Annotated in this window: 50 protein-coding genes and 3 pseudogenes (1 of these 53 only partly in view); 30 read left to right on the forward strand and 23 right to left on the reverse strand. The window is 61.0% G+C overall.

All coding sequences use genetic code 11. From position 1 onward, the window contains the following. Window positions 1-1786: the 5' portion of an ABC transporter ATP-binding protein gene (locus RGR602_RS13195; RefSeq protein WP_039845486.1), read on the reverse strand. The gene continues 71 nt to the left of window position 1, outside the view; only the first 1786 of its 1857 coding nucleotides appear in the window; the start codon lies at window positions 1784-1786; the stop codon falls past the left edge of the window. Between the two features lie 382 nt (window positions 1787-2168). Here RGR602_RS13195 and RGR602_RS13200 point away from each other — a divergent pair, with 382 nt between their 5' ends. Next, a complete protein-coding gene (locus RGR602_RS13200; protein ID WP_039846853.1) occupies window positions 2169-2630 on the forward strand; it encodes a tRNA (cytidine(34)-2'-O)-methyltransferase in 462 nt (153 codons plus the stop codon). A 202-nt stretch (window positions 2631-2832) separates the two neighbouring features. After that, window positions 2833-4479, forward strand: coding sequence for a Na/Pi cotransporter family protein (locus tag RGR602_RS13205; RefSeq protein ID WP_039845487.1), 1647 nt, complete (start codon window positions 2833-2835; stop codon window positions 4477-4479). Window positions 4480-4482: 3 nt separating this feature from the next. Here RGR602_RS13205 and RGR602_RS13210 read toward each other — a convergent pair whose 3' ends face one another. After that, window positions 4483-4743 carry a hypothetical protein gene (locus RGR602_RS13210; RefSeq protein ID WP_039845488.1) on the reverse strand — a complete coding sequence of 87 codons (261 nt, stop codon included), beginning with the start codon at window positions 4741-4743 and terminating at the stop codon, window positions 4483-4485. Between the two features lie 179 nt (window positions 4744-4922). Here RGR602_RS13210 and hemF point away from each other — a divergent pair, with 179 nt between their 5' ends. From hemF to RGR602_RS13225, 3 genes are all read left to right on the forward strand, one after another. Continuing rightward, window positions 4923-5837, forward strand: a complete 915-nt coding sequence (gene hemF, locus RGR602_RS13215; protein WP_039845489.1) for an oxygen-dependent coproporphyrinogen oxidase — start codon at window positions 4923-4925, stop codon at window positions 5835-5837. A 116-nt stretch (window positions 5838-5953) separates the two neighbouring features. Further along, the gene (locus RGR602_RS13220; RefSeq protein ID WP_039845490.1) at window positions 5954-6235 is read left to right on the forward strand and encodes a hypothetical protein; all 282 of its coding nucleotides are present in this window, start codon (window positions 5954-5956) and stop codon (window positions 6233-6235) included. A gap of 124 nt (window positions 6236-6359) precedes the next feature. Further along, the gene (locus RGR602_RS13225) at window positions 6360-6545 is read left to right on the forward strand and encodes a DUF1059 domain-containing protein (protein WP_039845491.1); all 186 of its coding nucleotides are present in this window, start codon (window positions 6360-6362) and stop codon (window positions 6543-6545) included. Here RGR602_RS13225 and RGR602_RS13230 read toward each other — a convergent pair whose 3' ends face one another. Genes RGR602_RS13230 through RGR602_RS13240 form a run of 3 tightly spaced genes read right to left on the reverse strand, consistent with a single transcriptional unit; the run spans window position 6546 to window position 9066 of the window. Beyond that, entirely contained in the window at window positions 6546-7799 is a 1254-nt protein-coding gene (locus RGR602_RS13230) for a CCA tRNA nucleotidyltransferase (RefSeq protein ID WP_039845492.1), read from the reverse strand. It abuts the gene before it with no gap. Then, entirely contained in the window at window positions 7796-8446 is a 651-nt protein-coding gene (locus RGR602_RS13235) for a CoA pyrophosphatase (protein ID WP_039845493.1), read from the reverse strand. Before RGR602_RS13235 ends, RGR602_RS13230 begins: the two co-directional genes overlap by 4 nt. Continuing rightward, entirely contained in the window at window positions 8443-9066 is a 624-nt protein-coding gene (locus tag RGR602_RS13240; RefSeq protein WP_039845494.1) for a DUF1285 domain-containing protein, read from the reverse strand. The genes RGR602_RS13235 and RGR602_RS13240 overlap by 4 nt, the downstream gene beginning before the upstream one ends. Window positions 9067-9224: 158 nt before the next feature. Between RGR602_RS13240 and RGR602_RS13245 the strand changes: the two genes are divergently transcribed. The 4 genes from RGR602_RS13245 to RGR602_RS13260 are packed head-to-tail and all read left to right on the forward strand — an operon-like array spanning window position 9225 to window position 16050. Beyond that, window positions 9225-10235 (forward strand): AAA family ATPase, encoded by a 1011-nt coding sequence (locus RGR602_RS13245; protein ID WP_022714193.1) that lies wholly within the window; start codon window positions 9225-9227, stop codon window positions 10233-10235. 13 nt (window positions 10236-10248) lie between these two features. After that, entirely contained in the window at window positions 10249-11169 is a 921-nt protein-coding gene (locus tag RGR602_RS13250; RefSeq protein ID WP_039846854.1) for a DUF58 domain-containing protein, read from the forward strand. After that, window positions 11166-13979: a DUF4159 domain-containing protein gene (locus RGR602_RS13255; RefSeq protein ID WP_039845495.1), complete on the forward strand. Its 2814-nt coding sequence runs from the start codon at window positions 11166-11168 to the stop codon at window positions 13977-13979. The genes RGR602_RS13250 and RGR602_RS13255 overlap by 4 nt, the downstream gene beginning before the upstream one ends. 1 nt (window position 13980) lies before the next feature. Further along, complete coding sequence (locus RGR602_RS13260) at window positions 13981-16050, forward strand: membrane protein (RefSeq protein ID WP_039845496.1); 2070 nt, start codon at window positions 13981-13983, stop codon at window positions 16048-16050. Window positions 16051-16096: 46 nt separating this feature from the next. On the opposite strand, the pseudogene RGR602_RS35610 reads toward RGR602_RS13260, so the two are convergent. After that, window positions 16097-16436, reverse strand: a pseudogene (locus RGR602_RS35610) (MFS transporter); the annotation flags it as partial. A gap of 71 nt (window positions 16437-16507) precedes the next feature. Further along, window positions 16508-17008, reverse strand: a complete 501-nt coding sequence (locus RGR602_RS13265) for a GNAT family N-acetyltransferase (protein WP_039845497.1) — start codon at window positions 17006-17008, stop codon at window positions 16508-16510. A 277-nt stretch (window positions 17009-17285) separates the two neighbouring features. Between RGR602_RS13265 and RGR602_RS13270 the strand changes: the two genes are divergently transcribed. Then, the gene (locus RGR602_RS13270) at window positions 17286-18275 is read left to right on the forward strand and encodes a glutathione S-transferase family protein (RefSeq protein ID WP_039845498.1); all 990 of its coding nucleotides are present in this window, start codon (window positions 17286-17288) and stop codon (window positions 18273-18275) included. A gap of 3 nt (window positions 18276-18278) precedes the next feature. Here the strand turns inward: RGR602_RS13270 and RGR602_RS13275 are convergent, their stop codons facing one another. Next, window positions 18279-18758 (reverse strand): NUDIX domain-containing protein, encoded by a 480-nt coding sequence (locus RGR602_RS13275; protein WP_039845499.1) that lies wholly within the window; start codon window positions 18756-18758, stop codon window positions 18279-18281. Between the two features lie 71 nt (window positions 18759-18829). Here RGR602_RS13275 and RGR602_RS13280 point away from each other — a divergent pair, with 71 nt between their 5' ends. The 4 genes from RGR602_RS13280 to RGR602_RS13295 all read left to right on the forward strand — a co-directional run bounded on the left by RGR602_RS13280 (window position 18830) and on the right by RGR602_RS13295 (window position 21966). Then, entirely contained in the window at window positions 18830-19738 is a 909-nt protein-coding gene (locus tag RGR602_RS13280; protein WP_039845500.1) for a metallophosphoesterase family protein, read from the forward strand. A gap of 145 nt (window positions 19739-19883) precedes the next feature. After that, on the forward strand, window positions 19884-20444 hold the full coding sequence (locus tag RGR602_RS13285) for a hypothetical protein (protein WP_039845501.1): 561 nt from the start codon (window positions 19884-19886) through the stop codon (window positions 20442-20444). 169 nt (window positions 20445-20613) lie between these two features. Further along, entirely contained in the window at window positions 20614-21117 is a 504-nt protein-coding gene (locus RGR602_RS13290) for an RNA polymerase sigma factor (protein ID WP_039845502.1), read from the forward strand. 3 nt (window positions 21118-21120) lie between these two features. Continuing rightward, window positions 21121-21966, forward strand: coding sequence for an anti-sigma factor family protein (locus RGR602_RS13295; RefSeq protein WP_039845503.1), 846 nt, complete (start codon window positions 21121-21123; stop codon window positions 21964-21966). 3 nt (window positions 21967-21969) lie between these two features. On the opposite strand, the pseudogene RGR602_RS13300 reads toward RGR602_RS13295, so the two are convergent. Further along, a pseudogene (locus tag RGR602_RS13300) lies at window positions 21970-22931 on the reverse strand (quinone oxidoreductase family protein). Between RGR602_RS13300 and RGR602_RS13305 the strand changes: the two are divergent. Further along, window positions 22930-23416 (forward strand): annotated as a pseudogene (locus RGR602_RS13305) (winged helix-turn-helix transcriptional regulator). The pseudogenes RGR602_RS13300 and RGR602_RS13305 sit on opposite strands and share 2 nt — an antisense overlap. Before the next feature lie 43 nt (window positions 23417-23459). Here RGR602_RS13305 and leuA read toward each other — a convergent pair. From leuA to RGR602_RS13320, 4 genes are all read right to left on the reverse strand, one after another. Continuing rightward, window positions 23460-25175: a 2-isopropylmalate synthase gene (gene leuA / locus RGR602_RS13310; protein WP_039845505.1), complete on the reverse strand. Its 1716-nt coding sequence runs from the start codon at window positions 25173-25175 to the stop codon at window positions 23460-23462. A 155-nt stretch (window positions 25176-25330) separates the two neighbouring features. Then, complete coding sequence (locus tag RGR602_RS39195) at window positions 25331-25456, reverse strand: hypothetical protein (RefSeq protein WP_267285061.1); 126 nt, start codon at window positions 25454-25456, stop codon at window positions 25331-25333. A gap of 44 nt (window positions 25457-25500) precedes the next feature. Further along, the gene (locus tag RGR602_RS13315; RefSeq protein WP_039845506.1) at window positions 25501-26685 is read right to left on the reverse strand and encodes a benzoate/H(+) symporter BenE family transporter; all 1185 of its coding nucleotides are present in this window, start codon (window positions 26683-26685) and stop codon (window positions 25501-25503) included. Window positions 26686-26936: 251 nt separating this feature from the next. Then, on the reverse strand, window positions 26937-27524 hold the full coding sequence (locus tag RGR602_RS13320; RefSeq protein WP_039845507.1) for an ATP-dependent Clp protease proteolytic subunit: 588 nt from the start codon (window positions 27522-27524) through the stop codon (window positions 26937-26939). A gap of 162 nt (window positions 27525-27686) precedes the next feature. Here RGR602_RS13320 and RGR602_RS13325 point away from each other — a divergent pair, with 162 nt between their 5' ends. Together RGR602_RS13325 and RGR602_RS13330 are read left to right on the forward strand one after the other, a co-directional pair. Beyond that, window positions 27687-28427, forward strand: coding sequence for a hypothetical protein (locus tag RGR602_RS13325; protein WP_039846855.1), 741 nt, complete (start codon window positions 27687-27689; stop codon window positions 28425-28427). 85 nt (window positions 28428-28512) lie between these two features. Continuing rightward, the gene (locus RGR602_RS13330; RefSeq protein WP_039845508.1) at window positions 28513-29277 is read left to right on the forward strand and encodes a DUF2076 domain-containing protein; all 765 of its coding nucleotides are present in this window, start codon (window positions 28513-28515) and stop codon (window positions 29275-29277) included. A gap of 15 nt (window positions 29278-29292) precedes the next feature. Here RGR602_RS13330 and queF read toward each other — a convergent pair whose 3' ends face one another. Continuing rightward, a complete protein-coding gene (queF, locus tag RGR602_RS13335; protein WP_039845509.1) occupies window positions 29293-29757 on the reverse strand; it encodes a preQ(1) synthase in 465 nt (154 codons plus the stop codon). Continuing rightward, window positions 29757-30671, reverse strand: a complete 915-nt coding sequence (gene emfA, locus RGR602_RS13340; RefSeq protein WP_039846856.1) for a CDF family cation efflux transporter EmfA — start codon at window positions 30669-30671, stop codon at window positions 29757-29759. The genes queF and emfA overlap by 1 nt, the downstream gene beginning before the upstream one ends. Window positions 30672-30885: 214 nt before the next feature. Between emfA and RGR602_RS13345 the strand changes: the two genes are divergently transcribed. Both RGR602_RS13345 and RGR602_RS13350 read left to right on the forward strand, forming a co-directional pair. Beyond that, complete coding sequence (locus RGR602_RS13345) at window positions 30886-31374, forward strand: MarR family winged helix-turn-helix transcriptional regulator (protein ID WP_039845510.1); 489 nt, start codon at window positions 30886-30888, stop codon at window positions 31372-31374. Next, on the forward strand, window positions 31371-32051 hold the full coding sequence (locus RGR602_RS13350) for a GNAT family N-acetyltransferase (protein WP_039845511.1): 681 nt from the start codon (window positions 31371-31373) through the stop codon (window positions 32049-32051). The genes RGR602_RS13345 and RGR602_RS13350 overlap by 4 nt, the downstream gene beginning before the upstream one ends. A 43-nt stretch (window positions 32052-32094) precedes the next feature. Here the strand turns inward: RGR602_RS13350 and RGR602_RS13355 are convergent, their stop codons facing one another. Together RGR602_RS13355 and RGR602_RS13360 are read right to left on the reverse strand one after the other, a co-directional pair. Next, window positions 32095-34284: an anthranilate synthase gene (locus RGR602_RS13355; RefSeq protein WP_039845512.1), complete on the reverse strand. Its 2190-nt coding sequence runs from the start codon at window positions 34282-34284 to the stop codon at window positions 32095-32097. Window positions 34285-34545: 261 nt separating this feature from the next. Beyond that, window positions 34546-36681 (reverse strand): TonB-dependent receptor domain-containing protein, encoded by a 2136-nt coding sequence (locus tag RGR602_RS13360; RefSeq protein WP_039845513.1) that lies wholly within the window; start codon window positions 36679-36681, stop codon window positions 34546-34548. 279 nt (window positions 36682-36960) lie between these two features. Between RGR602_RS13360 and RGR602_RS13365 the strand changes: the two genes are divergently transcribed. Beyond that, window positions 36961-37824, forward strand: a complete 864-nt coding sequence (locus RGR602_RS13365) for an extensin-like domain-containing protein (RefSeq protein ID WP_039845514.1) — start codon at window positions 36961-36963, stop codon at window positions 37822-37824. Window positions 37825-37878: 54 nt separating this feature from the next. Here the strand turns inward: RGR602_RS13365 and RGR602_RS13370 are convergent, their stop codons facing one another. Continuing rightward, window positions 37879-38067 (reverse strand): hypothetical protein, encoded by a 189-nt coding sequence (locus tag RGR602_RS13370; RefSeq protein ID WP_223843940.1) that lies wholly within the window; start codon window positions 38065-38067, stop codon window positions 37879-37881. A gap of 65 nt (window positions 38068-38132) precedes the next feature. Further along, window positions 38133-39809 (reverse strand): formate--tetrahydrofolate ligase, encoded by a 1677-nt coding sequence (locus RGR602_RS13375; RefSeq protein ID WP_039845516.1) that lies wholly within the window; start codon window positions 39807-39809, stop codon window positions 38133-38135. Window positions 39810-40281: 472 nt separating this feature from the next. Between RGR602_RS13375 and RGR602_RS13380 the strand changes: the two genes are divergently transcribed. Next, window positions 40282-41007, forward strand: coding sequence for a helix-turn-helix transcriptional regulator (locus RGR602_RS13380; RefSeq protein WP_039846857.1), 726 nt, complete (start codon window positions 40282-40284; stop codon window positions 41005-41007). 480 nt (window positions 41008-41487) lie between these two features. Here the strand turns inward: RGR602_RS13380 and RGR602_RS13385 are convergent, their stop codons facing one another. From RGR602_RS13385 to RGR602_RS13395, 3 genes are all read right to left on the reverse strand, one after another. Next, window positions 41488-42615 carry a DUF2333 family protein gene (locus tag RGR602_RS13385; RefSeq protein ID WP_039845517.1) on the reverse strand — a complete coding sequence of 376 codons (1128 nt, stop codon included), beginning with the start codon at window positions 42613-42615 and terminating at the stop codon, window positions 41488-41490. Window positions 42616-42756: 141 nt separating this feature from the next. After that, window positions 42757-43827, reverse strand: coding sequence for a hypothetical protein (locus RGR602_RS13390; RefSeq protein ID WP_039845518.1), 1071 nt, complete (start codon window positions 43825-43827; stop codon window positions 42757-42759). Window positions 43828-43879: 52 nt separating this feature from the next. Next, complete coding sequence (locus RGR602_RS13395) at window positions 43880-44482, reverse strand: thymidine kinase (RefSeq protein WP_039846858.1); 603 nt, start codon at window positions 44480-44482, stop codon at window positions 43880-43882. Between the two features lie 235 nt (window positions 44483-44717). On the opposite strand from RGR602_RS13395, the gene RGR602_RS13400 reads away from it, so the two are divergent. From RGR602_RS13400 to ade, 9 genes are all read left to right on the forward strand, one after another. Continuing rightward, window positions 44718-45671 (forward strand): choline ABC transporter substrate-binding protein, encoded by a 954-nt coding sequence (locus RGR602_RS13400; RefSeq protein ID WP_039845519.1) that lies wholly within the window; start codon window positions 44718-44720, stop codon window positions 45669-45671. A gap of 78 nt (window positions 45672-45749) precedes the next feature. Next, window positions 45750-46595, forward strand: a complete 846-nt coding sequence (gene choW, locus RGR602_RS13405) for a choline ABC transporter permease subunit (RefSeq protein ID WP_022714157.1) — start codon at window positions 45750-45752, stop codon at window positions 46593-46595. Beyond that, a complete protein-coding gene (choV, locus tag RGR602_RS13410) occupies window positions 46592-47641 on the forward strand; it encodes a choline ABC transporter ATP-binding protein (protein ID WP_039845520.1) in 1050 nt (349 codons plus the stop codon). Before choW ends, choV begins: the two co-directional genes overlap by 4 nt. A 32-nt stretch (window positions 47642-47673) precedes the next feature. Next, entirely contained in the window at window positions 47674-48429 is a 756-nt protein-coding gene (locus tag RGR602_RS13415) for a HugZ family pyridoxamine 5'-phosphate oxidase (protein WP_039846859.1), read from the forward strand. A gap of 106 nt (window positions 48430-48535) precedes the next feature. Beyond that, complete coding sequence (locus RGR602_RS13420) at window positions 48536-48853, forward strand: ArsR/SmtB family transcription factor (protein ID WP_039845521.1); 318 nt, start codon at window positions 48536-48538, stop codon at window positions 48851-48853. A gap of 285 nt (window positions 48854-49138) precedes the next feature. Then, window positions 49139-50464 (forward strand): aspartate aminotransferase family protein, encoded by a 1326-nt coding sequence (locus tag RGR602_RS13425; protein ID WP_039845522.1) that lies wholly within the window; start codon window positions 49139-49141, stop codon window positions 50462-50464. 109 nt (window positions 50465-50573) lie between these two features. After that, on the forward strand, window positions 50574-51632 hold the full coding sequence (locus RGR602_RS13430; protein ID WP_039845523.1) for an alpha/beta hydrolase family protein: 1059 nt from the start codon (window positions 50574-50576) through the stop codon (window positions 51630-51632). A 268-nt stretch (window positions 51633-51900) separates the two neighbouring features. Next, a complete protein-coding gene (locus RGR602_RS13435) occupies window positions 51901-53007 on the forward strand; it encodes a branched-chain amino acid ABC transporter substrate-binding protein (RefSeq protein ID WP_039845524.1) in 1107 nt (368 codons plus the stop codon). A gap of 120 nt (window positions 53008-53127) precedes the next feature. Further along, a complete protein-coding gene (gene ade, locus RGR602_RS13440; protein WP_039846860.1) occupies window positions 53128-54825 on the forward strand; it encodes an adenine deaminase in 1698 nt (565 codons plus the stop codon). A 45-nt stretch (window positions 54826-54870) separates the two neighbouring features. Here the strand turns inward: ade and bglA are convergent, their stop codons facing one another. After that, window positions 54871-56508 carry a beta-galactosidase BglA gene (gene bglA / locus RGR602_RS13445; protein WP_039845525.1) on the reverse strand — a complete coding sequence of 546 codons (1638 nt, stop codon included), beginning with the start codon at window positions 56506-56508 and terminating at the stop codon, window positions 54871-54873. Window positions 56509-56697 lie beyond the last annotated feature (189 nt).

Below are 56697 nucleotides of genomic sequence, written 5' to 3' on the forward strand. Positions count from 1 at the left end.
CGGCATATATGCCGCCCTGACTGACGAGATCGACGTGCGAGCCGGCCTCGATGATCCGGCCCTTGTCGAGCACGATCAGGCGGTCCATCTCCGTCAGCGTCGACAGGCGATGGGCGATCGCGATCACCGTCTTGCCTTCCATCAGCGCGAAAAGGTTCTCCTGGATCGCCGCTTCCACTTCGGAATCGAGCGCCGAGGTCGCCTCGTCGAGCACCAGGATCGGCGCGTCCTTCAAGAACACCCGGGCGATCGCAACGCGCTGGCGCTGGCCACCGGACAGCTTCACGCCGCGCTCGCCGACCTGCGCGTCAAGCCCCTTGCGGCCCTGCATATCGACAAGCCCTTCGATGAACTCCCAGGCATTTGCCCGCTTCGCCGCCTCGATCACATCCGCGTCCGTCGCATCCGGACGGCCGTAGGCGATATTGTCGCGGATCGAGCGGTGCAGCAGCGACGTATCCTGCGTCACCACGCCGATCAGCGAGCGGAGGCTTTCCTGCGACACCAGCGAGATATCCTGGCCGTCGATGGTGATGCGGCCGGCTTCCAAATCGTAGAAGCGCAGCAGCAGGTTCATCAGAGTCGTCTTACCAGCGCCGGAGCGGCCGACAAGGCCAACCTTCTCACCCGCCTTGATATCGAGCGATAGGTTGTCGATGACGCCCTTGCCCTTGCCGTAGTGGAAGCGGATGCGTTCGTAATGGATCGCACCCCTCTTCGCCTGCATCGGGGGTGCATCGGGCTTGTCGGTGATGTCGTGGTTTTTCGTCATCATCTCCATGCCGTCATAGACCGTGCCGATGTTTTCAAAGAGCGCCGATACCTCCCACATGATCCATTGCGACATGCCGTTGACGCGCATCGCAAGGCCGATTGCAATGGCGATCGCGCCGACCGAAATCTGGCCATTCAGCCAGAACCAGATCGACAGGCCGGAGATGACGAAGAGCGCCACGCAGTTGTTGATATAGACGCACACGTGGAACAGCGTGACGCGACGCATCTGCTGGTGCACCGTCTGCAGGAACTCGTCCATTCCGGCCTTGGCATAGCCTTCCTCCCTGCCCGCATGCGAGAAGAGCTTGACGGTCGCAATGTTCGTGTAGCTGTCGACCACCCGGCCCGTCATCATAGAGCGCGCATCCGCCTGCTGCGCCGCGATCCTGCGCAGCCGGGGCACGAAATACGACACGATGCTGACATAGATGGCCAGCCAGACCAGGATTGGCACCATCAGCCGCCAGTCCGCCGCTGCGATCACGATAATCATCGTCAGAAAGTACGTGACGACATAGACGAAGACGTCGAGGATCTTCATCGTTGTTTCACGAACGGCAAGCGAGGTCTGCATCACCTTGGTCGCAACGCGTCCGGCAAATTCGTTGGCGAAGAAGGTCATGCTGTGGCGCAGCAGGAAGCGGTGCATCTGCCAGCGCGCGATCATCGGGTAATTGCCGAGCAGGACCTGATGCATGATAAGTGAATCGAGCCCAGCCGCCAGCGGCAGGCCGACGAGGATCAAAGCCGCCATCCAGGCAAGCTTGTGCCATTCATTCTGCAGGAACGTCGCCTTGTCGGCATTCGTCAGCCAATCGACGATATCGCCGAGGAACTGGAAGAGTGCCACTTCGCCGATCGCAATCAGCGCCGTCAGCACGGCCATGGCTGCAAGCCAGGGCGCCGCAGGCTTCGTATAGTGCCAGCAGAAGGCAAAAAGACCCTTCGGGGGAACGACCGGCTCCTCACTCGGAAAGGGGTTCAGTCGCTGTTCGAACCAGCTAAACATGAAAAGTGCTCCGGAACTTCACCGTTCCACCTCCCGGCCTGCGCAAAATGCACTAAGGCGCATATGGGAACCGGACGTTCGAGGGGCGAGGCCACGACAGCCGCGCAATGGATCAAAAAAGGGGAATTTTAGAAAGCTTGCGCTCAGGAGCGCGATATCGCCACGCTTGGTATCGCGGCTGGAAGGCGCGTAAGCATCAGAATATTCATGTCGGCCCTCCCTAGCTGGCGATTGAAGATGTGCACCAATAACGCGAAAATTGCGAAATTTCCAGTCCAAAATCGGAAAAAATTGAACAATTCAGGGGCAAAAGGCGCCTTGTTGCGCCGAAATCACAGTTGAAATAGGTCTCTTTGCCTCAAGCAGCAAGATGGAATTTCGCATGACCGATCTCAGACTGGCGCTCTATCAGCCCGACATCCCCGGCAATACCGGCACGATCCTGCGTCTTGCCGCCTGCCTCGGAGTGGCCGTAGACATCATCGAGCCCGCCGGCTTCGACATTTCCGACCGCAACCTGAAACGCGCCGGCATGGACTATATCGCAGCCGTTGCGCTTACCCGTCATGTCAGTTGGGATCGCTTCGAGCAATGGCGGGCTCCAACGGGCCGCCGCATCGTGCTCGCCTCCACCAAGGCATCGGTCCGCTACACGGACTTCGCATTCCGGCCGGACGACATTTTGCTGTTTGGCCGCGAAAGCGCAGGCGTTCCGGATCATGTTCATGAAAAGGCCGCCGGGCGTATCCTGATCCCGATGGTCCAGGGGCAGCGCTCGATCAATGTCGCGGTCTCCGCCGCGATGATCGCCGGAGAGGCCATGCGACAGACTGTCTGGCGTTGATTTCGCTTCTGAGAGACTTCGCGAAGCCTCGCCATGATATGTCGTAAACGGCGTTGTGATATCCAGGAACAGGCGTATTATGATTAGCCGGACAATCAAAAAGTGAGAACCAGGCCGCGATTTCAAAGAGATGGCAATGCGCTGAGACACAGATTGCACGGCATTGCGCCGGCCGTGAACGAGAAGAAAAGACCAGCAGAGAATGGAATCCACGATCGTCATGATAAACCTGTTCGGCGCGGTAGCCCTGCTGCTGTTCGGCCTCGCGCAGGTGAAGGACGGTGTGTCTCGGGCCTTCGGAGCGCGGCTGCGCACAGGTCTTGCGACGGGTACGCGTGGCGGCTTGCGCTCCTTCGTTTCAGGCTTCGTCGCAACGCTGGCATTGCAAAGCTCCACGGCAACGGCGCTGATGGTCGCCTCCTTCGTTGAGCGCGAACTGGTGAAGCCACGCATGGCGCAGATCGTCCTGCTCGGTGCCAATGTCGGCACGGCCGTCACAGCCTGGATCGTTGCGACCGGTATCGAATGGTTGTCGCCGCTCGTCATCCTAGTGGGCATCATCCTTTATCGCAGCGGCTCGACCGCACGCCAAGGTGGTGGCATCGCACTGATCGGCATCGGCCTGATGCTCTTGTCTCTGCATCTCTTGAGCGGCGCGACAGAGCCTATGCGCCAGTCGCCCGCGCTTGCCGCCTTTATCGGCCTGCTCGACAACGCCTGGCCGGTGGCGCTTGTGTTCTCCGCCGGCATTGCCTTCGTCTCCTCGTCGAGCCTTGCCGCCGTTGTCCTGATCCTTTCCCTGGCATCGACCGGTATTCTCTCGGCGGGATTGGTGATCGTTCTCGTTTTGGGTGCCAATCTCGGCGGCGCAATTCCGCCGGTCGTCGCTTCGCTTGGCGGACCGGCCTCGGCAAAGCGCGTTACGCTTGGCAACCTGATCGTGCGGGCCGCCGGATGTGCGATCGCACTCCCGCTTGCCGGCTACGGCGCCGAGCTTCTGGAAATGCTGCGGCTCGATCCCGCCAAGCTTCCGGTCGATGCGCATCTCGGCTTCAACCTGATCCTCGCCGCTGTCGCCTGGCCGTTCTCGCGCCTGTTGTCGCAGTTGATGCTGCGTCTCGTTCCAGAGGAAGCACAAACCGACAATGCGCCGAAATATCTTGACCAGCAGGAACTGTCGACGCCCGTCGTGGCGCTTGCAAGCGCCACTCGCGAAGTCCTCGGCGTCGGCGACCTCATAGAGCGCATGCTGATCCGAGCCTCCGACGCCTTCGAGCAGGACGACCTGACGAAGCTCAAGGAAATTCCCACGCTCGAAAAGCGGGTCGATAGCCTGCAGCAGGAAGTGAAGGTCTATCTTTCCAAGCTCGGCCGCGAGGGCCTGAGTGAAGAGAACGGCCGCCACTCGATCATCATCATCGACTACGCGATCAACCTCGAGCATATCGGCGATATCATCGAAAAGGGCCTGCTGCCACAGATCAGCAAAAAGGTTTCGCTCGGCCTGCGGTTTTCCGACGACGGTTACCAGGAGCTCAAGAAGCTCTTCCATTTGACGATCGACAACCTGCGGATCGCGCAAACGATCTTCGTGACACGCGACTTCAATCTCGCCAAACAGATGATGGAAGTGAAGGTCGAAGTCCGCAGGATGGAGAAGCAATCCGCCGAACGCCACCTTGAACGCCTGCGCGAGGGCTACGCCGACAGCCTGCAGACGAGTTCACTGCATCTCGACATGCTGCGCGATCTAAAACGCATCAACGCCCATATCGTCTCGGTCGCGCATCCGATCCTCGACGAGAGCGGATTGCTCATCGAGAGCCGCCTGCGCACGCCTGCGCAATGACGGTCAGTCGGCGGAAGGCAGCCGGCGCATGGTGAATTCGATCTGGTCGTTATCGAGCTGCCGCCAGCTTTCCACTTCGGTCCAATAGGCCGCCTTCGGGTATTCGGCAAACCATTCGCGCGCCTTTGCCCGCGCGTCAAGCAGGCCAAGCCGATAGGTCTGGCGCACGAAGTGATCACCCTTGCGGGCATTGCCTTCCGCCCGATGCCGTTCGATCCTGCGCTTCAAGCCGTCAAACGACGGAGGTCCCGGGATTTTAGTCATGAAACCTACCTCTTAGCGGGAAAGGTAGTATTGAAAATATCAATTTGCGAGTCGAATCTTTGCTGCCTCGACTGCGGCTTTCCGCCGGCTGGCAAGGCACCGAGGCACCTGATACCACGAAACCGTAATCAGCGATGATCGAGTCGCTTGTGACGCAATAACGACTGCTGGGGATAATGATGGAACGACCAGACCTGCCGATCGGCCTGCCGGACGATATCGAAGAAAAGAAGGTCGCCGCGCGCACTTGGTTCGAAGGGTTGCGCGATACGATCTGCGCCGCCTTCGAGGCCTTGGAAGACGAGCTGACCGGCACTCTTTCGGACCAGGAGCCCGGCCGTTTCGTCGGCAAGGAGTGGTCGCGTGAAAATGGCGCCGGCGGCGGGGGCCGGATGTCGATGATGCACGGCCGCGTTTTCGAAAAGGTCGGCGTGCATACCTCCACGGTGTATGGGGAATTCGCGCCCGATCTGCGCGCCCAGATGCCGGGTGCCAGCGAAGACCCCCGGTTCTGGGCCTCAGGTATTTCGCTGATCGCCCATCCGGTGAACCCCAATGTCCCCACAGTGCATATGAACACCCGCATGGTCGTCACCTCCAGCCGCTGGTTCGGGGGCGGTGCGGACCTGACGCCGGTGCTCGACCGGCGCCGCACGCAGGAAGACGACGATAGTCGCCTCTTCCACAAGGCTATGGAAATTGCCTGCCGCAGCCATTCGCCCGTCGCCGACTACGGCGCTTACAAGAAATGGTGCGACGAATACTTTTTCCTGAAGCACCGCAACGAGCCGCGCGGCATCGGCGGCATCTTTTATGACTGGCTGCATTCGAGCGAGGAAGCCGGCGGCTGGGATGCCGACTTCGCTTTCACCCGCGATGTCGGCCGGGCCTTCGCCATGGTTTATCCGAAAATCGTCCGCTCCAATTTCAACAAGGAATGGACCGAAGCCGACCGTGACGAACAATTGATCAGGCGCGGGCGCTACGTCGAGTTCAATTTGCTCTACGATCGCGGTACAATCTTCGGGTTGAAGACGGGAGGCAATATAGAGTCGATCCTCTCGTCGATGCCGCCGGTCGTCCGGTGGCCATGACCGTACGCAAGCGTACGGGTAAAAATACATTACATGGCCTTTAAGAAGCGTGAGCATGCGCTAAACTAACGTGCTAAACTGAGCTTGTGTTGCGTAACAATCGGAGGAGGATTGTCATGATGATACAGAGCGGTTCGCCGCCGTCTGGGGATGTTCGGGAGGCATCCCGCGCAATCGAGACCCCGGATTTCCTGAACCGCATTGCCGAAGAAATGCGAGCCACGAGCGGCTCGGACCTGCCCCTTTCCTGCTTCATCGAACAGGTGAGGTTGCAGCTTGCTGCCGGAAAATCGCTCGAAGAACTGCGCGGACAGGCAAAAGAAGGCGCAAATTCGAATGCGCCGTACCAGTCGTCCGACTGCTTCCGCGCCTGGGCGATGCCGGAATATCGCATGTGATTTGCCGGCCGATGTCATCATCGGCCGGAACCTTCTCTCCGTTTCGCACATTGAAGTTTCGCACATCTTGGAGAACCGCGTGTCAGCGCGATCATCCTGTCATGTTCCGACAAAGGAGTAGACAATGCGACTTTACGAATGCGGTACGCTCGTTCCGGGCTGCACCTGGCACACACGCGCCGATGAGGACGCCGAAGTCGTCCGCCGCGCGGTCGAGCACATGAAGTCCGCCCACGGTGAAACGACCATTCGCGAAAACATGATCGACAACATCAAGGCCCGCATCCGCGACGAAGCGACAGCGGCCTGATCACTTCGAAAGTTCATTCAGCCGGGCGAGCAGCATCGCCCGGTCGGCGGCAAAATTCTCGTCGATCCATTGGTTTTCGAGTTTCGCAAGCGTCTCGCCGACACGCGGGCCTGCGGGAATTCCGGTGGAAACGACATCGCTGCCGCCGATTGGAAATTGCGGTCTCTTCCACGTCAGGGCCCGATCCAACAGCTTGCCGAGCCTGGCCGACCGGCTCATTTCCTTCATGTCGCCTTCCGCCTTGCCGCGAGCAACGGCGAGCGCGAGCTTCAGGCGCGTGACGATACCGTCCACACGATTGCGGTAGAGCAGCCGGTCGAAGGCCGCGGCAGACATTTCGTCATCGACGGGGGGCGCCGCCGCCCAGGCCCTGAAATAGGCCGCTTCGGCATTCGAAAATCTCAGGCGGACCGCCATCTTCTCCAGCCGTTCGGCATCGGGCGGAACGATCGAAGCGAGCCGAAGAAGCGGATCGGACTTCCAGCCGAGCGCCTTTTCGGTAGCGACCAGTGCCGGGATGGCGTCGATGCCCCATTTCTCCGTCTCCGGCAGGACTTCGCTGAGCACCGAAACCTGCCGCATCCAGAGCAGCGCCCGGCCCGGATCGTCGGCAGCAAGCAGCTTGCGAAGTTCGGACCAAATCCTTTCGGACGAAAGTGTAGTGAGCTTCGACCGCGCCGCCGAACAGGCCCGCAGTCCGTCTGCATCGGGCCGGCCGGAGCCGTAGTGAGCAAAAAAGCGGAAGAACCGCAGGATGCGCAGGTAGTCCTCGGCAATCCGTGTCGCCGCATCCCCAATGAAACGGATGTTGCGCTTTTCAATATCGGCAAGTCCGCCGACGAGATCGACCACCTCACCCTTGGAAGTCATGTAAAGGGCATTGATCGTCAGGTCGCGCCGTTCCGCATCCGCCTGCCAGTCGGTGCTGAAGGCGATCCTGGCGCGGCGCCCGTCAGTCTCGACGTCGGTGCGCAGCGTCGTCACTTCGAACGGCTTTCCTTCGATCACCAGCGTCACGGTGCCATGCTCGATGCCGGTGGGGATCGCCTTGCTGCCGGATGCCTTCGCCCGTTCCGTCACGGCGTCCGGCGTCAGCGTCGTCGCGATGTCGATATCGCTTACTGGAAGCCCCATCAGGCTGTTGCGCACGGCGCCGCCCACGACGCGCCCCTCCCCGCCGTCTGCGTTCAGGAGCGCGAAGACGCGCTGAAGGCGGGGGTCCTTGAACCATGCTTCATCAGCAAGGCTGGTCATGCGTAAAGCCTCTCGTAAAGGGTGCGCACGATACCCGCCGTGATGCCCCAGATCATCCAGCTTTCATAGGGCATGCGGTAAAAATGCCGGTCGATACCCTCGACCAAGCGCCTGTCGCGGGTGTGGTTTTGCGGGTTCATCAGGAAAGAAAGCGGCACCTCGAAGACGTCGTCGACTTCCCGCGGATTGGGCTTCAGCTCGAACCCCGGCTGGACGACGCCAAGCACCGGCGTGATGCGGAAGCCGGTCGCGGCGAGATAGTGCGGCAGGCGTCCGACCGTCTCTACAAAGGAGCCGGCAATGCCGATCTCTTCCTGTGTCTCGCGGATCGCCGCCATCTCCGGAGAAATGTCCGTAGCATCGACCGCACCGCCAGGAAAGGATATCTGGCCGGAATGCTTGCGCAGGTTTGCCGTGCGCTTGGTGAAGATGACCCGCGCCTCGTCGCCGTCGTCGACCACCGGCACCAGCACAGCGGCGTCGCGTAGGCGAAAGCCCTCGACCATCGCGACGATATCCGGATTGAGGATGTGGTCACCGTGATCCCGCCAGGAATGATCGACCGGCCCGCCGTTTTGATTGAGCGCCCGGCGGCGGAATTCGGCCGCGGAATAGAGTGGGTAGGCTTGGGTCGGGGCATTGCTCATCGGGACAGCATATCCAGTTCATCGGCGGCCATGACAGGGAAAACGCAGCCGGCCGAGCGGACGCAGAACATTTCCCTGCCCTCGATATCCGCAATCTCGCCGAGATCGGCCAGTTCATACATCACGGCCCGCGATACCAGAGCCTCGAGACGTCCGCGCACATGCAGATAGGGTTTCAACTCGCTGTTTTCTCCATGAATCACGAAGCGCAGCGGATACTCCTTGCCGGCCTCGACGACATCGCCGGTATTGGTGCGGAATGTCAGCACCTGCTGACCATTGCGGTCCGTCACGCTCATCTCGACGGCGACGAACGGAGCGTCAGCGACCCTGATCCCGATCTTTTCCACAGGGGTGACGAGATAGGTCTTTCCGTCCTCGTCCTTGCGCAGGACGGTGGAAAACAGGCGAACCAGGGGCGCACGGCCGATCGGCGTTCCCAAGTAGAACCATGTGCCGTCGGCGCGGATTTCCATGTCGATATCGCCGCAGAAGGGCGGATTCCATTTTTCGACCGGCGGAAGTCCGCGCGTCTTGTCGCCGGTTTCGCCTGCAGCGCGCGAAATCAGCGCGGCAAGCCCTGCGGCATCTTCACTCGCCCTGATCTCTTGCGCTGCCATTCTTCTGTCCCGGTTTGCTCTTAACGATAGAATAGTCACGAGATAGTCATTTGGAACGAACTTGTCAGCCCGCAACATATCCATAACTCTATAGGGTACGAGCCAGAGGCGTAAGTCCGCCGATTCGCGACGAATGATTCAGCCGTTGGAGATACTTGATGGGTATGATGAAGACCGAAGATAGCCTCGGGGAGAAGGAAATCATCGCTGCCGCAGAAAAGGCGCTCGCCGATATCGCACTTGTGCGCGAAGAAGTCTCGAAGGTGATCTTTGGCCAGGAAAGCGTCGTCGAAAACACCCTGCTCGCTGTTCTTTCAGGCGGCCATGCACTTCTGGTCGGCGTGCCCGGCCTTGCAAAGACCAAGCTGGTGACCACGCTCGGCGAAGTGCTCGGCCTCGGCGCGAACCGCATCCAGTTCACGCCGGACCTGATGCCGTCGGACATCCTCGGTTCCGAAGTGATGGACCAGGACGAGAACGGGCGCCGCTCCTTCCGCTTCGTCAAGGGCCCGGTGTTCGCCCAACTGCTGATGGCGGATGAGATCAACCGCGCCTCACCGCGCACGCAGTCGGCGCTGCTGCAATCGATGCAGGAATATCACGTCACGATCGCCGGCCAGCGCTACGACCTGCCGACGCCGTTCCACGTTCTCGCCACCCAGAACCCGCTGGAGCAGGAAGGCACCTACCCGCTGCCGGAAGCTCAGCTCGACCGCTTCCTGCTGCAGGTGGACGTGCACTATCCCGAGCTTGCCGCCGAACGCCAGATCCTGCTCGAAACGACCGGCATCAGCGAAACGAAGCCGCAAGCCGTCCTCGATGCCGGGCGGCTGATGGAAATCCAGAAGCTCATCCGTCAGATGCCGGTGAGCGACAAGGTCGTCGATGCGATCCTCGATCTTGTCCGCTCCGCCCGCCCCGGCCAGGGCAACGCTGCGACCGACAAGAATGTGGCCTGGGGCCCGGGTCCGCGCGCCGGCCAGGCGATGATGCTCTGCGCCCGCGCCCGTGCGCTCTATGAAGGCCGTCTGGCGCCGTCGCTCGACGATATCCATGCACTTGCCGAACCCGTTCTCGAACACCGCATGGCGCTTACCTTCGCTGCACGTGCCGAGGGCATGTCGGTCCGCGATGTCATCGCCGGCCTCGTCAAGCAAGCCAAAGGATAAGGAAGCCGGACGCGTGGCATCTATCGGACAGATCGTCAATCCGACCCCTGGCAGCGATGCCCTCGCCCGCGCAAGACAGCGGGCCTCTCTGGTGCCGGACTGCCTGGTCGAAGCAAAGCGCATCGCCAATACCGTGATTGCCGGCTGGCATGGCCGCCGCAAGCGCGGTATCGGCGAAAATTTCTGGCAGTTCCGCCCCTATACCGAGGGGGAAAGCCTATCGCGCATCGACTGGCGTCGCTCCGCCCGCGACGACCATACCTATGTTCGCGAGCGCGAATGGGAAGCCGCCCACACCATCTGGCTGTGGGCCGACATGTCGCCCTCGATGATGTACAAGTCGACCTTCGGCAGTGTCTCGAAGGAAAGCCGCGCGCTCGTCATCATGCTGGCGCTCGCTGAAATCCTTGCGCGCTCCGGCGAACGCATTGGTTGTCCGGGCGTCATGGAACCGGTCGCCGCCCGCAATGCCGCCGAGCGGCTTGCAACCGCGCTCATGCATGCGCCGCTACCGGGCGGGCTGCCGGACGTCGCCATGATCCGCGGCTGGAGCGATCTCGTGCTCATCGGCGATTTCCTGGACGATGCGCCGGCGATCATGGCCCGCCTCACACCGCTTGCCCGTCGCGGCCTTCGCGGCCACGTGGTCGAAATCGCCGATCCCGCCGAAGAGCTTTTCCCCTATACCGGCCGTACTGAATTCACCGATCCGGAAACCGGCTCGAAACTCGTGTCCGGCCGCGCGGAAAACATCCGCGAAGCCTATAGCAGCGCCTATCTGGCCCGCCGCGACGATCTCGGCCAATCGCTTCGACATCTCGGCTGGACGTTCGTCACCCATCGCACCGATCACCTGGCATCCGAAGCACTGGTTGCGGTGCATATGTATCTGTCCGGGATGCCGGCCAAGGCGACACATGGGGGGCTGTTATGAGCGCCCTTCCCTTTGCTTTCGCCTATCCTGCAATCCTCGGCGCGCTTGTCGCCCTGCCGGTCATCTGGTGGCTGCTGCGGCTTACGCCGCCGCGCCCGAAATCCGAAGTCTTCCCGCCGCTGAAGATACTGGCCGCCGTACTGAAGCGCGAGGAAACGCCCGCTCAAAGCCCCTGGTGGCTGACGCTGCTTCGAATGCTGCTCGCCGCTGCCGTGATCCTTGCGATCGCCGATCCGGTTTTCAATCCGCGCACCAATTCCCTCGCCGCAGGCGGTCCGCTCGTTCTTTTCGTCGACAATGGCTGGGCAACGGCGCCGGATTGGCAACGGCGCGTGCAAACCGCCGAAGCGCTGATCGACGACGCCGAATCCGCCGGCGCCCCCGTCGCGGTCGCCTTTACCGCCGATCCCACCAACAATGCTGTGCCGGGCACCACAACGGCGGCCCGCGACATGCTGCGCGCTGCAGAACCGCAGCCGCTCGTTCCGGATCGCGAACGCGCCTTCGAGGCATTGCGCGCCGCCCTCAACGGCACGAAACCAGGGACGCTCGCCTTCCTTTCCGACGGCGCTGCCGCCAAGGAAAACGATGCGACCATCCGCCAGCTCGCCGATCTGAAGCCTGCCGAGCTCCGTCTCATCGAAGGCGATACCGCACGGACGATCGCGATCAGCGGTGCCACGAACGCCGCCGACGCCATGAGCGTGACCGCGACTCGCCTGGACAGCGCGGGCGCCGCCTCGCTGCCGCTGACGGCGCAGGATGCGCAGGGCCGTGCGATTGCCGCAGGCACGGTTGATTTCCAGCCCGGGCAGTCGGTCGCCTCCGGCTCGATCCCCGCCCCCTTCGAGATGCGCAACGATTTCGCCCGCGTCAGCATCGACAATCTCGCAACGGCAGGTTCGGTCCATCTGCTCGACGATGGCTTCAAGCGCCGCCGCGTGGTGCTGCTTTCCGGCGAAGCGGGCGATGAATTCCAGCCGCTGCTATCGCCTCTCTATTACATCCAGCGCGCATTGCAGCCTTATGCCGATCTGATCCAGCCGAACACGCCGGATCTCGCTGCCTCCATCCCCGATCTGCTGTCGCAGAATCCATCCGTTATCATCATGGCCGATATCGGCCGGCTGCCGCAGGAAACCTATGAGCCGATGCAGCGCTGGATCGCCAATGGCGGCACGCTGATCCGCTTCGCCGGACCGCGCCTTGCCGCCGCTCCCGCAGACGATCCGCTGGTGCCGGTGACGTTGCGCCAGGGCGAGCGTGCGCTTGGCGGCGCGCTCTCCTGGGCCGAGCCGCAGCCGCTGGCAGATTTTCCGAACTTCGGTCCTTTCGCCGGCATGGCCAAGCCGACTGACGTGACCGTCAAGCGCCAGGTTCTGGCCGAGCCGACGCCCGATCTTGCCGAGCGCACCTGGGCAAGCCTTGCCGACGGCACGCCGCTGGTAACGACCAAGCCGATCAATGCGGGCCGTATCGTGCTTTTCCATGTCAGTGCCGAGGCAACGTGGTCCAACCTGCCGATCTCCGGCAATTTCGTCGAGATGCTGCGTCGCATCGTTCAGCTCTCCCGCTCCGGCGGCGTCACCTCTGAAGCGGGTGCTGCAACGACCGCTGAAGCCCTGCCGCCCTTCCGCCTGCTGACGGCGAAGGGCGTGCTCACGACGGAGACCGGCACGGCGCGGCCGTTGATCCCGAACGCAAAGACCGAGCCCGTTTCCAATTTCGACAATCCCCCTGGACTCTATGGTTCGGAAGACGGCTTTACCGCATTGAATGTATTGCCGAATAACGCCGAGCTGAGGCCGCTCGACACAGCCGGCATCAATGTCTTGCGCGAGGGCCTGATCGGCGGTGAAACCTGGTCCGCCAAGCCCGCTCTCTTCCTCATCGCCTTCCTGCTGCTCCTGGCAGACAGCCTCGTCGTCATGTTCATGGGCGGCGCTTTCTCCCGGCTGCGTTCTGCAACCCGGCCCGCGGCGATCATCGCAGTCGCCGTCAGCACGACCTTCTTCCTGCAACCCTCGCAATTGCGCGCCGACGATTCCAAGCCCGGCGACGACCAGATTTTCCAGCGATTGGACAATACCCACCTCGCCTATGTCGTCACCGGCGAGCAGGATGTCGACAATATTTCCGAGCACGGCCTTGAAGGCCTGACCGAGTTCCTGACCTTCCGCACGACACTGGAGCCTGCGCCGCCCGTCGGCCTTGATCTCACGAAGGACGAGCTGTCCTTCTATCCTATCATTTACTGGCCGGTTTCTGCCTCCGCGCCGATGCCCTCGACGGCTGCGATCAACCGCGTCGACGCCTATATGCGCGCCGGCGGCACCGTGCTTTTCGACACGCGCGACCAGTTCTCCTCCCTGGATAACAATGGAGGTGCCACGAGTGCCAACGGCGAGCGCCTGCAGCAGATCCTCGCCAATCTCGACATCCCCCCGCTGGAGCCGGTTCCTTCGGACCACGTTCTGACGAAGTCCTTCTACCTGCTCTCCAGCTTCCCGGGCCGCTATTCCGGAAGCCCGCTCTGGATCGAGTCGAGGCAGGACAACCGGGCCTCGGACACCAAATCGACGGCCTCGGCCGACGGTGTTTCGCCGATCCTGATCACCGGCAACGATTTAGCCGGGGCCTGGGCGGTCGATCAGAACGGCGCACCGATGCTGCCGACCGTTCCGCCGGATGAGATGCAGCGCGAATACTCCTATCGCGCCGGCGTCAACATCATGATGTATATGCTGACGGGCAACTACAAGACCGATCAGGTCCACATCCCCGCGCTCCTCGAACGGCTGGGGCAATGACATGACGGTTGATTTTTCGCCCTTTATTCCCTGGCCGGTTCTGGCAGCGCTCGCGGCCGTCGTCGCGGTTGTCGCGATCTTCGCCATCTGGCGCGGCATCCGCGGCGCCTGGATCCGCACGCTGGCCGCCCTCGCATTGCTGGCAGCGCTCGCAAATCCCCTACTCATGCAGGAAGATCGCGAGCAGCTTTCGACGGTGGTTCCCGTCATCGTCGATCGGAGCCAGAGCCAGCAGACGCCGGAACGTATCAAGATGACCGACGAGGCGCTGGCGCAGTTGAAGGATCGCCTCTCTCGTTTCCCGAATATTGAACCGCGCTATGTCGATGCGACCGAGCCGGAAAATTCCGATACGCCGTCCACACGTCTCTTTTCTGCGCTTTCGGCCGCCGTTGCCGACGTACCTCCAGCGCGCGTCGGCGGCGCGATCATGCTGACGGATGGCGAAGTGCATGATGCGCCGGGCATCAACCAGGCGCTCGGCTTTGACGCACCGGTCCACGGCCTGATCACCGGCAAGGCCAACGAATTTGACCGCCGCGTCGAGGTGATCAAGGCGCCGCGCTTCGGCATCGTCAATGAAGAGCAGCAACTGGTCCTGCGCGTCTTCGACGACGGCCCGAGCCCGGGCAGCACCGCCGATGTCACCGTGAAGCTGAACGGCGACGTGATCGCCGCGCTCCAGGCGACACCGGGGCAGGATACGCCGTTTTCCTTTAAGGTTCCGCGCGGCGGCAGCAACGTGCTGGAATTCTCTGTGGCCGGACTGCCTGGCGAAGTGACGGAGGCAAACAACCGCGCCGTTCATGTCATCGATGGCATTCGTGAAAACCTGCGCGTGCTTTTGGTCTCCGGCGAGCCGCATGCCGGCGAGCGCGCCTGGCGCAATCTCCTGAAATCCGACGCCTCGGTCGATCTCGTCCATTTCACCATTCTGCGCCCCCCTGAAAAGCAGGACGGCACGCCGATCAACGAGCTTTCGCTGATCGCCTTCCCGACACGCGAGCTGTTCGTCGACAAGATCAAAGACTTCGACCTGATCATCTTCGACCGCTACCAGCACCGCGGCGTGCTGCCGATCCTCTACTATGACTACATTGCACAATATGTCGAAAACGGCGGTGCGCTGCTGATTGCCGCAGGTCCCGAGCATGCCGGCCAGGATTCGATCGCACTGACGCCGCTTTCGGCCGTTCTCCCTGCCGAGCCGACCGGCCAGATGATCGACAAGGCATTCTATCCCCGCCTTTCCGAGGAGGGCCGCAAGCACCCCGTCACCCGCGGCCTCGACGGCTCCGCTGACGAGCCGCCGCATTGGGGCCGCTGGTTCCGCAGCGTCGATGTCGCGTCTCCGCATGGCCAGACGGTCATGGTTGGCGCAGACAATCATCCGCTGCTGCTTTTGAACCGTGCCGGCCAGGGACGCGTCGCCATGCTGCTCTCCGACCAGGGCTGGCTCTGGGCCCGCGGCTTCGAGGGCGGCGGCCCGCACGTCTCGCTCTACCGCCGCATCGCCCATTGGCTGATGAAGGAACCGGCGCTGGAGGAGGAAGCGCTGACGGCGCGCGCCTCCGGTCGCACGCTGGAGGTAACCCGCCAGACGATCGGCGACAATCCGGGCAATGCCACAGTCCGATATCCATCAGGCAAGACGGAAAATCTGCCGCTGAACCAGTCTGAACCCGGTCTCTTCAAGGCAGAGAAGAAGATGGACGAGATCGGCCTCTTCGAAATCCGCAACGGCGACCTGACGACGCTCGTTCATGTCGGCGCCGTCGATGCGCCCGAATTCAAGGCGATGATTTCGACGACGGATGTGCTGAAGCCGATTTCCGGCAAGACACGCGGCCTTGTCACCCGCGTTTCAGATACCAACGGAGCGATCGAAGTTCCGCCGATCCTGCCGGTTCGCGGCCAGGTTCGCGTCGCCGACAATGACCGCATGCAGATCAAGTTGACGAACGAGAGCGTGCTGAAGGGGATCAATACCCTGCCGCTCTTTGCCGGTTTTGCCGGCGTCGGCGCGCTGCTGCTCGCCTTCGGCGCCATGTGGTGGCGTGAAGGTCGATGAGTCCCGCTTAGGCGAGTGAGACTTGCCGCGTTTCTGCATCGATCGCAAGCGGTGATTCCGGCACGAAGAAGCGAAGCCCGATGCCGAAGATGGCGGGCAGCGCCGTCACGGCAAAGATGTAGCGCCACGCGTCGGCAACGTCGGCGAGCGCCTGCCACCCTGTCGGCGAGCCGGCTGACGACGGCGCCGATCAGCATGCCGAGGACGAAAAGCGTTCCGGTCTGCAGTGCCTGCGGCACCGTCAGCTGGAATGTGGCGGCGATCGAAGCGGCCGTGAACCCGACGGCTAGCACCTGCATGGCGTCGGCCGCCCAGACGAGCCCGAAAAATGCCATCAGCCGCCGCTGAAATGCGCCCGTCCCAGCGCGATCCGAACTTCCGCTCATGCCGCCCTCCACCAAGCTGCCGAAACCTCGAGCAAAGTGAGGTCAGGGAAACCAGCGGTAGGACATATGAACTATGCACGCCAGCCGATGATACCCTTAAGACGCTGATGCGCATCTTCGGCAATCGGAACGACCAGAACGCGGGCGGGATCGACTGGCCCTGGAAAGGCGAGCGCGTTGTAGGCGACCTTCTCGAAGCCGAGCGGGCAATAATACGGCGGATCGCCGACAAGGATGACAGCCTCGGAGCCCTTGCGCCTTGCCGCCTCCACCGCGATCCGCACGAGTTCGCGGCCGATGCCCATATTCTTGTGCGATGGCCGGACGGCGAGTGGTCCGAGCAGGTGCCCTTTAACATCGCCCGCCATGACCGGGGTCATCCTGACCGAGGCGATCGTTTCGCCATCATCGGTACAGATGAAGGAGAGCGACGGATCGTGCGCCCCCTGCTCGCGGATGCGCGCAGCCGCACGCGCGTGCCGGCCAGGGCCGAAAGCTTCTTCGTTGATGTGTTCGATAGCCGCGTCGTGAGACGCATCCTCGGTGAGGTAGACCAGATCGTGCTTTTGCATGATGAGACAGAAACCGGATAGACGGAATTGATGATTTTCGAGCACGCGCTTAGGCGTTCGGAAGCATCAGCGTCGTCGCAGATTTCTGGATGCGTAAAACAAATCGGGTTCCCGAGAAAATGTGAAAAGGCCGATAGCAGGAAAAATTTGCCTCGTCCAACGCAAAGTGACGCGACCGAAAAAACATTTGTGACGCACTGTTCAGTCTTCGCACCCCTGCAAAGATCGGCCGCGTGCAATATGTTTCCACCAACGGCGAATTTGAAGGAAGCGCACAATGGGCATGCTGGTTGACGGCGTCTGGCAGAACGTCGGGTACGATACGAAGGAAACGAAGGGCCACTTCAAGCGCGCGGCCTCTCAGTTCCGCAACTGGATCACGGCCAATGGGGAGGCAGGACCGACGGGCAGCGGCGGCTTCAAGGCCGAGGCTGGCCGCTATCATCTCTATGTCTCGCTCGCCTGCCCCTGGGCGCACCGCACGCTCATTTTCCGCAAACTGAAGAAGCTTGATGACATCGTCTCCGTGTCCGTCGTCGATCCGCTGATGGCCGAGAACGGCTGGGAATTCAAAGTCGGCGACGGCGCGACCGGCGATCACCTTTACGGTGCAAGGACCCTCTTCGAGATCTACGTGAAGGCCGATCCGCACTATTCCGGCCGCGTCACCGTTCCCGTGCTCTGGGACAAGAAGACCGGTACGATCGTCAATAATGAATCGGCCGAGATCATCCGCATGTTCAACAGCGCCTTCGACGGCCTGACCGATTCGAACACCGATTTCTATCCCGACGCTCTGCGCGCCGACATCGATGCGCTGAATGCGATCGTCTACGACACCGTCAACAACGGCGTCTACAAGGCAGGCTTTGCAACGACGCAGGAAGCCTACGAAGAAAATGTTGTGAAGATTTTCGAAACGCTGGACATGCTGGACGAGCGTCTCGGCAAAAGCCGCTATCTCTTCGGCGATCGGCTGACGGAAGCCGACTGGCGGCTGTTCACGACGCTGGCGCGCTTCGATGCAGTCTATGTCGGCCACTTCAAGTGCAACATCCGTCGCATCGAAGACTACAAGAACCTCTCGGGCTACCTGCGCGATCTTTACCAGACGCCGGGCGTCAAGGAGACGGTGAACCTGCGCCACATCAAGGAGCACTATTACCGCAGCCACAGGACGATCAATCCGACGGGCGTGATCCCGGTCGGCCCGGCTCTCGATCTCGACCGCCTGCACGGCCGCGCCAAGCTTGCCGCTGCCGCGTGAATCCTACCAGAAGTGAGCGGCGGGCTCTTCGCCGCTCAACTCCCTCAGCCTGCGCCTCGTCGCTTCAGTCGTGCCGTCCGGCAGACCGTCGAGCGCGAAGAAGCCGCATTCGACAATTTCGCGATCCGGCTTGCGCGGCGCTGTCTGCTCGACCTCGGCGCGGTAGAAGACCACATGATCGCGCCGGCTCGCCGATGCGTTGAAATAGACATGGAAGAGCTGCGGCCTGCCGATGATCCTGAGGTTGCCCTCCTCGCGCAGTTCCTTGATCAGCGCTTCCTCAGCTGTCTCGTTGCGCTCCAGCCCCCCGCCAGGCATATGCCAGCCGGGAATGTAGCTGTGGCGGACCAGAAAAATCCGCCCGGACGAATCGAAACAGGCCGCCCGCACGCCCATCGTCATGCCGCGCGCGAGAGCGAAATAGCCATGCACGATCCGCATCAGCAGCTTGGATTGCCAGGGCCTGATTTCCTTGGTCGTCATCGGTCTGTTTTCACTATTTCGTTCAATCGGACGTGTTTGATTTGTAAATATCCTGGTCTATGTGTCGTAGCATGTTCAAGCTCGCGCATATCTCGGATATCCACCTCGGCCCACTTCCCAATCTTTCATTCCGCGAGCTTTTCTCGAAGCGCATTACCGGCTTTGTGAACTGGCACCGCCACAGGCGCAAGCATCTTTTCGGCGGCACGCTGGATCTGCTCCTGGAGGATATCCGTGCGCGCCAGGCCGACCACCTGGCCGTGACCGGCGACTTGGTGAATCTCGCAAGCGGCATTGAGATCCGCTCCGCCGCCGCCTGGCTTCGCGCGCTCGGCGAACCGGCGGAAACCTCCGTGGTTCCCGGCAATCACGACGCGTATGTGCCCGGCGCCTACGAGAAATCCATGCGCGCCTGGTATGACTATGTGCGCGGCGACCTCGCTCCAGCCGAATGGGAGGAAGACAAGCACATCTTTCCCTATCTCCGCGTCCGCGGCAAAGTCGCGCTCGTCGGCTGCTCGACGGCCGTCGCCACGCCACCATTTGCCGCCAGCGGCTTCTTCAGCCAGCGGCAGGCCCGCGAGACCGTCAACATGCTCCGCGCGGCCGGTGAAGCCGGCCTCTTTCGCGTCGTCATGATCCACCACCCGCCGATCCGCGGCGCGACTGCTTTCTACAAGCGCATGATCGGCATCCGCCGCTTTGCCGCCGTCGTCTCGACCGGCGGCGCAGAACTGGTGCTCCACGGCCATACGCATCTCAATACGCTCCACTGGCTGCGCGGCCAGACTGGTCCCGTGCCTGTGGTCGGCATTGCTTCCGCCTCGCAGGGACCAGGTGGCTTGAAGCCCCGTGCGGCCTATAATCTCTTCAGCATCGACGGTTCGCCCGGCGCCTGGGAACTGAGGGGCGAACGCTTCAGCTTGAACGACATGGGCGATGGCGTTTCGTCGGAAAGTGTCGACATTTTCAAGCTTTAGGCGGACAAGCGGAATCTTTTTCGCGGCTTTTTGAATCAATTTCTGAAGCCGCTGCGATTTTCCCCCAGGTAATGCTTAAGCCCTTGGTATTTCCAAATCCCACTGTACAATCCGGCCGCAATCGCAGCCGATCAGGGAACAAGCCATGCGCGCCGCAGCAAACCGCATCTGCCGTCTCACCCTCGCCTTCGGCCTTGCAGCCGGACTGTCGGCACCGGCCTTCGCCGTCGGTGACGAAAGCGACGAGACGAGCCCGCCTCCGAAGACCGAAACCACGACCAAATGCGCCGACGGCAAGGTGTGGGACAAGAAGAGGAAGGAATGCGTCGCGCCGAAGAAGAGCAGCTTTAATGACGACGACCTCTACGAGGCAGCGCGCGAATTCGCCTATGCCGGCCAATATGAAAATGCCATCACCGTCTTGAACCTCGCCAGGAACAAGAACGATCCGCGCATCCTGAACTATCTCGGCTATGCAAACCGCAAGGCGGGCCGGATGGAACTTGGAATGTCCTATTACCGCAAGGCGCTGCAAGCCGACGAGAATTATATCCTCGCACGATCATACATGGGCCAGGCCCTGGCCGAAGAAGGTGACATCCAGGGTGCCCGCGTCCAGCTCGTCGAAATTCGCGACCGCGGCGGCGAAAACACCTGGGCTTATCGTGCGCTATTGCAGAGCCTGAACGGCTACCGGACGTATTGAAACGGGGGCGCGCTCCGGCGACCAAGAGAGAAACCTTTGGGAATTCTTCGACCGCGCCGTCTTCTTCTTGCGCGGCAGTGCAAAATTGTTCCATAAAGATCACTTCCACGATATAAAAAGCTTGGCCCACATCGGGTGCTTCGCCCGAACCCATTCATGAAATGAGACTATGCGTCAGCCTGTAACGACCATCGATATCCGACGCGACCTGGTGGGCCTGCTCCCGCGGCTGCGGCGCTTCGCGATGACGCTTGGCGATGCGGCTGCTGCCGACGATCTGGTTCAGGCGGTCTGTCAGCGTGCGGTGGCGAAGAGCCAGCAGTGGAGCGGCGAGGGCCGGCTCGAAAGCTGGATTTACACACTCGCCCGCCAACAGTGGAGCGACGATGGCCGCAGACGCAAGGCGCGACCGGCTTCCAAGAGCAACGTCACGGATATCCGCGACGCGGCGCGCGACCGCGCAGCCGTCGCCGATACCGATGCCATACACCGCATGCTCGCCGAAATGCCTGAAGGCATTTCGAGCGTCTTCCTGCTTGTCGCTGTCGAAGGACATACCTATCAGCAGACCGCCGACATCATGGGCATATCGGCCGGCAGCGTGCCCACGCAGCTTGCCGCGGCGCGGCTGCACTTCGCAAGCCTCGCCGACGATCATCCTCACAGGTACTGAACTTTGCCCGACTTCAAAAAATTATCGCTTGACGCCCAGCTGACCGCCCTTCTAGACGGCGAAACGACGCCGGAACAGAAGCATGAGCTAGAGCAGCGCCTCGCCACCGACGAAGGTGCGCGCCGGCTTTACGACAAGCTGCGTCACGGCGCCGATTTCGGCCGCCGCCGTCTGGACGATATTCTTAAAGAGCCGGTTCCGCTGGCACTCGTGCGCTCGATCAAGAGCGTCCAGCCGCCCAAGGCGCCGATCGCGCCGCGAACCACCCGCCCGTCGATGAAGCTCGCGCCTAGCGGCACGCAGGCGCTGGCCGCAGCGATCATCCTTTTTATCGTCGGCTGCGGCATCGGCTATCTCGCCGGCACGAGCCCTGGCTCTCCCACGGGCAATGGCACGACACAGATCGTGGACGACAATGCCAGCAGCAAGAACTGGCTGAACGACATCACAGCCTACCAGCGCCTGATGATCCGCCAGCCGCGGCATATCGTCGAGGTGCCCTCTACCCAGGCCGAGGAGATTTCCAACTGGCTGACGTCCACGGTCGGAGTCGCCTTTCGCGTGCCTGATTTGTCTACAGACGGCTGGGCCTTTCAGGGCGCCCGCGTGCTTCTTGGCGACGGAAAGCCGGTCGGCCAGCTGGTCTATACAAGCACGGACGGCGATCTCATCTCCATCTGCTTCCGCAAGGATGCCCAGCCAATCGAATCCGAGGATTTCAAGGAAACGATCCGGGACGAAATCGGCCTGATCACCTGGCACAATGCCGGCACCTCCTACGTTCTGGCCGGACCTTCCGCCGAAGCCTCGCTCAGCCAGATCGCCATGGAAGTCGCAACCGCGATCTGAGCCTTACGGGACCAGCACGACCTTGCCGCTGACGCCCCGGCTTTCGATGGCGCGATGCGCATCGGCGGCCCTGTCCAGCGGAAAACTCGCGCCCTTTGCGACGATCAGCGCGCCGGAGACGGCAAGTGAAAACAGCGCGGAGAGATCGTCCGCCAGCGTTGCAGATAACAGAGGCAGCAGCGCAAATCCCTTGAGCGTCTGGTTCTTCTCGAACAGGGAATTCAGGTCGGCAACCTCAAGCCGAAAGCGGCCCAGTGCAGCAAAGACAAGCTCTCCGCCCGGCGCAAGTGCTGCAAGGGAGGCACGTGTCACCTCGCCACCGATCGTATCGTAGATCAGATCGACGGGCGCCATTTTACAAAGGGTCTCCTGCCAGCCCTCGGCTGTATAGTCGATCGCCGCGTCCGCGCCCAGCCTGCGGGAGAGCGACCTCTTCTTCTCGCTGCTTGCCGTCGCGATGACCGATCCTGCGCCCTCACGCTTCGCCAATTGCACCAGCAGCGAGCCAACGCCCCCGGCCCCCGCGTGGACAAGAACGGTTTTGTCCCGTGGCAGCGCCTGACGCACCATATGCAGCGCCGTCAGCCCCTGCACCATCAGCGCAACCGCCGTCTCGAAGGACAACGCGTCGGGGATCGAGATCACTGACGCACCCGGCACGGCGACGTACTCCGCATAACCTTCACCCCGCCCGAGCGCGAAAAGCGGAACGGCAACGCGCGCACCGATGACAGCGGAATCAACTCCCTCGCCTATCGCCTCGACAACACCCGCGACTTCAACACCCGGGATGATGGGCAATTCCGGCGTCACCGCATACCGGTTGGCGCGCATCAGCACTTCGAAGAAGTTGACGCCTGCAGTACGGACGCGAACGAGCACCTCCCCTTCGCGCGGCACCGCGGCACCTCGACGACCTTGAGAACCTCGGGGGGACCGAAATGGTCGAAGCGGACGGCTTTCATGGCAGACCTCACGTTTGAATGGCGTGGGCAGCGCTTTATCAGTAAACTCGGCGACCAGAATAGACACTCTTTCGTGCCATACCCACCAGGAAGTGACCATGGCTGAACCCATCAAGAGACTGCCCAAACTGCCCGTCGAACGCGCGCCAAAGGTGATCGCCGGGCGCTGGAAACCGGTTATCCTCTACTACGTTTTCTGCGGCTCGAAGCGTCTTTCGGAGCTGAAACGCATGATGCCGGAGATCACGCAGAAGGTGCTGATCCAGCAGCTACGCGAAATGGAGGAACATGGTCTGGTAAGCCGCGAGGTGTTTGCCGAAGTTCCCGCGCGCGTCGAATATACCGCGACGGAGCTCGGGCTTGGCCTTGAACCGGTGCTGCTGGCGCTCTGCCAATGGGGCCAGCGCCACGCCGAGGCGCAGAATGAAACCGCCGACATTGCCGACTGCATCGTCCGCCCGCGCAAGCCATCTTTCGCCGCCTGAGGGGCAAAACGCGCAGCCGGCGGCGCCCGCTGCGCAATCTCGATCAGTTCTTCCCGGCTCTCACATCCAGCACGCGGTTGGCCGCCGATACGATCGCTTCGAGCGAGGCGCCGACGATATTGGTGCTGATGCCGGCACCAAAGAGCTTGCCGCCGGGATAGGCGGTCTCGACGTAGGAGATGGCCGCCGCATTCGAGCCGTGCTGCAGGGAGTGCTCGGAGTAGTCTTCGACCGACATCTCGATGCCGAGATAGTGCGAGAGCGCGTTGATGAAGCCGTCGATGGGGCCGTTGCCGCGGCCCTCGATACGCTTCGTCTCGCCATTGTCGATAATCTCAGCGGCGACGACACGCACGCCCTTGCGCTCTGGATCGGCGAAAGTGTGATGATCGACGAACTTGATGCGGCCCTCGGGCTGCGTCACGTAGCGCTCGATGAAGCGGTCGTAGATGCGGCGCGACGGCAGTTCCTTGCCTTCTTCGTCGGTGATGCGCTGGATGTCCTCGCGGAACTCGACCTGGAGATTGCGTGGCAAATTGAGCCCGTAGTCCTGCTGCAGGATATAGGCGATGCCGCCCTTGCCGGACTGCGAGTTGATGCGGATGATCGCTTCGTAGGAGCGGCCGACATCCTGCGGGTCGATCGGCAGATAGGGCACTTCCCACACCGGATGGTTAGCGACCTTGATCGCCTTCATACCCTTGTTGATCGCATCCTGATGCGAGCCGGAAAAGGCCGTGTAGACCAGTTCGCCGACATAAGGGTGGCGCTCGCCGATGGTCATCTGGTTCGAATATTCGAAGACGCTCTTGATGCGCTCGATATCGGAGCAGTCGATTTCCGGATCGACGCCCTGCGTGAACATGTTGAGCGCCATCGTCACCACATCGACATTGCCCGTGCGCTCGCCGTTGCCGAAGAGCGTGCCCTCAACACGGTCGGCGCCTGCCAGCAGACCGAGCTCGGCTGCCGCAATACCGGTGCCGCGGTCGTTATGCGGATGCAGCGAGACGATCAGGTTCTCGCGATTGTCGAGATTGCGGCACATCCATTCGATCTGGTCGGCATAGACGTTCGGCGTCGCCATCTCGACGGTGGACGGCAGGTTGATGATCAGCTTGTTGTCCGCCGTCGGCTTCATCACGTCGATGACGGCATTGCAGATTTCCAGCGCCACTTCGAGCTCAGTACCGGTGAAGCTTTCCGGCGAGTATTCGAAGCGGTAGCCGCCACCGGCTTTCGCCGCCATGTCGGTGATCATCTTTGCCGCATCGACGGCGATCTGCTTGATACCCGGCACATCCTTGGCAAAAACCACGCGGCGCTGCAGCTCACTCGTCGAGTTGTAGAAATGCACGATCGGCTTGTTGGCACCCCGCAGCGCCTCGAAGGTACGGGTAATCAGTTCAGGGCGGCACTGAACCAGGACCTGCAGCGAAACGTCGTCCGCCACATTTCCTTCCTCGATGCACCAGCGCGCAAAGTCGAAGTCCGTTTGCGAGGCGGAGGGAAAGCCGATCTCGATTTCCTTGAAGCCCATGTCGAGCAGCAGCTGAAACATGCGAGCCTTGCGGTCATGGCCCATCGGGTCCACCAACGCCTGATTGCCGTCGCGAAGGTCGACAGAGCACCAGACCGGAGCCTTGCTGATCGTCTTCGTGGGCCAGGTGCGGTCGGGAATGTTCACCTGCGGGTACGGGCGGTATTTCACACCTGCGGATTGCATGCCTTTTGCGGGATTTTGCGTCTTCGCGTCCATTGTCTTCTTCCTCGTCCCGGCAATTTGCCCCGCGTCTTAGCCCATCGTGGCGGGCTTGGCGACAGCAAATGCGGACCTTGTTGGTCTATGTTGGAATTCAGGGAATTCGTCGCGAGGAGCGATAGGCCGGCGGGCTTTCGGCCGCCGGGCGCTCCTCAAAGGACCCGGCAACCGCGCGTAAGGCCGAGGAGAAGAAGCGACGTCAGGGCGCGCGTATTGTCACGCAGGGCAACGCGGCCGCGGACAATGGTGTCGGAAATCTTTGCGCCATTGGTCTTCATGCCTGCGCTTATAGCTGCCGAACAAAAAAACGGCAACCCCCCGCCTACTTTCTTGCCGCCTGAACGAAACGCGACAGCGCCAGCATCAACCCGCCGGCCACGAGCCCCCAGAACGCTCCGGAAATGCCGGCGAAGGAAACTCCCGATGCCGTCACCAGAAAGGCGATCGCCGCAGCCTCGCGCGATTCCGGCGCCTGAAAGGCGGCCATCGCCGATCCGGAGAAGGCGCCGACGAGGGCCAGCCCTGCGACTGCCTGAATCAGGATCGGCGGCGCCAAAGCCACAAAGGCTGTCACGACGCCGGCAAGCAGTCCGAACACCACATAGCCGGCGCCGGAGATCATCGCCGCCCAATAACGTCGCTGCGGATCTGCATGCGCGTCCTGCCCCGCACACATCGCAGCCGTGATCGCCGCCAGATTGACGGCATGGCCGCCGAAGGGCGCGGAAAGAACCGAAAAGAAGCCGGTGACGGCAAAGAGCGGCCCCGGCTTCGGATCATAAAGATTGACCTTCAGTACCGCGATGCCCGGAATGTTCTGCGATGCCATGGTGACGATGAAGAGCGGAAGCGCGACCGAAACGAGGCCCGCAAGATTGAACACCGGGCGGACGATCTCGATTGTCGGCACAAGCGACCGCCCGATCGAGGCCAGCGCTCCGTCCGGAATGTCGATGCCGAATGTCAGCACCAGCGCGAAGACGCCGAGGGCGGCGGGCACTGCCCAGAGCCGCCTGAAGGCGCCGACGACGATCCAGGCGAGAATGATGGGCAGCCCGAGTAGCGGATTAAAGGCGATCGCCTTTACCGGCGCGAAGCAGAGGCCGAGCAGCACGCCGGCAAGCATGGCATTGGCAAGTGGCGCCGGGATCGCGGCGACCGCGCGGCCAAGCGGCTTGAAGAGGCCGGCGACGACGATCAGCACCGCGCAGATCAAAAAGGCACCGACGGCGGCATCGAACCCACCCTCGATCGCGCCGGTGCTCGCAAGAAGTGCTGCGCCCGGCGTCGACCAGGCAATGCTGACGGGAAGCCGTGTTACCGCGCTCAGCACGATGCCGCAGATGCCCATCGAGATCGACAGCGCCATAAGCCCCGAGGCCGCCTGCCCATCCGTTGCGCCCACTGCCTGCAATCCTTGCAGCACGACGGCAAAGGAACTGGCAAAGCCGACAAAGGCTGTGAGGACGCCCATGAACAGGGCCTGGACGGAAAAGTCTTTGAGCATGGCGCGTCTCGGATGACTGGAAAAGTTGCATGGAGCCCCATTGAATGGAGTCGCGCAAGTCCAGATGCCCGCCTTATGGTTTTCTCAGCGAGAAGTTGCTCGTGAGGGAGATGTGGCGGCCGGCCGAGCCGGGCGATCCTTGAGTTCGGTGCAAACACCAGCTGCTTACCAAGAAAAAGGGGCAACGCTTGCCGCGCCGCCCCCTCATTCGAGCCTTCAGCCCGCCTCCTCCCCACCGGGGCGAAGAGAAATCAGATCTCGCTCTGCGACGTTACGATCCGCGAAACCAGGCCGTAAGCCTTGGCTTCCTCTGCCGAAAGCCAGTAGTCGCGGTCAGTGTCGGCGGCGATCTTCTCGATCGACTGGCCAGTGGCGGCCGCCATGATCTTGTTCAGACGCTCGTTCATCTTGATGATCTCGCGTGCCTGGATCTCGATGTCGGAGGCCATGCCGCGCGTGCCGCCGGACGGCTGGTGCAGCAGGAAGCGAGTGTTCGGCAGGCAAAGACGCCGTTCCTTCGGTACCGCGACGTAAATCAGTGCGCCGGCCGAGGCGACCCAGCCGGTGCCGATCATCCAGACCTTTGGCTTGATGAATTTGACCATGTCATGGATGGAATCGCCGGATTCGACGTGACCACCGGGCGAACTGACATAGATACGAATGTCCTCGTCGCTAGCTGCAGCAAGCGCAACGAGCTGCGAGCAGACCTTCTGGGCGATTTCCTGGTTGATCGGCCCGTAGATGAAGATCGAACGCGACTTGAAAAGATTCGCCTCCGTTTCCTTGCCGAGCGGCAGCTCCTTCGTCTTGTCGTCGTCTTGTTCTTCGTCGTTCATTCGAACCTCTCTTACTTCCAAATCGGGTTCCTCGCACATAGTGCGACTCAATGGGTAAAACAATGCGGTAAAAAGACAAGGCACGGAACGGGTGAAGATATTCTTATGACAAACCGGCGATATGCTCGCATTCTGCCTGGGAGCTCGAAAGCGGAGGCGAAAATGACATCGGAAATGCTGCGCGCGGCTGTCCGCAACAATGCGCTCTGGTGCAATTCCGTCTGTCAGGCACAAGGCGTGCCCGGCGAATTTTCCGCAACCCTGTGGCTTCACCGCCAGGGCACGCCGCCCTTTTATCCGGACGTCATAACGCTGACGGGTGCTGGCAGCGCGCGCGAGCAGGAGGAAGCGATAGCTGTGCTGATCCGCTCGCGAAAAGGCGGCTGGGGCGTCAAGGACAGCTACGCGGCGCTCACCCTTACTCCTCTCGGTTTCGAAATCTTGTTCGAGGCCGAATGGATCGGCATCGAGGCGGTTGAGATTCATGCGCCGAAAGAGCAGTCCCTGACATGGAAGCGGATCACAACGGCGGTTGAACTCGAGCTTTGGGAAAGAGCCTGGGGCGCCGGCGAACCGCCGCAGACAACGCCGATCTTCGCTGAACCTTTGCTGCGCAATGCGGATATCGCCTTTCTTGCCGCCTTCGAGAGCGAAGCGCTCTGCGGCGGCGGCATTCTCAATCGCCAGTCGCATGTGGTCGGCCACTCGAATGTCTTTGCCATCAAAAAGAGAGACCGCGCCATACGCGCCGGGCTGGTGCAGAAGGCGGCCGAGATTTTCCCCGGCATGCCGATCGTCGGCTACGAACACGGCGATGATTTGAGCGATGCGCTGGAGCTTGGCTTTACGTCGCTCGGCCCACTGCGCGTCTGGGGCAGTCCTGAGCGCCTTACCGAAATGTAACGCGCCGCGGCTTTGAAAAGCCGAAATCCGTTCCTACCTCATCCTCAGGCGGCCATGTCCGCACGAAAGACACAAGGAAACAGCTATGTCACCGGAAGAACGCCAACTGCTGGCCGGCCTCTTCGACAGGATCCGCACCGCCGCCGCGACACCGCGCGAGCGCGAAGCGGAGGCCTTCATCGAAAAGGGCGTACGCGAGCAGCCCTATACGACCTATTATCTGGCGCAGGCCGTCATCGTTCAGGAAAAGGGTCTTGAAGCGGCCGCCAACCACATCAAGGAACTGGAAGAGCGCATCCGCCAGCTCGAGGCCGGCGAAAGCCAACATCACCAGGCCGAACAGGGCGGCGGTTTTTTGAGCTCGATCTTCGGCACCGGCCAGGCGCAGCAGCCGGCACCGACCTCGGATCCCTGGGGCAATGCGCCGCGCCAGACCATCCATCAGGATCGCGGTTACGACGAACCCGTCCGCCCGATGCAACAGCAGCCGAGCGGCCCGTGGAACCCGCAACCCGGCGCGCCGTCGGCTGGCGGCAGCTTCCTTCGCGGCGCGCTCGGCACGGCTGCCGGCGTGGCAGGCGGCATGCTGCTTGCCAATTCGTTGAGCGGCATCTTCGGCAATCATATGTCGTCGCTCGGCTGGGGCTCGCCTTTTTCCGGCAGCAATCCAGGCAATGCCGGCGCCCCCGCCGAGGAGACCGTCAACAACAACTACTATGGCGATCAGAACCCTCAGGTTGCCGATGACAACAACAACAATGACATCCGGCAGGCCGACTACAGCAGCGACGACAACAATGATGACGACGTCGCTGGCGATCAGTCCGGCGACGACAGTTTCGATGTCTGATGATCGGCCTGAGCCTCAGCCGCGGCCGCGATAGGTCCCGACACCCTGGTCGGGCAGCCACACGCCTTCCGGCGGCTTGCCTGTCTGCCAGAAGACGTCGATCGGAATACCGCCGCGCGGATACCAATAGGCGCCGATCCGTAGCCACTTCGGATCGAGCAGTTCGACGATCCGCTTGGCGATATAGATCGAGCAATCCTCATGGAAGGCGCCGTGATTGCGGAAAGAATGCAGGAAGAGCTTCAGCGACTTCGACTCCACCAGCCATTCGTTCGGAATGTAATCGATAACGATATGGGCGAAATCCGGCTGGCCGGTCATCGGGCAGAGCGAGGTGAATTCCGGCGCGGTGAAGCGCACCACGTAGTCGGTGCCCGCATGGTTCGACGGCACCTTCTCCAGCACCGCCTCTTCCGGCGACTTTGCTGTTTCGGTCTCTTTTCCCAGCATCGACAGGCTGGAAACATCGGTTTTCGGCATTAGACGTCCTTTACGACTTTGACGCGGATTCCATGGGCCCTTTCGCCCTCCGGCTCGACGTGAATGGCGATGCTGGCGCCCGGATGCACCGCGCGGATGGCATCTTCAAGGCAGTCGCAGATATCGTGCGCCTGCCTTACCGGCATTGCGGCCGGAACCACAAGATGAAAATCGACGAAGGTGACAGACCCCGCCCGGCGGGTCTTCAGGTCGTGAACGCCGATCGAGCCCGCCGCATGCGTGGCGATCGCCTGCTTGATCGCCTCCTCTTCCTCCGGTTCCACCGCCTGGTCCATCAGCCCACCGATCGAATGCGAGATCACCTTCCAGCCCTGATAGAGGATGTTGACGGCAACCAGGATTGCAAGCACCGGGTCGAAGATCGGATAGCCGGTCGCGATCGCCAGAAGCAGGCCGATCAGCACGCCGACGGAGGTCACGACGTCCGACATGATATGCTGGCCGTCGGCGGCGAGCGCCGCCGAGCGGTGTTTCCGGCCAGTCCGGATCAGCAGCTGCGCCCAGACGGCGTTGATCACGCCCGCGGCGAAATTGATCGCGAGGCCGAGCGCAGGTGCGTCAAGCATGCGCGGCGCCGCCAGATGGCCGATCGCCTCCTTGACGATCAAAAGCGCGGCGACCACGATGAGCGCGCCTTCGGTCACCGCCGAGAGATACTCGGCCTTGTGGTGCCCGAACGGATGATCGTGATCAGCCGGCTTCTGCGCGTAGCGAATGACGAAATAGGCAATGAAGGCGGCAACGACATTGACGGTCGACTCAAGACCGTCCGAAAGCAGCGCGACGGAGCCGGTGACCCACCACGCTGCCATCTTCAGTCCCATGACACCAAGCGACAGCGGAATGCCCCAAAGCGCCAGCCGCCGAACCGCGAGATTGCCTTGTCCGTCCATATCGATCACCCTGCCAGCCTCGGTGCGGATGCGAATGAATTGCAGCATCTGGCCCATTCAAACGCAAAACCGCCCGCGCGAAAATCGCGCAGGCGGCCAATGCGGGGGATATGGGGGATTATCGGTATTTTGTCAAACTGGGAGGCCCGCGGTGTTGATTGACGAATATTGCATAACGCGTTATATAACTGGTGATTGATTGGGGAGATTTCCTGTGGTTGACGATGTCGTGCGAACCCTCGGTTTCCTGTGCATGGGCAGCCGTTTCCGCCGCATCGGGGAGCGTCTGCAGGCCGATACCCAGCAGATCATCGAAGAATACGGCATCGCCATACAGGCTGCCCAGTATCCCTTTCTCGCAGCACTCGATCGCGCCGGCCCCTTGACGATCGGCGAGCTTGCGCAGGCGGTCGGCATCACGCAGCCGGGCGCCACGCGGACAGTAAGCCAGTTGCTGGAATTGGGCTTGGTCGACATGCAGGCAGCACCTGACGACCAGCGGCGGCGGTTGATCTCGCTCTCCCGGAAGGGACAGGAACTCGTCGACTACTCGAAACAATCGGTGTGGCCGCGGATTTCGGCGGCAGTCGCCGATCTTTGTGGCGATCTGAACGGGCCGATCCTCGCGCAGCTCGCCGCCATCGAGGACCGTCTTGCCGAAGCTGCCCTCGTCCGCCGCGCCGCGAAGGAGGAAACGACATGAGACATATTCTCGACCGTCCGATCTGGAGCGCGCTCGACACCGCGCATGCGAGCCTCGCCGAAGGCAACGAGAGAGCCCGGCGATACCCGCCGTCCATCGTTCCTTTCGCAGCCTCGGCTGATGAGACGCCGGAAAGTCTCGAGGCATTGGAAAACCTCGCGGAAGCCGACGAAACGATGCTGCTTGTCGAAGCCGGCCCGATCGCCATTCCACGCGGGTTGGCTGCTGTTTCCGAGGCTTTAGCCGTCCAGATGATCGCCGAACGGCCGCATGAGAGGATCACGGATTCACGCATACAGCCGCTGAGCGAGGCCGACGCCGAGGAGATGCTGGCACTTGCGACCTTGACCAGGCCCGGTCCATTCACGCGGCGGGCGCAGAGCCTCGGCACCTTCTGGGGGATCAAGGCTGAAGGCAGGCTCATCGCCATGGCCGGCCAGCGGCTGCGGCAGACCGGCTTTGCGGAACTCAGCGGGCTTTGCACGCATCCGCAATTCCAGCGGCGCGGGCTTGGAACGTTGCTCTTTCGTTTTGTCGCCGGCGAGATCGCCGCCCGGGGCGAAACGGCGTATCTGCATGCCTATGCGAACAATACGCCGGCAATCGGCCTCTATGGGTCGCTCGGCTTCAGGCTGCGGTCCGACATGAACCTGCGCGTCGTCAAACGCCGAGCATAAACGGCCGATCCAACAGCGAAGCGGCCGAAGTGCGGGCGTTCGCTCAAGCCGCCTTCGTCTTCGCCCTGCGCGCCAGATGCGCCACCACGTTCTCGATCATCCGCATGCCGGCGTCGCCGCCGAGCGTCATGATTGATTCCGGGTGGAACTGGACGGCGGCGATCGGCTCCTTCGCATGCTCGATGCCCATGATCGTGCCATCCTCGCTTTCCGCCGTGATGATGAAATCGCGCGGCAGGGTCGAGGGATCGGCGAAGATCGAGTGATAGCGGCCGACCGTCACCTCTCTCGCGAGGCCCGAGAAGACGATACCCGGCTCCAGCACCCGGATGCGCGACGGCTTGCCGTGCATCGGCAGCGCCAGATGGCGCAACTCGCCGCCATAGGCTTCGGCGAGCGCCTGCAGGCCGAGGCAGACGCCGAAGATCGGCAGGTTGCGGGCGCGCGCCCTCTTGATCGTCGCCTTGCAATCGAAATCCTTCGGATTGCCAGGTCCCGGCGACAAGACGACGAGGTCCGGGTTCAGCCGGTCGAAAATCTCCTCAGGCACCGGCGTGCGCACGGTCGAAACCGTCGCTCCGGTCTGACGGAAGTAATTGGCCAGGGTGTGGACGAAGCTGTCTTCATGGTCGATCAAGAGGATGTTGACGCCCTTGCCGACGGCGGCAACGTCGCGCTGGATCTTGCCGGCGTTGCCGGTCTTGGCATCGCGGATGGCAGAAAGCATAGCGGAGGCCTTCAGTTCGGTTTCGGCTTCTTCTTCATGCGGGTCGGAATCGTTGAGAAGGGTCGCCCCTGCCCTGACTTCAGCGATGCCGTCCTTGATGCGCACGGTGCGCAACGTCAGCCCGGTGTTCATGTCACCGTTGAAGCCGACCATGCCGATCGCCCCACCATACCACGCGCGCGGGCTCTTCTCACGGCTTTCGATGAAGCGCATTGCCCAGAGCTTCGGCGCACCGGTGACGGTGACGGCCCAGGCATGCGACAGGAAGCCGTCGAAGGCATCCATGTCATCACGCAAACGCCCCTCGATATGGTCGACGGTGTGGATGAGGCGCGAATACATCTCGATCTGCCGGCGGCCGATGACCTTGACCGAACCCGGCTCGCAGACGCGGCTCTTGTCGTTGCGGTCGACGTCCGAGCACATCGTCAGCTCGGATTCGTCCTTCTTGGAGTTGAGCAGCTTCAGTATCTGTTCGCTGTCGGCGATCGGGTCATCGCCGCGCTTGATCGTGCCGGAGATCGGGCAGGTCTCGATGCGGCGGCCCGAAACGCGCACGAACATTTCCGGCGAGGCGCCGACCAGATATTCCTGGTTTCCGAGGTTGATGAAGAAAGAATAGGGCGACGGGTTGATCGCCTTCAATCGCTTGGAAATATCCGAAGGCTTGCTGTCGCAGCGCTCCATGAATTTCTGTCCCGGAACGACCTCGAAGAGATCGCCCTTGCGGAAGCTTTCCTTCGCCTTGACGACGAGTTCGGCATATTCGCCCGGCCGATGGTCGCTCTTCGGCGGAATGGCGTCCGTCTGCTTGAAGGGCTCGGGCGCGATTTCGCCCTTCTTGCCCTCGGTCGTCTGGCCGTCTTTGGCGAAATCATAGCGGTCGATCCAGGCCTTGGCGGAATAGTTGTCGACGACAAGGATTTCGTCCGGCAGGTAGAGCACCATGTCGCGCTGATCGGTAGGGCGCGTGAGCTTCAGGTTGATCGCATCGAACTGGAAGGCGAGATCGTAGCCGAAGGCGCCATATAGGCCGAGGCTGGCGTCCGCCTGCGAATAGAAGAGGTCGGTGACCGCGCGCAGAACGGTGAAGACTGTCGGCATCTTCGAGCGTTCTTCTTCGGTGAAAACGCGATCGGGCATCTTCACCTTGAGATCGAGGCGGCGCGCGGTGGCAGCACCAAGCTCCAGCTCGGCAACGGTCTTCAGCCGCTCCGTCACGAAGCCGAGCAGCACTTCGCCGCGCTCGTTATAAGCTTCGATCCAGAGGTCGCGCCCGAAAGAGGAGATGCCGAGCGGCGGATCGACGACGGCCGTGTCCCAGCGCGTGTAACGACCCGGATATTCGTAGTTGGAGGAAAAGACCGCGCCGCGACGCTCATCGAGCTTGTCGACATAGGAGACCACGGCATCGGCATAGGGGATCGCCCTGCGCTGCCGGGTAACGGTGACCCCGCCCCTCGTCTCGTAGATTTCCGCACCATCGTCCCTAAGGATCGTTACCATTGTTCCACTCCGTTATCGGGGCCCGGACGACACGCGGCCTTAAAGACAAAAAAAGCCGCCTCGAAGTCTCGGGCGGCTCACTCGTCGTCTTTGAACACGATTGGTCGAGGCCGCCTCAGCGAGCCCACCACCAAACAGCAATGTTCAACGACGTCTTCATGGGAGGATTGTTAGCGTGAGATGGGGGCAAGCGCAAGAGTGGTTTTAAGCGGGGTTGCTTTCGCCGGCTGGCACCAGTTGAAGCGAACCCGCTAAGTCGGACTACCAATCGAGCTGCTTGCTCAAAGTGATCTTGAACGTGCGCCCCTTGGCGTAATCGTTAGACGTGTTTTCCCGATAGTATTGATCGAAGAGATTGTTGACGCTGGCCTGGACCTGCCATCCCTGCATCTCACCGCTCTGCGGTCTCCAGGAGGCGAAGATATCCACGGTCGTCCAATCAGGCGCCGGCACGACGAGATGGTTGGGCGTGGAACCGGAGGAAGCAGCCGTTCCGCGGACGCTGTTCTGCGCCTCGAAGGCATGCGTTACGCGGGTGCCGTATTCGATGTCACGCTCGGGAAGCCGGCCGCCCAAGGTGAAGGCGATCTTGTGGGCCGGCACGGTCGGCAGCGGCTTGTTGTAGTTCACCCCATCGCTGCGATCCTGGCCCTGCGTGCCGGTATAGGCAAGCCTGGCGAAGGCGTAGTCCGATTCGTACGCCCCTTCGACCTCGACGCCATAGATGCGGGCCTTGCCGACATTGTAGAAATAGGAGGACGCGCCCGTGCCCGTCGTAGCGATGAGATTCTCCAGGTCATTGTAGAAGGCGGTCGTCTTGAAACTGATGTTGTCGCCCGCCTGGAATATGTCATCCCGTGTTGCTGTAAAGCCGACTTCATAGTTGTTGGACTTTTCCTTCTTGAGGTCCAGGCTTGTTCCCTTGCTCCAGGTGTAGAGCTCATCCAACGTCGGCAGACGTTCCGTGTGGGCAATCGATCCAAAAACGCCGAATTCGTCGGTGAGCTTGTAATGCGCGGCAAGCTTGGGCGAGAAAGCCTGATCGTTAACGTCGACGGCATTGCTGAAAGTCGCCGTGGAATCGCCGGGCTTTCTCCAGACGAAGTCGCCGCGAACGCCGCCGATGATGGTCAGCCGCTCGTCATAGACGAATTCGTTCTGCACGAAGAGTCCGACCTTGTTGTCCGTGCCCTCGGGATGTGTGGCGATCGCACCGGGCGTCGGGCTGGTCGCAAGCGGCGAATCCGCGGTGCGGTCCTGATGGCTCAGTTGGGTGCCGTAGGTTAGGTAGTTGACCCAGCTCTCGCCGGAGAACTCGGACGTATTCTGGAGTTTGGCCTGCCATGTCCGGTAGCCGTAATCGGCGTCGATGATGTTCGAGAAACCGCCGAGAGTTCCATCGCTCTGGTCGACCGAAGTATCAGAGAATGAGAGACTGGCCTTGAGGTCGAGCCACGGATTGTCGCTGACGGGATTTTCGTAGCTCAGTACCGCGGTATCATCGACTACATGGCGGTCGACAGTACCGAATGCGGCCTGTGTGCCGGTCTGTGCATAGTCCTGGTCGTTCGCATCGCTGTCCCAATGCTGATAGGACAAGCGCACCGTCTGCTCGTCGCCATCGCCGAAATGGAAGGTCCCTTTGGCAAGTCCTGACCACGACTGGAAGTCGGAGCCCGACAGGTCGGTGCCGTCTCCCAACTCGAATTGGCTGGACCCACGCTTGTTCAGCATGGCGAGGAATTCGGCGCCTTCGTTGAAGCGGTGCGCGAAAATAGACGAGCCGAGGTAGCCGTTGCCATTTGTTTCATAGCTGCTCTTGAGCCTGAGAGCATTGTCATAACCCTCCTGCAGAAAGTCGGAAGCATCCTTGGTGGTGAAGTTGATGACGCCGCCGAGGGCACCGGCGCCGTAAAGCGTTGAAGAGGCCGGCCCGCGCAGCACCTCCACGGACTTGTAGAGTTCAGGGTCCGAGAAGAACGATCCCATCCGGTACTGTTCGTAGAATTTCTGGGCTCCGTCCACATTCACCACGATGCGCGAGCCGTCGGCGGAATCCTCGGTGGAGCCGATGCCGCGGATATTGAACGCCTCGCCGAAGACACGGTCGCTGCCGGCAATGGAGACGCCAGGCACATCCTTGAAGATATCGCCGATCGTTTCAGCCTGGAGGTCATCGATATCCTTTTGGTCGAGAACGGTAACGGCCTGCGGCGTATCGATGGCGATCTTGCGCTGCCCCGCACCGACGACGATCTTTTTAAGCGGCGTTACGCGATCCGTCTTTTGGGAAGCCGCCTCCTCTTCCTGGCTTTGCGAATACGCCGGGAACCCAGCGCCAAAGACGAACAGAGCAGTGCAAGCCAAAAGAATGGCGCGCGAATTGCGAACAATCATTAAACCAACCCTCTAGGATGAATAGCTACCGGGCTGGCTGGTCGGTGCGCGTCAGGCGCTCGAGGGGCTGGCTAGGCTTTTCGGATTTGCGGCGGGACCCAACATTCCGCCTACTTTCTGCCGCATAAAAAACATGAGTTTAGTTGTCAATATTAACGCTCGATTTATCTTGAATTAAACTATCAAGTTTTAAGGATGTCCCATGACGTTGCGAAATTGCAACGAAATCCGCCCTCGTGCGTTGCCCCTTTTCCATCGGCAGACATGGACGGTTGAAGCTTGAAGAACATCGCAATTGCAGCGGTCACCGCAACCCTGATTATCCTCACTGGCGCAAGCCTCCCAGACAAAGGTCCCATCCCGCACAAAAAGCCGCAGATTGCCGGCGAAGCCGAAACACCAGCAGAAACGGCGCCAACCCCCGAACCGAGGCCATCAACCGTTAACGATGCACAGAGCACGCCCGCCCCTCAAAACGAGACGCCTTCGGAGGCGGCAAAGCCGCAGGACAAGAAGCCGGAGAAGTTCGGCCCGCCGGCGCCCGGCACGTTGGAAGCTCAGAACCTGACCATCGAAGCGGAAAGCGACGCCGATCACTCGGAATGCGTGAGGCAATTGCAGGCGCTTGGCGCCGTCTTCAAGGATATACCGCGCATCGATGACGGCCACGGCTGTGGCATCGACAAGCCGATCCGTCTTGTGGAGGCGCTTCCCGGCATCAAGGTGGAGCCGGAAGCGACGTTGCGCTGTCCGGCGGCTCTGGCGCTTGGCCGCTGGATGAAGGAGAGCGTCGTTCCAGCCGCTACCGCCGGCGCGAAGGAACAGGGCCGGATCACGGCGGTCAATCAGGCTTCGTCATACCTGTGTCGCCTGCGTAACGGCGCGGCGACAGGAAAGATTTCCGAACATGCCCGCGGCAACGCCATCGATATCGCAAGCTTCAGTTTCGAAAAGGGCGAAGACATTGCGGTGAAGCCGCGCCGGGAAGATCCCACCCTCACCGGCGCCTTCCAGCGCACAGTCAGCGCCTCCGGCTGCCTCTATTTTTCCACCGTGCTCGACCCCGAAAGCGATAGCGCGCATGAGACGCATTTCCACATGGACGTGCTGCAGCGCAAGGGAGGATTTCGTTATTGCCACTAACGAGCGTCGCTAGTGCTCCAATATCTGGAGCTGGTTGCCGAGCCGATCGCCGCTTCAGTTGTCCGCACGTCGCGTGCACACATACGGCTTCTTGACGCATGCAATCCTTGGCGTCGAGCATTCGGCCTTGCCGTCGACCATGGCGCAGATCGAGCACTGGTCGCTGAACTCCAGGCAGCCAGGGGTGTTCTTGATGAAATCCGCCATGCTCTGCTCCTCGGCAGACGGCGCATCGGCGGCCATTGGACCATTCGCTGCAGACAGCGAAAGGACCGCCACTGCGGTGAGAACAAAGCTTCGCAGAAAACTCAAAACAACCCCTCGATATAACCCTGCTCATTCAGGAATATCCGCTCGGCGGATGGCGATCTCGGTAACCCCGGCATTGTCATGATTTCGCCTGTGATGACGACGACGAACCCGGCGCCTGCCGAAAGCCGAACTTCGCGCACCGGCACGATATGGCCCTCGGGCGCACCGCGAAGGTTCGGATCTGTCGAAAAGGAATACTGCGTCTTCGCCATGCAGACAGGCAGGTTGCCGTAGCCTTGCTCCTCCCAGACGATGAGCTGATCGCGAACCGCCTTGTCCGCCGTCACCTCGCCGGCGTGATAGATCTTCGAAGCAACGATTTCGATCTTTTCGAACAGCGGCACGCTGTCGGCATAAAGCGGCTCGAATCTCGCCTGGCCGGATTCCGCCAGTTCCACTACTTTGTAGGCGAGATCCTCGATGCCAGCCGAGCCTTCCGCCCAGTGGCGGCAGAGGATCGCTTCGGCGCCGTGGCGAGCAACGTATTCCTGGACGGCGGCGATTTCCTTATCCGTGTCCGAAACGAAATGGTTGATCGCGACCACCACCGGAACGCCGAATTTCCGCACATTCGCGAGATGCCGCCCGAGGTTCGAACAACCCTTGACGAGTGCCATGACGTTTTCTGCTGCCAGATCCTCCTTCTTCACGCCGCCGTTCATCTTCAGCGCGCGCACCGTGGCAACGATCACCGCCGCATCGGGCTTCAGCCCAGCCTTGCGGCACTTGATGTCGAAGAATTTCTCTGCGCCAAGATCGGCCCCGAACCCCGCCTCGGTCACGACATAATCGCCGAGCTTCAGCGCCGTCTTCGTCGCAATCACCGAGTTGCAGCCATGGGCGATATTCGCGAACGGTCCGCCGTGGACGAAAGCCGGATTGTTCTCCAGCGTCTGGACAAGGTTTGGTTGCATCGCGTCTTTCAGGAGCACCGCCATTGCACCGTCCGCCTTCATATCGCGTGCATAGACTGGCGTCTTGTCGCGTCGATAGCCGATGATGACGTTGCCGAGGCGGGCTTCCAGATCCTTGAGGTCCGTCGCCAGGCAGAGGATCGCCATGACTTCCGAAGCGACGGTGATGTCGAAGCCGTTCTGGCGCGGAAAACCGTTGGCAACGCCGCCAAGCGAAGACACCATTTCGCGCAGCGCCCGGTCGTTCATGTCCATCACGCGGCGCCAGGTCACGCGGCGCAGGTCGATGTCCAGCTCGTTTCCCCAGTAGATATGGTTGTCGATCATCGCGGCGAGCAGGTTGTGCGCGGCGGTGACCGCATGGAAATCGCCGGTGAAATGCAGGTTGATGTCTTCCATTGGGATGACCTGCGCATAGCCGCCGCCGGCAGCACCACCCTTGACGCCGAAGCATGGCCCGAGTGACGCTTCGCGGATGCAGACTATGGCTTTCTTGCCGATCCGGTTGAGGCCGTCGCCGAGGCCGACGGTGGTCGTCGTCTTGCCCTCGCCCGCCGGTGTCGGGTTGATGGCGGTGACAAGAATCAGCCTGCCGTCCTTCTTCCCCGCCTGCGCGGCGATGAACTCCGCGCGGACCTTGGCTTTGTCGTGACCATAAGGCGCGAGATATTCTGCCGGGATGCCGAGCGTCGCGCCGATCTCGAAAATAGGCTTCTTCTTTGCCGCACGCGCAATTTCGATGTCGGATTTGATGGCCACGCTGGTCTCCCCGGGAGCTTATGCTTCTGCCCCGGAACATGCCGCGATCCCCGCGCCGGAAACAAGACCCCGGACGCCGCTTTTTCACTGCCTCCACCACAATCGCAAGTCCTTCATGGACGCTACTTTAGAGAGCGATTCTTCTTGAAGTTTACATTAAAGTTGCGGATGCTTCCCAAAGGCAAAACGGGCAAGGGTCGTGAGTCTCGTCATCTGCTGCGATGGCACCTGGAACACACCGAATGCGACGGAAAAGGCATTCCGGGCCCAAACAACACTTATGCAGCAATAGAAGAAGCAAGGTCGGCCGGACTGCTACCTGCATAATATTAAATACAACCACAGAGCGTGGCGCTGTGGTTAATTTTTAACAGTATGATTTAATCCGCGTATCCCAAGTCAATTAGGGCTAGCGTGACCGCCAATAAGCGTATTTGATAGCTTAAACATGAAAGGCAAGGCGGGGCGCATTATGTCTTACATGACTACCTCCGAAAGGCAGTCACTTTTATCGGCAGAATTGGCATCGGCGCGAACGCGCGCTCTTTTTGTCCAGGCCTTGCACAGGATTGCAGATGCTTTCGGGTTTGCCCATTATACGCTGATGAATAAGCCGTCCGCGCAAGACCTTTTCCTCAAACCGCTAGTAATCGAAACCTCGCTGACGGGCACGTATCTCAGAGAATTCGACCGCGCTCATACATTGCGCGCTTTTCCTTTTTCGACAGTGCTCGGAGAAACCGTCGCCCCGCAAAAATGGAATCTCTCTGACCCCCCAACCTCTGAGATGTTTCGTTGCGAACTTCGCAGCCTGATGCTCCAGCACAAAATGCCGGTCAGCGTCATCTTGCCCGTCAATGGGGCAGACGGCAAACGGCTGGTTTTCTGGTTCGCAGGCGACCGCGCACCGCTCAGCCAGAGCGAGATGAACGAACTCGCGGTGATGGTGCTTCACGCCTTCGACGCCTACAGCGCGGTCAAGCGCAACGAAGACAGCACCTATCACGCGCTTTCCGCCCGCGAGCTCGAAGTCGTTCGCTGGACCGCCCAGGGCAAGACATCCGTGGAAATCGGCCAGATCCTCGCCCTCTCCGATCATACCGTGAACGCCTACATGACGAACGCCATCAAAAAACTTGATTGTGTGAACCGCACACAGTTGGTTGCAAAGGCTATCCGATTGAAGCTCATATCCTGAGAAACGATAAGAGAATCAGCGCCGAAACCTCACATAGGGGGAGCGCGCCTCTTCGATTCGAGCAGCCGGAACTCCACAAGTAAGAGCGGTCGGGCGACCATATGGGCATCAGCGATACTGAAAGCGTTCGGCTTGTTTGCGCCCCCCGGCCCTTCGGTTACTGGGGCATGGACATCGAGACAGGACATTTCTCTGGCACTGAAGACGTCAATGCCATCTTCGACTGCCAGACACGCCCGGTGCTGAGAAATCTTGTCGACTTGCTTTCACGGCTCCGAAGAGGACCGCATCCTGATCGCGCAGACCTTCGAGCACGAGAGCCTGCACAAGGTTGGATTTTCACTATGCTACAGGGTCGATCACCGCGCGGCGGCTACAAGATGGCGAGATTGATCAGGCGAAATCGTCGGCGTCACCTACGAATTCGTCGAACCGCTTCGCATTGCGCAGATCGAAGACAATTCGCCTCGGCCCTGACGATCAGCGGTCGAGGACGGAACGCATCTCCACGAGGTTAGACCGGACCCTTAGGATGTAGAAGCCCATTGTCGCCAGATGGCTCGGCATGATCCAGCCGTCCTCGCGGCCATTAGAAATGATCGCCGGCTGGATGCGCAGGGCCGCTTGAAACTGCTTTGTCGTGCCACTCCAGATCGCGCCAAGATTACGCTCGGCCACGACCTGCGAAAAATCCGACTGTGCTGCCGAAAGGATGGCGTAGTAGGCATAGAGCTGCCCGTAGGCGAACCAGAAACGGTCATCAGCACGCGTGTCGAACCAGCCGCGATTGTGATTTTCCGAGCGCTCCGCCAGCATGTCGGACGTGCCGCCGAGATCGTTCGCAATGCGGTCGATGAACTGGATGAGGTTGTCGGCACGGCCGTCAAAAACAGCGTTGCAGCTGGCAAGGTCGGCATTGAACTTGCGCAGGCTGCCGATGGCCGAACGATAGTAGCTCGGCGTCGGCGTCTTCGGCCCGAACGGATTGAGCCCGAAATACCAACTGTATTCGTCGAATTGCAGATTGCCGCGGGCGTTTTGAAGATCGTTGTTGATGCCGGAGGTGCCGCGCACGCGCCCCAGCGTATCGACAAGCTCGGCCGATGTCCGCCTCGCCGCCTGATTGACTCCGCGCTGGAAGGACGCCTTGTTGTCGAGGAACGGCGTATGATCCCAGTCGATGCCGAAAAGTCCGAGCCGGTAGAGCAGCATGGACGATATCCATGCGTTCTGGTTGACGTTGAAGTCGGTCAGATCGGCAGCGACATCGACGATTGCAGAACGCTGGCAGGTCTTGGCCCCAGGTGCTGCACCGCCGGCAACCGGCAGTTCCTGGCCGGCCGGAACCTTGCGCTCCGAAAGACGGTACTGGTCGACGAAGGACGGATTGAAATTAGACCAGACCTGCGTCTGCCAGAAGAAGTACGCGTAAAGGACGGCAAGCAGCGCCGCGAGCGCAATGATGGGAATTCGGATCATCCACGTCCGGCGCTGGTACCAGCCATGAGCGGCAAGGAAGGGCCAGAACGCCCAGGCGGCAAGAAGGCTGACCCAGCGGGTAATCGTGCGGCCGATCAGCCTGAAGAAACCGGCGATCCGGTCGAGCATGCCCTTCTCCTAGCAGAACGTCAGAAATTTCTGCTTTCACATATGTGTTTGCTCGATCGAGCACAACATGAAGGAGAGATTTTTAACGGATCGCGCAGGCGAGAAAGAGCAAGGATCGCGATTATCGCCTTTAAGACGTCATCAAGAGCGCAGGAAGCGCAGTCTGAACCTCGATGGCTTTTGCGTCAGGTCGATGATCGGGGCATCGGCCGCGTCGTGGCTTTCGGCAAAAGCTGCGAACTTCCGGGCAAAGGCCGCATCTGCTGCCGCCTTGCGCGGTCCGATCTCCTGCGGAACAAGCATGCCTTTTTCGAAGAGCGAGATCGGCCCGGCGATATGCGGAAACAGCTCTTGCGTTATCTTCCGTTTCGAACCCGGCGCGTCGGCATCCACCTGCGCCTGATAGATGATCAGCCGCTCTTCCGTATCGATCGAAAGCTTGCGGGCCAAGGCGTTGCAAAGACCGATCTGGCTGTTCAACCCGTCGACAAGCGCCTGGAACATTATAATGAAGCGTTCGCGGCGCTGGCTTTCGTGACGCATCGTCTGCTCTTCTTCGGCGATCTTTTCGGCCTGCGCCTTGAGCGCGCGCCGCTCCTCCTCCATTCGCTCCCATTCGGTCTTGCCGCCGTAAAGGCCGATGCGCCCCTGTGTCGTCAGTGCCTTTGCGTTCAGCTCCTTCATGCGCAGCCGTGCAATATCGATGGCATCCACAAGGCGCCGGCGCTGTTCGACAATCGTGACAACGCCGCGCTCAGCCGCCTTGTGGCAGGCAAGCGCGAATTCGCGGTGGCTGCCGACCAATCCGGCAACAGTGTTCGATTTCGACAGCAGGTCGAGCAGCCGCTCGATCACGGGGGCCGCGCGCACGCGCTGACTGTGGAGGTGCCACATGCGTTGCCTCGAAAACCAGCCGGTCAGCTTCTCGCGCGCGGTCAGGCCGCGGAAGCCATCCAGATCCGCCGAAACCTCCGCCGTCAGGCGGTCGAGGCCGGCTACCATTTCGCCAAGCAGCCCATCGAACTCCAGGCGCGCTGTGGCAAAAGCCTGGAACCGGTCGCGCTGCGCCAGAAACGCCTCGTCGTCAGATTGCGCTGCGTTGCGCGCAAAGTCCTCGATGAAGGCAGCGCACGCGGCTGCGTCGGCGCGAATGGTTGAGACAAGCGCATCGGCTGCTTCAAATAGACTGTCGAACGAGGGAGCTTTGCGCACCGGCTTCTCCAGAGAATCTCCGAGCCTAACCTAGCCGCTCGGGGGCCGAAGCTCAAACCGCCTCGGCGCGCCATTCGCCATTCATTGCATCGTCCCAATGCCTGCGGCAGAGCGATACATATTTCTCGTTGCCGCCGACTTCGATCTGCGCGCCCTCGCGCGCAACCTCGCCGTCAGCACCGAGCCGCACGACCATTGTCGCCTTGCGGCCGCAATGGCAGATGGTGCGCACCTCGCGCATCTCGTCTGCAATCGCCAGCAGTTCCTCGGAAGCGGGAAACAGCTTGCCCTGGAAGTCGGTGCGAAGCCCGTAGACCATGACCGGTATGTTCAGCCGATCTACCACGCGGGCGAGTTGCCAGACATGCTCGCGCGTCATGAAATTCGCTTCGTCGACGAAGATGCATGCGATCGGGCCGCCCTCGCCGCTCAGTTCCTTGATGAGTCCGAAAAGATCGGTCTGCCCCTCGAAAGCGATCGCGCTCGCTTCCAGCCCGATGCGCGAACCGATGATACCCTTGCCGGTGCGCTCGTCGAAGGCTGCGATCAAAAGCACGGTGCGCATGCCGCGTTCCTGGTAATTATAGGACGCCTGCAGCAGCATGGTCGATTTGCCGGCGTTCATGGTAGAGTAGTTGAAATAGAGTTTTGCCATCGTTTTCTCCGCATTTTGCTTCTTGAAAGCTCGAATCGGCAAAGAAAAGACCGCAGATTCGATAATCACAGGAAATCCGGAGGAAAAAATCGTAAAATGCCCGGGAAACCGGCCGTGTCATGAAAAATGCGACACGTCGCATTCGGGGTAGCCAATGCGGCGCAAACACACTGAGGTCGCTTGTAAATGTCGGCTATTGATGCTTGGCTTGGGAACCAAAGACTGGGAGTCTAAAATGAAAACAACAAGCGCATTCAAACTGACCACCGCCGCTGCAGTTGCCGCACTTTCCATCGCAACCGCATCATTTGCCGCAGAACCCGAAAGTTGCTCGACCGTCCGTTTCTCGGACGTGGGCTGGACGGACATTACCGCAACCACCGCCGCCGCCGCGGTCGTTCTGAAGAGCCTCGGCTACGAGCCGGACGTCAAGGTCCTCTCTGTACCGGTCACCTATCAGTCGCTGAAGAACAAGGACATCGATGTGTTCCTCGGCAACTGGATGCCGGCACAACAGAAGGACGTCCAACCTTATCTCGATGACAAGTCGGTTGAATCCATCGGAGCCAATCTCGAAGGTGCCAAGTATACGCTTGCCACCAACGCCAAGGGCGCCGAACTGGGCATCAAGGACTTCAGCGACATCGGCAAGCACAAGGACGCCCTTGACGGCAAGATCTACGGGATCGAACCGGGCAACGACGGCAACCGCCTTGTCATGACCCTGATCGAGAAGAACGAGATGGGAATGGGCGGACTGGAAGTCGTCGAGTCCTCCGAACAGGGTATGCTGGCGCAGGTTGCCCGTGCCGAAAAGGACGGTAAGCCGGTCGTATTCCTCGGATGGGCACCTCATCCGATGAACGAGAACTTCAAGATGACCTACCTCACGGGTGGCGACTCCACCTTCGGCCCCAACTTCGGCGGCGCAACGGTCTACACCAACACCCGCGCAGGCTTCGTCACCGAATGCCCGAACGTCGGCAAGTTCGTGTCCAACTTGAAGTTTAGCTTGGAGATGGAAAACCAGATCATGGGCAAGATCCTCAATGATGGCGAGGATCCGCAGGACGCGGCAACCGAATGGCTGAAGGCAAATCCGACGGCAGTCGAGCCATGGCTCGCCGGCGTCACGACCAAGGATGGCAAGGACGCCGCCGCGGCCGTCAAGTCCGGCCTCGGCCTCTGAACCTGACGAAAGGGGCGGCCCACGCACCGCCCCTTTTTGTTTCATCCTGATCTCTGCTCTTTCGGATAGGCGCGCTCCTTGAACTGGATCACCGATTACAAAATCCCTATTGGCCCCGTCGCCAAATCCACCGTCGACTGGCTGACGTCGAGCGGTGAATGGTTTTTCGACAGGCTAGCCTTCGCTCTCTCGCACGTGATCGGCGCATTGCTCTTCATCCTGCAGGCGCCACATCCGCTGATCGTGCTCCTCGCCATCACGGCGATTGCCTATTGGCTCCGTCGCTCGATCGGCGTTGCGGTCTTCACCTTGCTCGGTTTGCTGCTGATCATGAACCAAGGCTACTGGAAGGAGACGACGGAAACGCTGGCGCTCGTTCTCGCCTCCACATTCGTCAGCATGGCGATTGGCATTCCGCTCGGCATTGCCGGGGCAAGACGCGCCTGGGTCTTCTCCATCATGCGTCCCGTGCTCGACCTGATGCAGACGATCCCAACATTCGTCTACCTGATCCCCGCACTCATACTCTTCGGCCTCGGCATGGTGCCAGGCCTGATCGCAACGGTGATCTTTGCCATCCCTGCGCCAATCCGTCTGACCCGCCTCGGCATCATCTCGACACCGCCCTCCCTCGTCGAGGCAGCCGAGTCATTCGGCGCAACCCCGACGCAGGTGCTGCGCAAGGTCGAGCTGCCCTTCGCGATGCCGCAGATCATGGCCGGCCTCACGCAGACGATCATGCTGTCGCTATCGATGGTGGTCATTGCTGCGCTCGTCGGCGCCGATGGCCTTGGAAAGCCCGTCGTTCGCGCACTGAACACGGTGAATGTCTCCATGGGCTTCCAGGCCGGTCTCTGTATCGTCATCTTGGCGATCATTCTCGACCGCATGTTCCGCACGGCTGGCGAAGGAGACGGCGCATGACCTCGGTCCGCTTCGACAATGTCAGCATCATCTTCGGCGACAAGCCGCAAACGGCCCTCTCTCTCGTCGATCAGGGAAAGACCCGCGACGAAATCGGCGCCGCAACCGGTCTCGTTCTCGGCGTCGCCGATGCTTCGCTCACGATCGAGGAAGGCGAAATCCTCGTGCTTATGGGCCTTTCCGGCTCAGGCAAATCGACGCTGCTGCGCGCCGTCAACGGCCTCGCTCCCGTCGTGCGCGGCAAGGTTTCAGTTTCCTCGGCAACCGGGCCGGTAGATCCCTATGCATGCAGCCCGAAGGCGCTGCGCGACCTGCGGATGCACACCGTCTCCATGGTGTTTCAGCAGTTCGCATTGCTGCCCTGGCGTACGGTTGCGGAGAACGTCGGCTTCGGCCTCGAACTTGCCCGCATGCCGGACGCCGAGCGCAAGAAACGGGTCGAGGAGCAGCTTGAACTCGTCAACCTGACGAAGTGGGCGGACCGCAAGGTCAACGAGCTCTCCGGCGGCATGCAGCAGCGTGTCGGCCTCGCCCGCGCCTTTGCGACCGGCGCGCCGATCCTGCTCATGGACGAGCCGTTCTCCGCGCTCGACCCGCTGATCCGCACCCGCCTGCAGGACGAGCTTCTCGAATTCCAGCGGCGCTTGAAGAAGACGATCCTCTTCGTCAGCCACGATCTCGACGAGGCCTTCCGCATCGGCAACCGCATCGCCATCATGGAGGGCGGGCGCATCATCCAGTGCGGCACGCCGCAGGATATCGTCAAAAATCCTGCCGATCAGTATGTCGCCGATTTCGTCCAGCACATGAACCCGATCAGCATGCTGACGGCGCAGGATGTGATGCAACCGGGCCTTGGCCATGCGGCGGGGGCGAGCGTCAGCGCCACGGCGCGCGCCCAAACGCCGCTCGTCGATATTCTCGACGCGCTCGCCCGCCAGCCAGGCAGCATCGGGGTCGTCGAGAACGGCGCCATCATCGGCACGATTTCGGCTCAGGATGTCGTTGCCGGCCTGACCCAGCACCGGCGCAAAGAACAGGCTTGATCCTGACGTCTGCTTCCGTCAAGAAAGTGGACATGAAAGATCAGGCTTCCGTACTCAGGGAAACGGACGAAGAAGCGCGCAAGCTCGCGCGCGTTCTTTTGCGTTCCGCCCGCTATGGTGCTCTTGCCGTGCTCGACCCCGCGACCGGCTTTCCGTTTGCGAGCCGCGTTCTGCTCGGCACTGATATCGACGGCGTGCCTGTCATCCTCGTTTCGGCGCTGTCGACGCATACTAAGGCGCTGGAGGGCGACCCGCGCGCGTCCGTCTTGACTGGCGAGCCCGGCAGGGGCGATCCCCTTGCGCATCCGCGGCTCACCACCCAATGCATTGCCGAACCGGTCGAGCTGAGAAGCGCCGTTCACCAGCGCATCCGCACCCGTTTCCTCGACCGGCATGCGAAGGCGAAGATCTATATCGACTTCCCGGACTTCCGCTTCTTCCGTCTCGTTCCGCAATCGGCCAGCCTCAATGGCGGCTTCGGCCGCGCCTATCTTCTGGAAGGGGCCGACCTCATGATTCTCTCGCCCGCGAACGAGGCCGTTGCCGCGCAGGCAGCGCAGGCAGTGCGAGATTTAGTAGAGGAGCATGCCGACCTGTCCGCAGCGCTTGCGAAGCTTTTTAAGGCACCGGGGGATGCGGGATGGCGCATATGTGGAGTGGATTGCGCAGGGTTCGACGCTATTTCCGGTGATTTGCTCAACCGTTGCGAATTTGAGTCACCCATCGAGAATGCGACGGACATTAAGTCACACATATCTAAAATAGCATACTCGCTACGTGAAATTTAGGTATATACAATCTTCCGGACCAGTTGCTACGTTTTAAACGTCCGCCAACCCCGTCTAACGCCCTGTGCCTATACGGATACATAATTCGCTTAGGAAGATTGGAAATATGAAAACCACTGACCTTTCAGACCACTCTAACGTGGCGGCCGCCCTTTTATCAGCGATGGCAAACCCCAAGCGCCTCCTGATTCTCTGCAGTCTCGTCAAAGGCGAGGTACCTGTCGGCGTCCTTGCGACCCAGGTTGGCCTCAGCCAGTCCGCGCTTTCGCAGCACCTGTCAAAGCTGCGGGCCCAGAAGCTGGTAAAGACCCGCCGTGACGCGCAGACCATCTATTACTCGAGCAATTCGGAACCGGTGATGAAGATCCTGGCAACGCTCGAGGACATTTATGCAGTCCAGGGCCGCAGCAGATCTGCAGCATAATAACGCAGACATTACGTTTGCCAAAAAGCCGTGCTGCCGAGGGATGTTTCCGGAATGGCACGGTGAGCAGTATTTCAGCACGATATTATAACTTTGGCCGGCAAATCTCTCGATTTGCCGGTTTTGTTATTTGCGGCAAAGCTGCGGCATTCCATATGCCAATGGCCGGAACGCGCCATCGATGGCATCCATGGCTTGACGCCCCAAGATGCGCTGATAATTTGACCGGACAGTAAAAATATGGGCGCAAAGCCCCCGGGGGCCCGCGACGGCCAGGAGAACAGAATGTCCAATCGCCTCAACGCACCGAACGATCTTCGCGCCTTCTGGATGCCCTTTACGGCAAACCGGCAGTTCAAGAAGGAGCCGCGCATGTTCGTCGGCGCCAAGGACATGTACTACACGACCCATGACGGCCGTCAGGTGCTTGACGGCACCGCCGGTCTCTGGTGCGTCAACGCCGGCCACTGCCGGCCGAAGATCACCGAAGCGATCCGCGAGCAGGCCGGCGAGCTCGATTATGCCCCAGCCTTCCAGCTCGGCCACCCGAAGGCCTTCGAGCTTGCGAACCGTCTCGTCGATATCGCGCCGGAAGGCATGGACCACGTCCTCTACACCAACTCCGGATCGGAATCGGTGGAGACGGCGCTCAAGGTGGCGCTGGCCTACCATCGGGTGAAGGGCAACGGCTCCCGCTTCCGCCTGATCGGACGCGAACGCGGTTATCACGGCGTCAATTTCGGCGGCATCTCGGTCGGCGGCATCGTCTCCAACCGCAAGATGTTCGGCACGCTTCTGGCCGGCGTCGACCACATGCCGCATACGCATCAGCCGGGCAAGAACACCTTCACCCGCGGCGAGCCGGAACATGGCGGCGACATTGCAACCGAGCTCGAGCGCATCGTCACGCTGCATGACGCTTCCACGATCGCCGCTGTCATCGTCGAGCCGGTCGCAGGTTCCACGGGCGTTCTCATTCCTCCGAAGGGCTACCTGCAGAAGCTCCGCGAAATCTGCACCAAGCACGGCATCCTTTTGATCTTCGACGAAGTCATCACCGGCTTCGGCCGCCTCGGCGCCCCCTTTGCCGCGCAGTACTACGATGTGAAGCCCGATATCATCACCACCGCCAAGGGCCTCACCAACGGCGTCATCCCGATGGGCGCCGTCTTTGTCACCTCCGAGATTCATGACGCCTTCATGAACGGCCCGGAGCACATGATCGAGTTCTTCCACGGCTACACCTATTCGGGCAACCCGATCGCCGCCGCCGCCGCGCTTGCCACCCTCGACACCTACAAGGAAGAAGGCCTGCTCACCCGCGCTGGCGAACTCTCGGATTACTGGGCCGACGCCCTTCACTCGCTGAAGGACTGCCCGAACGTCATCGACATTCGCAACACCGGTCTAATCGGCGCGATCGAACTCGACCCCATCGCCGGCGAACCCACCAAACGCGCCTTCACCGCCTTCCTGAGGGCCTATGAGAACGGCTTGCTGATCCGCACCACAGGCGACATCATCGCCCTTTCCCCGCCGCTCATCATCGAAAGGAAGCACATCGACGAGCTCTTCGGCAAATTGCGCGGAATTTTGCAAAACAACATTTGAGACCGGCGCAAGCGCGCGCTCGAAGGCGGCGACCTCGATCGCGTTGCGGGTCGCCGCCCGCACACAATCCCGGCAGGAAAGACGAGTTCATTTCCAGCCGGAGGTTTCCATGCTCAAGTTCATGCTTTTTATCGCCTTGCTCGTCTCATGCTCAGCCCAGTCGGCATTCGCCGCGGTCGGGTTCCGCGAGATGACCTTGCCGGACAAACAGGGCCGCCCCATGCATGTCGGCATCTGGTATCCCACGGATACCGACCGGCAGCCGGTGATGCTCGGCGACACGCCCGCCTTCAGGGGCCAGCCTGTCGTCAAGGATGCCGAAGCCGTAACCGGCCCTCACCCGCTGGTGCTTCTTTCACACGGCTATGGCGGCAGTTGGCGCAACCTCGCCTGGCTCGCGAGCGAACTTGTCCGCAAAGGCTATGTCGTCGCAGTACCCGACCATCCCGGCACTACCACCTTCGATATGCGGCCACCTCAAGCCGTATTACTCTGGAAGCGCCCGCGCGATCTCAGCCGCGTTATCGACGCGTTGCTTTCCCGTCGCGAGCTTACCGGCGGCATTGCGAGCGACCGCATCGCTGCCATCGGTCATTCGCTCGGCGGATGGACGGTCATCGAACTTGCCGGCGGTCGCTTCGATGCCAAAGATGTAATGAAGAATTGCGTGACACAGTTCGGCTCTCTCTATTGCAAGATATTCAAGGCGTTGGGCATCGGGCGGGACGCAGCCTCCACTTTAGCGATGGGTGCCGATCTCAGCGATCGACGGATCCGCGCGGTCGTCACGCTTGACCTCGGCCCAGGACGCGGCTTTACGCCCCAAAGCCTCGCGTCCGTCCGCGTGCCGGCGCTCGTGTTTGGAGCGGCCGAGGATGTCGACAAGGAGACTGCCGCCAAGTTAGATATCGCCGCCACCAACAGGGACTCTGCCTATTTGGCCCAGTATCTGCCTTCTGCCACGACCTCCTATGCTCTCGTCCCCGGCTCCTTGCATTTCAGTTTTATGCAGCCTTGCAAACCGGGAGCGGCAGCGCTGATTGAGGAGGAAGCTTCGGGCGAAAGCATCGTCTGCAAGGATGGTCAGGGTGTTGATCGAAACGCCATTCATCAACAAGTTGCCGCTATGATCGTCGCCTTCCTGCAAAGAGCCCTTCCAACGAGATAGACCCTGAAAACTTAAAAAAATCGCGATCGCCGCCTGTTCCTTTCCGGATTTGCCGAAGACGGGCCCCGCTTTGTTATCTCCTTGCGTAATCGCAGCAAAATTCATAGAAAATTGATCTGTGCCTTCCGAAGCCAAAAGTGGCCGGAAGGCGCGTTGACCGCACCGTAGCCGTCGTCTTTTGGCGCATCCCTTTGGGGTGTTGAACGAACGGATTTCGTTGTCGCGGCAGTCATCGCGGGCCAGAAGGCCCCACCCAAGGAGAACGAAAATGAGTCTGAAGACTTTGACTGGCGCGACCCTTGTCGCATCGCTGGCCTTTGCGCCATTTGCCTATGCCGACATCACCATCGGCCTGATCGCACCGCTGACCGGGCCTGTTGCCGCCTATGGCGACCAGGTAAAGAACGGCGCGCAGACCGCCGTTGACGAGATCAACAAGAAAGGCGGCATCCTCGGCCAAAAGGTTGTTTTGAAGACTGCAGACGACGCGGGCGAGCCGAAGCAGGGCGTTTCCGCCGCAAACCAGCTCGTCGGCGAAGGCATCCGCTTCGTCGTCGGTCCGGTCACCTCCGGCGTCGCCATCCCCGCTTCCGACGTGCTTGCCGAAAACGGCATCCTGATGGTGACCCCGACGGCGACAGCACCGGACCTCACCAAGCGCGGCCTCACCAATGTGCTGCGCACCTGCGGCCGCGACGACCAGCAGGCCGAAGTCGCCGGCAAATACGTGCTCAAGAACTTCAAGGACAAGCGCGTCGCCATCGTCAACGACAAGGGCGCCTATGGCAAGGGCCTTGCCGACGCCTTTAAGGCAACGCTCAATGCCGGCGGTGTCACAGAGGTCATCAATGATGCGATCACTCCCGGCGACAAGGATTTCAGCGCGCTCACCACCCGTCTCAAAGCCGAAAATGTCGACGTGATCTACTTCGGCGGCTACCACCCGGAAGGCGGCCTGCTTGCCCGTCAGCTCGCCGACCTTTCCGTCAAGGCAACGATCATCGGCGGTGACGGCCTCTCGAATAGCGAATTCTGGAATATCGGCACGCAAGCAGCTGCAGGCACCGTCTTCACCAATGCATCCGATGCGACGAAGAGCGCTGACTCCAAGGCAGCCTCCGACGCGCTTGCCGCCAAGAACATCCCGGCCGAAGCCTTCACGCTGAATGCTTTCGCGGCCGTCGAAGTCCTCAAGGCCGGCATTGAGAAGGCTGGCAGCGCCGAAGATTCCGAAGCTGTCGCCGCCGCCCTCAAGAGCGGCGAACCGATCGCAACCGCGATCGGCAAGCTCACCTATGGCGAAACCGGCGATCTCACCTCGCAGAGTTTTGCGCTCTACAAGTGGGAAGGCGGCAAGATCGTCGCCGCCGAATAAGGCCTGTCATTGACCGGGCGTCGTATCGGCGCCCGGTTTTCATTTGTGGAGCAGTCTCGCTTATAGCGCATTGTCCGGCACTTCAGTTATAACGGACGGATAGCAGAAACGAGGATGCCCATGACCAGCAAGCTCGAACGCCTCATCGACCAGGGCACAGGCCGCCTGCCGGCCGATATCGTCTTGAAAGGCGGACGTTTCTTCGATCTCGTGACCGGCGAGCTGGTCGAATCCGACATCGCCATCGGCGGCGATCGCATCGTCGGGACCTGCGGCACATATGAGGGAGAAACCGAGATCGCCATCTCCGGCAAGATCGTCGTTCCAGGTTTCATCGACACGCATCTCCACATCGAATCCTCGCTTGTCACACCGCATGAATTCGACCGCTGCGTTCTGCCCTATGGCGTCACCACCGCCATCTGCGATCCGCACGAGATTGCCAATGTGCTCGGCACCGACGGCATCCAGTTCTTCCTCGATTCGGCGCTCGAAACGATCATGGACATCCGCGTCCAGCTCTCCTCCTGCGTGCCCGCCACACATCTTGAGACATCCGGGGCGGATCTGCCGATCGAGAGGCTCCTGCCCTTCCGCGATCATCCCAAGGTCATCGGCCTTGCGGAATTCATGAATTTCCCAGGCGTGATCCACAAGGACCCGGTCTGCATGGAAAAGCTCGAAGCATTCCAGGGCAGCCATATCGACGGCCACGCGCCATTGCTGCGCGGGATAAACCTCAACGGCTACCTCGCGGCCGGAATCCGCACCGATCATGAATGCACGACCGCAGCAGAGGCCCTCGAAAAGATCAGCAAGGGCATGCAGATCCTCGTCCGCGAAGGTTCGGTCTCGAAGGACCTGAAGGCCTTGATGCCGATCATCACCGAGCGTCTATCGCCCTATCTCGCGCTCTGCACCGACGACCGCAACCCGCTCGACATCGCCGAGCAGGGTCATCTCGACTACATGATCCGCACCGCGATCGCGAGTGGTGTCGAGCCGCTTGCGATCTACCGCGCCGCCTCGATCTCCGCCGCCCGCGCCTTCGGATTGATGGATCGGGGGCTCATCGCGCCTGGCTGGCGCGCCGATCTCGCCGTCATCGATAGCCTGGAGCGCTGCAAAGCCGAGATCGTCATTTCCGGCGGCCGCCGCGTCAGCGATGAACTCTTCGCCACCCGCAAGCCGGTCGCGCCAGTGGGTCTCGACAGCGTGAAGGCGCGACCCGTCAACGCTGCTCATTTCGGCGTCCCGGCCACCGAAGGCGAGACGCCGGTCATCGGCGTCACCCCCGGCAAGATCATCACCGAATTTCGCCGGCACCGCCTTCCGGCAAAGGGAAACCAGACGGGCATCGACCTCGAAAACGACATCATCAAGGTCGCCGTCATCGAGCGTCACGGCAAGAACGGCAACCACGCCAACGGCTTCGTCCAGGGCTTTGGCTTAAAGAAAGGAGCGATCGCCTCCACCGTCGGCCATGACAGCCACAACATCTGTGTCGTCGGCGTCAGCGAGGAGGATATGGCGTGCGCGGCCAACCGCCTCGGCGAAATCAAAGGCGGCTTCGTGGTCGTCGAGGACGGCAAGGTGACCGGCGAAATCGCCCTCCCCGTCGCCGGCCTGATGAGCCTCGAACCTTACGAAAAGGTCCGCGACACCCTCCACCATCTGCGAAAGGCAGCTTACGCACTCGGCGCCACGCTGGAAGAGCCCTTCCTTCAGCTCGCCTTCCTGCCGCTGCCCGTGATCCCGCACCTGAAGATTTCGGACCGGGGCATGGTGGACGTGGATCGGTTTGTCCTGATCGGGTGAAAGCCTTTCGATAAGCCGTTGAAGTGATCCCTGCGACAGCCTGCGTCAAATCCGGCTACAAAGCGCGCTTAGCGCTTCAAGCTGAATCGATTCCCTGCCGGCCAATCCGCCAGAGCCCGGCATATCGACGTGCTCGCCAAGCGTCATTCCCACGGGCAATCTAAACTCCGCCGGCTTGCGGGTCAGGTTGAAGACGAAGAGTAGTTTCTCGCCATTTTTCTCGCGCGTGAATGCCAAGAGATCCTGATTTGTACCGATGAATTCCATATCGCCGTCAAGCAACGCTGGATGCCGCTTCCGGAATTCCAGCATCTGACGATAATGAGTGAATACCGAGTTTACGTCCTCTTCCTGCGTATCGACGGAAAGGGCTGCCTGCTCGTAGGGAACGGGCAGCCAGCTTTTCTCTGCCGAGGTAAAGCCTGCATGCGCCTTGCCGGCCTCCCAGGGCATCGGCGTGCGGCATCCGTCGCGGCCCTTGAAGGCGGGCCAGAAGCGGATGCCGTAAGGATCGCGCAGATCCTCGAAGGCAAGTTCCGCTTCGGCAAGTCCCAGCTCTTCGCCCTGATAAAGGCAGATCGAGCCGCGCAGCGCCGCCAGCACGGAAATTGCCAGCTTGGCGATGATTGACCGCTCCTCCTGAGCTTTTGCAAACCGGCTCACATGGCGCTTGACGTCATGGTTGGAGAAGGCCCAGCATACCCAGCCGTCGACAACCGTCTTTTGAAAGGTCTCGACGCAGTTGCGGATATGCGCGGCCGTGAAATCCGGTCCGAGCAGATCGAAGGTGTAGCACATGTGCAGCTTGTCGCCGCCGCTCGTATAGGCCGCGACGGTCTTCAGCGACCGCGCCCCGTCGCCGACCTCGCCGACCGTCGCTCGCCCTTCATATTGATTGAGCAGCGCCCGCAAGCGCTTCAGGAAATCGAGGTTTTCCGGCTGCGTCTTGTCGTGGAGATGGTTCTGCATGCCGTAGGGGTTGCTGTCCGGCGCATCGAGACCGCCGTCGCTCGTATCCGGCTCATGGGGCGGATTGTCGCGAAGCAGCTTATCGCAGAAGTAATAGTTGACCGTATCGAGCCGGAAGCCGTCGACGCCGCGGTCGAGCCAGAATTTCACGGTCTTCAGCACCGCATCCTGGACTTCCCTGTTGTGGAAGTTGAGGTCCGGCTGCGAGGTCAGGAAATTGTGCTGGTAATATTGGCGCCGCACGCCATCCCATTCCCAGCCCGGTCCGCCGAAGATCGAAAGCCAGTTGTTCGGCGCCGTGCCGTCGCGCTTCGGGTCGGCCCAGACGTACCAGTCCGCCTTGGGATTCGTGCGGCTCGAGCGGCTTTCGACAAACCACGGATGCTGGTCGGAGGTATGCGAGATCACCTGGTCGATGATGACTTTTAACCCCAGCGAATGGGCGACACCCATCATCTCGTCGAAATCATCAAGCGTCCCGAAGATCGGATCGACGTCGCAGTAGTCCGAGACGTCGTAGCCCATATCAGCCATCGGCGATTTGAAGAAGGGCGAGAGCCAGATCGCATCGACGCCGAGATTGGCGATATGCGGGAGGCGGCGGGTAATGCCCTTGAGGTCGCCAAGACCGTCACTGTTCGTATCCTGAAACGACCGTGGATAAACCTGATAGATGACCGCACCCCGCCACCAGTCCGCTGCCTGTATCGCCATTTGCCGGATTCTCCGCGCCATTCGAAATGCGCACAGACTAAAGCCCGGAAAACAAAAAACAACCGCGCCGATGACCTCTTTTGGGCGGGACGCTCATAGCAAAGAAAACGCCGCCTGCGGGCTTGTCCACACCTTTAGCAACCCTCTTTCATTGGGGGTTGCAACGCCAAACCTTTGCGATAAGGTGCG

Origin of the sequence: Rhizobium gallicum bv. gallicum R602sp, from assembly GCF_000816845.1 — a bacterium.
In the GTDB taxonomy this organism is placed as follows: domain Bacteria; phylum Pseudomonadota; class Alphaproteobacteria; order Rhizobiales; family Rhizobiaceae; genus Rhizobium; species Rhizobium gallicum.

What these genes read in the sequence shown, in the direction of transcription:
- RGR602_RS13370 (WP_223843940.1), bottom strand. Translation starts at nt 38,067, where the DNA reads ATGGCCGCCGATGCGCCGTCTGCCGAGGAGCAGAGCATGGCGGATTTC.
- queF (WP_039845509.1), bottom strand. Translation starts at nt 29,757, where the DNA reads ATGCCGAAAACCGATGTTTCCAGCCTGTCGATGCTGGGAAAAGAGACC.
- RGR602_RS13315 (WP_039845506.1), bottom strand. Translation starts at nt 26,685, where the DNA reads ATGCTCAAAGACTTTTCCGTCCAGGCCCTGTTCATGGGCGTCCTCACA.
- RGR602_RS13430 (WP_039845523.1), top strand. Translation starts at nt 50,574, where the DNA reads ATGCTCAAGTTCATGCTTTTTATCGCCTTGCTCGTCTCATGCTCAGCC.
- RGR602_RS13380 (WP_039846857.1), top strand. Translation starts at nt 40,282, where the DNA reads ATGTCTTACATGACTACCTCCGAAAGGCAGTCACTTTTATCGGCAGAA.
- ade (WP_039846860.1), top strand. Translation starts at nt 53,128, where the DNA reads ATGACCAGCAAGCTCGAACGCCTCATCGACCAGGGCACAGGCCGCCTG.
- RGR602_RS13425 (WP_039845522.1), top strand. Translation starts at nt 49,139, where the DNA reads ATGTCCAATCGCCTCAACGCACCGAACGATCTTCGCGCCTTCTGGATG.
- leuA (WP_039845505.1), bottom strand. Translation starts at nt 25,175, where the DNA reads ATGGACGCGAAGACGCAAAATCCCGCAAAAGGCATGCAATCCGCAGGT.
- emfA (WP_039846856.1), bottom strand. Translation starts at nt 30,671, where the DNA reads ATGGACGGACAAGGCAATCTCGCGGTTCGGCGGCTGGCGCTTTGGGGC.
- RGR602_RS13270 (WP_039845498.1), top strand. Translation starts at nt 17,286, where the DNA reads ATGGGCATGCTGGTTGACGGCGTCTGGCAGAACGTCGGGTACGATACG.
- RGR602_RS13240 (WP_039845494.1), bottom strand. Translation starts at nt 9,066, where the DNA reads ATGGCAGCGCAAGAGATCAGGGCGAGTGAAGATGCCGCAGGGCTTGCC.
- RGR602_RS13210 (WP_039845488.1), bottom strand. Translation starts at nt 4,743, where the DNA reads ATGACTAAAATCCCGGGACCTCCGTCGTTTGACGGCTTGAAGCGCAGG.
- RGR602_RS13435 (WP_039845524.1), top strand. Translation starts at nt 51,901, where the DNA reads ATGAGTCTGAAGACTTTGACTGGCGCGACCCTTGTCGCATCGCTGGCC.
- RGR602_RS13395 (WP_039846858.1), bottom strand. Translation starts at nt 44,482, where the DNA reads ATGGCAAAACTCTATTTCAACTACTCTACCATGAACGCCGGCAAATCG.
- RGR602_RS13200 (WP_039846853.1), top strand. Translation starts at nt 2,169, where the DNA reads ATGACCGATCTCAGACTGGCGCTCTATCAGCCCGACATCCCCGGCAAT.
- RGR602_RS13400 (WP_039845519.1), top strand. Translation starts at nt 44,718, where the DNA reads ATGAAAACAACAAGCGCATTCAAACTGACCACCGCCGCTGCAGTTGCC.
- RGR602_RS13285 (WP_039845501.1), top strand. Translation starts at nt 19,884, where the DNA reads ATGCGCGCCGCAGCAAACCGCATCTGCCGTCTCACCCTCGCCTTCGGC.
- RGR602_RS13260 (WP_039845496.1), top strand. Translation starts at nt 13,981, where the DNA reads ATGACGGTTGATTTTTCGCCCTTTATTCCCTGGCCGGTTCTGGCAGCG.
- RGR602_RS13275 (WP_039845499.1), bottom strand. Translation starts at nt 18,758, where the DNA reads ATGACGACCAAGGAAATCAGGCCCTGGCAATCCAAGCTGCTGATGCGG.
- RGR602_RS13290 (WP_039845502.1), top strand. Translation starts at nt 20,614, where the DNA reads ATGCGTCAGCCTGTAACGACCATCGATATCCGACGCGACCTGGTGGGC.
- RGR602_RS13420 (WP_039845521.1), top strand. Translation starts at nt 48,536, where the DNA reads ATGAAAACCACTGACCTTTCAGACCACTCTAACGTGGCGGCCGCCCTT.
- RGR602_RS13220 (WP_039845490.1), top strand. Translation starts at nt 5,954, where the DNA reads ATGATGATACAGAGCGGTTCGCCGCCGTCTGGGGATGTTCGGGAGGCA.
- RGR602_RS13245 (WP_022714193.1), top strand. Translation starts at nt 9,225, where the DNA reads ATGGGTATGATGAAGACCGAAGATAGCCTCGGGGAGAAGGAAATCATC.
- RGR602_RS13385 (WP_039845517.1), bottom strand. Translation starts at nt 42,615, where the DNA reads ATGCTCGACCGGATCGCCGGTTTCTTCAGGCTGATCGGCCGCACGATT.
- RGR602_RS13255 (WP_039845495.1), top strand. Translation starts at nt 11,166, where the DNA reads ATGAGCGCCCTTCCCTTTGCTTTCGCCTATCCTGCAATCCTCGGCGCG.
- RGR602_RS13280 (WP_039845500.1), top strand. Translation starts at nt 18,830, where the DNA reads ATGTTCAAGCTCGCGCATATCTCGGATATCCACCTCGGCCCACTTCCC.
- RGR602_RS13415 (WP_039846859.1), top strand. Translation starts at nt 47,674, where the DNA reads ATGAAAGATCAGGCTTCCGTACTCAGGGAAACGGACGAAGAAGCGCGC.
- choV (WP_039845520.1), top strand. Translation starts at nt 46,592, where the DNA reads ATGACCTCGGTCCGCTTCGACAATGTCAGCATCATCTTCGGCGACAAG.
- RGR602_RS13225 (WP_039845491.1), top strand. Translation starts at nt 6,360, where the DNA reads ATGCGACTTTACGAATGCGGTACGCTCGTTCCGGGCTGCACCTGGCAC.
- RGR602_RS39195 (WP_267285061.1), bottom strand. Translation starts at nt 25,456, where the DNA reads ATGAAGACCAATGGCGCAAAGATTTCCGACACCATTGTCCGCGGCCGC.
- RGR602_RS13330 (WP_039845508.1), top strand. Translation starts at nt 28,513, where the DNA reads ATGTCACCGGAAGAACGCCAACTGCTGGCCGGCCTCTTCGACAGGATC.
- RGR602_RS13350 (WP_039845511.1), top strand. Translation starts at nt 31,371, where the DNA reads ATGAGACATATTCTCGACCGTCCGATCTGGAGCGCGCTCGACACCGCG.
- RGR602_RS13230 (WP_039845492.1), bottom strand. Translation starts at nt 7,799, where the DNA reads ATGACCAGCCTTGCTGATGAAGCATGGTTCAAGGACCCCCGCCTTCAG.
- RGR602_RS13205 (WP_039845487.1), top strand. Translation starts at nt 2,833, where the DNA reads ATGGAATCCACGATCGTCATGATAAACCTGTTCGGCGCGGTAGCCCTG.
- RGR602_RS13360 (WP_039845513.1), bottom strand. Translation starts at nt 36,681, where the DNA reads ATGATTGTTCGCAATTCGCGCGCCATTCTTTTGGCTTGCACTGCTCTG.
- RGR602_RS13235 (WP_039845493.1), bottom strand. Translation starts at nt 8,446, where the DNA reads ATGAGCAATGCCCCGACCCAAGCCTACCCACTCTATTCCGCGGCCGAA.
- RGR602_RS13325 (WP_039846855.1), top strand. Translation starts at nt 27,687, where the DNA reads ATGACATCGGAAATGCTGCGCGCGGCTGTCCGCAACAATGCGCTCTGG.
- bglA (WP_039845525.1), bottom strand. Translation starts at nt 56,508, where the DNA reads ATGGCGATACAGGCAGCGGACTGGTGGCGGGGTGCGGTCATCTATCAG.
- hemF (WP_039845489.1), top strand. Translation starts at nt 4,923, where the DNA reads ATGGAACGACCAGACCTGCCGATCGGCCTGCCGGACGATATCGAAGAA.
- RGR602_RS13265 (WP_039845497.1), bottom strand. Translation starts at nt 17,008, where the DNA reads ATGCAAAAGCACGATCTGGTCTACCTCACCGAGGATGCGTCTCACGAC.
- RGR602_RS13320 (WP_039845507.1), bottom strand. Translation starts at nt 27,524, where the DNA reads ATGAACGACGAAGAACAAGACGACGACAAGACGAAGGAGCTGCCGCTC.
- RGR602_RS13355 (WP_039845512.1), bottom strand. Translation starts at nt 34,284, where the DNA reads ATGGTAACGATCCTTAGGGACGATGGTGCGGAAATCTACGAGACGAGG.